The sequence below is a fragment of the Clostridium sp. DSM 17811 genome, from assembly GCF_018861905.1.
In the GTDB taxonomy this organism is placed as follows: Bacteria; Bacillota; Clostridia; order Clostridiales; family Clostridiaceae; genus Clostridium_AD; species Clostridium_AD frigoriphilum.
This window is the reverse complement of sequence record NZ_JAHLDU010000006.1, coordinates 173014-230684: the sequence shown is the minus strand read 5'-3', so window position 1 is coordinate 230684 and position 57671 is coordinate 173014. Positions and strand designations below refer to the sequence as shown.

Annotated in this window: 52 protein-coding genes and 1 tRNA gene (1 of these 53 running past the window's edge); 47 read left to right on the top strand and 6 right to left on the bottom strand. The window is 31.2% G+C overall.

Going from position 1 to position 57671, the window contains the following annotated elements:
* The 9 genes from KPL44_RS10375 to ilvD all read left to right on the top strand — a co-directional run.
* A protein-coding gene (locus KPL44_RS10375; RefSeq protein WP_216249479.1) for a bifunctional 4-hydroxy-2-oxoglutarate aldolase/2-dehydro-3-deoxy-phosphogluconate aldolase crosses the window boundary here: on the top strand, positions 1-183 show its end. 462 nt of this gene lie to the left of the window's left edge; only the last 183 of its 645 coding nucleotides appear in the window; its start codon lies off the left edge, out of view; the stop codon is at positions 181-183.
* A gap of 109 nt (positions 184-292) precedes the next feature.
* Positions 293-1480, top strand: coding sequence for a pyridoxal phosphate-dependent aminotransferase (locus KPL44_RS10370; protein WP_216249476.1), 1188 nt, complete (start codon positions 293-295; stop codon positions 1478-1480).
* Positions 1481-1646: 166 nt separating this feature from the next.
* On the top strand, positions 1647-3005 hold the full coding sequence (locus KPL44_RS10365; RefSeq protein ID WP_216249474.1) for an MATE family efflux transporter: 1359 nt from the start codon (positions 1647-1649) through the stop codon (positions 3003-3005).
* Positions 3006-3105: 100 nt separating this feature from the next.
* A complete protein-coding gene (locus KPL44_RS10360; RefSeq protein WP_216249471.1) occupies positions 3106-3369 on the top strand; it encodes a hypothetical protein in 264 nt (87 codons plus the stop codon).
* Positions 3370-3639: 270 nt separating this feature from the next.
* Positions 3640-4335, top strand: a complete 696-nt coding sequence (locus KPL44_RS10355) for a TerC family protein (RefSeq protein ID WP_216249470.1) — start codon at positions 3640-3642, stop codon at positions 4333-4335.
* Between the two features lie 189 nt (positions 4336-4524).
* The gene (locus KPL44_RS10350; RefSeq protein ID WP_253201710.1) at positions 4525-5982 is read left to right on the top strand and encodes a sensor histidine kinase; all 1458 of its coding nucleotides are present in this window, start codon (positions 4525-4527) and stop codon (positions 5980-5982) included.
* Positions 5983-6175: 193 nt separating this feature from the next.
* Positions 6176-7558: a leucine-rich repeat domain-containing protein gene (locus KPL44_RS10345; RefSeq protein WP_216249466.1), complete on the top strand. Its 1383-nt coding sequence runs from the start codon at positions 6176-6178 to the stop codon at positions 7556-7558.
* A gap of 98 nt (positions 7559-7656) precedes the next feature.
* Positions 7657-8343, top strand: a complete 687-nt coding sequence (locus tag KPL44_RS10340; protein ID WP_216249464.1) for a FadR/GntR family transcriptional regulator — start codon at positions 7657-7659, stop codon at positions 8341-8343.
* Positions 8344-8484: 141 nt separating this feature from the next.
* Positions 8485-10155 (top strand): dihydroxy-acid dehydratase, encoded by a 1671-nt coding sequence (gene ilvD, locus KPL44_RS10335; RefSeq protein WP_216249462.1) that lies wholly within the window; start codon positions 8485-8487, stop codon positions 10153-10155.
* Positions 10156-10227: 72 nt separating this feature from the next.
* Here ilvD and KPL44_RS10330 read toward each other — a convergent pair whose 3' ends face one another.
* On the bottom strand, positions 10228-10782 hold the full coding sequence (locus KPL44_RS10330; protein WP_216249458.1) for a flavodoxin family protein: 555 nt from the start codon (positions 10780-10782) through the stop codon (positions 10228-10230).
* A 269-nt stretch (positions 10783-11051) separates the two neighbouring features.
* Between KPL44_RS10330 and KPL44_RS10325 the strand changes: the two genes are divergently transcribed.
* The gene (locus KPL44_RS10325) at positions 11052-11330 is read left to right on the top strand and encodes a SoxR reducing system RseC family protein (RefSeq protein WP_216249456.1); all 279 of its coding nucleotides are present in this window, start codon (positions 11052-11054) and stop codon (positions 11328-11330) included.
* Between the two features lie 71 nt (positions 11331-11401).
* Positions 11402-12319, top strand: a complete 918-nt coding sequence (locus KPL44_RS10320) for a S66 peptidase family protein (RefSeq protein WP_216249454.1) — start codon at positions 11402-11404, stop codon at positions 12317-12319.
* Positions 12320-12366: 47 nt separating this feature from the next.
* Here KPL44_RS10320 and KPL44_RS10315 read toward each other — a convergent pair whose 3' ends face one another.
* Positions 12367-13551 (bottom strand): SH3 domain-containing protein, encoded by a 1185-nt coding sequence (locus tag KPL44_RS10315; RefSeq protein WP_216249452.1) that lies wholly within the window; start codon positions 13549-13551, stop codon positions 12367-12369.
* Between the two features lie 584 nt (positions 13552-14135).
* Here KPL44_RS10315 and KPL44_RS10310 point away from each other — a divergent pair.
* Positions 14136-15434 (top strand): methyl-accepting chemotaxis protein, encoded by a 1299-nt coding sequence (locus KPL44_RS10310; RefSeq protein ID WP_216249450.1) that lies wholly within the window; start codon positions 14136-14138, stop codon positions 15432-15434.
* Positions 15435-15490: 56 nt separating this feature from the next.
* Here the strand turns inward: KPL44_RS10310 and KPL44_RS10305 are convergent, their stop codons facing one another.
* Positions 15491-16813 carry an IS3 family transposase gene (locus KPL44_RS10305; RefSeq protein ID WP_216249448.1) on the bottom strand — a complete coding sequence of 441 codons (1323 nt, stop codon included), beginning with the start codon at positions 16811-16813 and terminating at the stop codon, positions 15491-15493.
* Positions 16814-17073: 260 nt separating this feature from the next.
* Here KPL44_RS10305 and KPL44_RS10300 point away from each other — a divergent pair, with 260 nt between their 5' ends.
* The 4 genes from KPL44_RS10300 to KPL44_RS10285 all read left to right on the top strand — a co-directional run bounded on the left by KPL44_RS10300 (position 17074) and on the right by KPL44_RS10285 (position 20865).
* Positions 17074-18039: a substrate-binding domain-containing protein gene (locus KPL44_RS10300; RefSeq protein ID WP_216249446.1), complete on the top strand. Its 966-nt coding sequence runs from the start codon at positions 17074-17076 to the stop codon at positions 18037-18039.
* Between the two features lie 233 nt (positions 18040-18272).
* Positions 18273-19094: a molybdate ABC transporter substrate-binding protein gene (modA, locus tag KPL44_RS10295; protein WP_216249435.1), complete on the top strand. Its 822-nt coding sequence runs from the start codon at positions 18273-18275 to the stop codon at positions 19092-19094.
* 17 nt (positions 19095-19111) lie between these two features.
* A complete protein-coding gene (gene modB, locus KPL44_RS10290; RefSeq protein WP_216106467.1) occupies positions 19112-19795 on the top strand; it encodes a molybdate ABC transporter permease subunit in 684 nt (227 codons plus the stop codon).
* Between the two features lie 2 nt (positions 19796-19797).
* A complete protein-coding gene (locus KPL44_RS10285) occupies positions 19798-20865 on the top strand; it encodes a sulfate/molybdate ABC transporter ATP-binding protein (protein WP_216249432.1) in 1068 nt (355 codons plus the stop codon).
* Positions 20866-20890: 25 nt separating this feature from the next.
* On the opposite strand, the gene KPL44_RS10280 is transcribed toward KPL44_RS10285, so the two are convergent.
* Positions 20891-22444: a hypothetical protein gene (locus KPL44_RS10280; RefSeq protein ID WP_216249430.1), complete on the bottom strand. Its 1554-nt coding sequence runs from the start codon at positions 22442-22444 to the stop codon at positions 20891-20893.
* Between the two features lie 197 nt (positions 22445-22641).
* Here KPL44_RS10280 and KPL44_RS10275 point away from each other — a divergent pair, with 197 nt between their 5' ends.
* A complete protein-coding gene (locus tag KPL44_RS10275; protein ID WP_216249426.1) occupies positions 22642-23628 on the top strand; it encodes a substrate-binding domain-containing protein in 987 nt (328 codons plus the stop codon).
* A 107-nt stretch (positions 23629-23735) separates the two neighbouring features.
* On the opposite strand, the gene KPL44_RS10270 is transcribed toward KPL44_RS10275, so the two are convergent.
* On the bottom strand, positions 23736-23945 hold the full coding sequence (locus KPL44_RS10270) for a TOBE domain-containing protein (RefSeq protein ID WP_216120286.1): 210 nt from the start codon (positions 23943-23945) through the stop codon (positions 23736-23738).
* A gap of 803 nt (positions 23946-24748) precedes the next feature.
* Between KPL44_RS10270 and nifH the strand changes: the two genes are divergently transcribed.
* The 26 genes from nifH (at position 24749) to nadE (KPL44_RS10140) (ending at position 51928) form a co-directional block, all read left to right on the top strand.
* Positions 24749-25570: a nitrogenase iron protein gene (gene nifH, locus KPL44_RS10265; protein WP_071611988.1), complete on the top strand. Its 822-nt coding sequence runs from the start codon at positions 24749-24751 to the stop codon at positions 25568-25570.
* A gap of 49 nt (positions 25571-25619) precedes the next feature.
* Positions 25620-25946 (top strand): P-II family nitrogen regulator, encoded by a 327-nt coding sequence (locus KPL44_RS10260; protein WP_071611989.1) that lies wholly within the window; start codon positions 25620-25622, stop codon positions 25944-25946.
* A 14-nt stretch (positions 25947-25960) separates the two neighbouring features.
* Positions 25961-26344 carry a P-II family nitrogen regulator gene (locus KPL44_RS10255; RefSeq protein WP_071611990.1) on the top strand — a complete coding sequence of 128 codons (384 nt, stop codon included), beginning with the start codon at positions 25961-25963 and terminating at the stop codon, positions 26342-26344.
* 23 nt (positions 26345-26367) lie between these two features.
* Positions 26368-27966 (top strand): nitrogenase molybdenum-iron protein alpha chain, encoded by a 1599-nt coding sequence (gene nifD / locus KPL44_RS10250; RefSeq protein ID WP_216249424.1) that lies wholly within the window; start codon positions 26368-26370, stop codon positions 27964-27966.
* Entirely contained in the window at positions 27966-29336 is a 1371-nt protein-coding gene (gene nifK / locus KPL44_RS10245) for a nitrogenase molybdenum-iron protein subunit beta (protein WP_216249421.1), read from the top strand. The genes nifD and nifK overlap by 1 nt, the downstream gene beginning before the upstream one ends.
* Positions 29337-29360: 24 nt before the next feature.
* Positions 29361-30686: a nitrogenase iron-molybdenum cofactor biosynthesis protein NifE gene (gene nifE, locus KPL44_RS10240; protein WP_216249418.1), complete on the top strand. Its 1326-nt coding sequence runs from the start codon at positions 29361-29363 to the stop codon at positions 30684-30686.
* 16 nt (positions 30687-30702) lie between these two features.
* The gene (gene nifB, locus KPL44_RS10235) at positions 30703-33321 is read left to right on the top strand and encodes a nitrogenase cofactor biosynthesis protein NifB (protein WP_216249416.1); all 2619 of its coding nucleotides are present in this window, start codon (positions 30703-30705) and stop codon (positions 33319-33321) included.
* Positions 33318-33626, top strand: a complete 309-nt coding sequence (locus KPL44_RS10230) for a 2Fe-2S ferredoxin (protein ID WP_216249414.1) — start codon at positions 33318-33320, stop codon at positions 33624-33626. The genes nifB and KPL44_RS10230 overlap by 4 nt, the downstream gene beginning before the upstream one ends.
* A gap of 41 nt (positions 33627-33667) precedes the next feature.
* Positions 33668-34705, top strand: a complete 1038-nt coding sequence (locus KPL44_RS10225; RefSeq protein ID WP_216249412.1) for a homocitrate synthase/isopropylmalate synthase family protein — start codon at positions 33668-33670, stop codon at positions 34703-34705.
* The gene (locus KPL44_RS10220; protein ID WP_216249410.1) at positions 34698-35432 is read left to right on the top strand and encodes a homocitrate synthase; all 735 of its coding nucleotides are present in this window, start codon (positions 34698-34700) and stop codon (positions 35430-35432) included. Before KPL44_RS10225 ends, KPL44_RS10220 begins: the two co-directional genes overlap by 8 nt.
* A gap of 82 nt (positions 35433-35514) precedes the next feature.
* Entirely contained in the window at positions 35515-36141 is a 627-nt protein-coding gene (anfO, locus tag KPL44_RS10215) for a Fe-only nitrogenase accessory protein AnfO (protein WP_216249408.1), read from the top strand.
* Positions 36142-36177: 36 nt separating this feature from the next.
* Complete coding sequence (locus KPL44_RS10210; protein WP_216249406.1) at positions 36178-37080, top strand: hypothetical protein; 903 nt, start codon at positions 36178-36180, stop codon at positions 37078-37080.
* 257 nt (positions 37081-37337) lie between these two features.
* Positions 37338-37796 (top strand): hypothetical protein, encoded by a 459-nt coding sequence (locus KPL44_RS10205; protein ID WP_216249404.1) that lies wholly within the window; start codon positions 37338-37340, stop codon positions 37794-37796.
* 157 nt (positions 37797-37953) lie between these two features.
* Positions 37954-39744: a penicillin-binding transpeptidase domain-containing protein gene (locus tag KPL44_RS10200; protein ID WP_407935000.1), complete on the top strand. Its 1791-nt coding sequence runs from the start codon at positions 37954-37956 to the stop codon at positions 39742-39744.
* Between the two features lie 177 nt (positions 39745-39921).
* Positions 39922-41142, top strand: a complete 1221-nt coding sequence (locus KPL44_RS10195; protein WP_216249403.1) for a hypothetical protein — start codon at positions 39922-39924, stop codon at positions 41140-41142.
* 234 nt (positions 41143-41376) lie between these two features.
* Positions 41377-42879 carry a glucose-6-phosphate dehydrogenase gene (gene zwf, locus KPL44_RS10190; protein ID WP_216249402.1) on the top strand — a complete coding sequence of 501 codons (1503 nt, stop codon included), beginning with the start codon at positions 41377-41379 and terminating at the stop codon, positions 42877-42879.
* An 11-nt stretch (positions 42880-42890) separates the two neighbouring features.
* Positions 42891-43523, top strand: coding sequence for a cyclase family protein (locus KPL44_RS10185; protein WP_216249400.1), 633 nt, complete (start codon positions 42891-42893; stop codon positions 43521-43523).
* Between the two features lie 717 nt (positions 43524-44240).
* Complete coding sequence (locus KPL44_RS10180) at positions 44241-44660, top strand: SoxR reducing system RseC family protein (RefSeq protein WP_216249398.1); 420 nt, start codon at positions 44241-44243, stop codon at positions 44658-44660.
* A 74-nt stretch (positions 44661-44734) separates the two neighbouring features.
* Complete coding sequence (gene rsxC / locus KPL44_RS10175) at positions 44735-46072, top strand: electron transport complex subunit RsxC (protein WP_216249396.1); 1338 nt, start codon at positions 44735-44737, stop codon at positions 46070-46072.
* Positions 46069-47058, top strand: a complete 990-nt coding sequence (locus tag KPL44_RS10170) for an RnfABCDGE type electron transport complex subunit D (protein WP_216249395.1) — start codon at positions 46069-46071, stop codon at positions 47056-47058. The genes rsxC and KPL44_RS10170 overlap by 4 nt, the downstream gene beginning before the upstream one ends.
* A gap of 6 nt (positions 47059-47064) precedes the next feature.
* Positions 47065-47649: an RnfABCDGE type electron transport complex subunit G gene (locus KPL44_RS10165; RefSeq protein WP_216249392.1), complete on the top strand. Its 585-nt coding sequence runs from the start codon at positions 47065-47067 to the stop codon at positions 47647-47649.
* Position 47650: 1 nt separating this feature from the next.
* A complete protein-coding gene (gene rsxE / locus KPL44_RS10160) occupies positions 47651-48274 on the top strand; it encodes an electron transport complex subunit RsxE (protein WP_216249389.1) in 624 nt (207 codons plus the stop codon).
* On the top strand, positions 48274-48855 hold the full coding sequence (locus tag KPL44_RS10155; RefSeq protein WP_216249386.1) for an electron transport complex protein RnfA: 582 nt from the start codon (positions 48274-48276) through the stop codon (positions 48853-48855). Before rsxE ends, KPL44_RS10155 begins: the two co-directional genes overlap by 1 nt.
* A gap of 29 nt (positions 48856-48884) precedes the next feature.
* Entirely contained in the window at positions 48885-49760 is an 876-nt protein-coding gene (gene rnfB / locus KPL44_RS10150; RefSeq protein WP_216249383.1) for an RnfABCDGE type electron transport complex subunit B, read from the top strand.
* A 328-nt stretch (positions 49761-50088) separates the two neighbouring features.
* Positions 50089-50892 (top strand): NAD(+) synthase, encoded by an 804-nt coding sequence (gene nadE, locus KPL44_RS10145; RefSeq protein WP_216249382.1) that lies wholly within the window; start codon positions 50089-50091, stop codon positions 50890-50892.
* Between the two features lie 232 nt (positions 50893-51124).
* Positions 51125-51928, top strand: coding sequence for an NAD(+) synthase (gene nadE, locus KPL44_RS10140; RefSeq protein WP_216249378.1), 804 nt, complete (start codon positions 51125-51127; stop codon positions 51926-51928).
* Positions 51929-51988: 60 nt separating this feature from the next.
* Here the strand turns inward: nadE (KPL44_RS10140) and KPL44_RS10135 are convergent, their stop codons facing one another.
* Positions 51989-53632 carry a methyltransferase gene (locus KPL44_RS10135; RefSeq protein WP_216249375.1) on the bottom strand — a complete coding sequence of 548 codons (1644 nt, stop codon included), beginning with the start codon at positions 53630-53632 and terminating at the stop codon, positions 51989-51991.
* 167 nt (positions 53633-53799) lie between these two features.
* Here KPL44_RS10135 and KPL44_RS10130 point away from each other — a divergent pair, with 167 nt between their 5' ends.
* The 4 genes from KPL44_RS10130 (at position 53800) to KPL44_RS10115 (ending at position 57299) form a co-directional block, all read left to right on the top strand.
* Positions 53800-54360 (top strand): nitroreductase family protein, encoded by a 561-nt coding sequence (locus tag KPL44_RS10130; protein ID WP_216249373.1) that lies wholly within the window; start codon positions 53800-53802, stop codon positions 54358-54360.
* A 111-nt stretch (positions 54361-54471) separates the two neighbouring features.
* Positions 54472-54548 (top strand) — tRNA-Lys (locus KPL44_RS10125).
* A gap of 161 nt (positions 54549-54709) precedes the next feature.
* Positions 54710-54940: a hypothetical protein gene (locus KPL44_RS10120; protein WP_216249371.1), complete on the top strand. Its 231-nt coding sequence runs from the start codon at positions 54710-54712 to the stop codon at positions 54938-54940.
* A gap of 124 nt (positions 54941-55064) precedes the next feature.
* Entirely contained in the window at positions 55065-57299 is a 2235-nt protein-coding gene (locus KPL44_RS10115; RefSeq protein WP_216249370.1) for an SPFH domain-containing protein, read from the top strand.
* Positions 57300-57671: the final 372 nt, after the last annotated feature.

The following is a 57671-nucleotide window of genomic DNA, read 5'->3' as shown; positions in this document are numbered from 1 at the left end:
GCAAACCTTATGCCAACTGGTGGAGTAAGCTTAAGTAATGTAGAGGATTGGATAAAGGCTGGAGCAGTAGCAGTAGGTACTGGTGGTGAATTGACTAAGGGAGCAAAAACTGGTGACTACGAGGCAGTAAAAGAAATGGCTGCTAAATTTGTTGCAAAAGTTAATAGTGCAAGAGGGCTATAGGATTAAATTAATACTATAATAACGTATAAAATAATAAATATTAATCGTTTTATCCACAGGGATTATAAAATGTTTCTGTGGATAAAACTCTATATATGGAGGTTTTGATATGATTTTTTCAAAGAAAGCAGAACAAATTTCACCATCAATAACCCTAGATATTACTTCTAGAGCAAAAGAAATGAAAGCAGATGGGATTGACGTAATTATATTTGGTGCAGGTGAACCGGATTTTGATACACATGAAAACATTCAAAATGCAGCTATAGAAGCTATTAGAGGGGGGTGTACAAAATATACAAAGGCATCAGGTATTGATGAATTAAAAACTGCAATATGTGAGAAATTTAGGCGAGATAACAATTTAATATACAATAAATCTCAAATTATCATTTCAACTGGAGCTAAACAATGTATAGCCAATGTATTTCAATCTATTCTAAATCCTGGAGATGAAGTTATTCTTTCTAAACCATATTGGGTTAGTTATCCTGAATTAATTAAACTATCAGATGGGGTACCGGTATATGCAGCTGCTAATGAAGAAAATGATTTTAAATATACAAGTGAAGCATTAAATGAAGTTTTGACGCCAAAAACTAAAGCAATTCTTATAAATAGTCCTAATAATCCTGTGGGTGCAGTATATAGCAGGTCTGAGTTATTATTTATTGCAAATTTTGCAAAAGCTAACGATTTGATAATAATATCTGATGAAATATATGAAAAGTTTATTTATGATGATTTTAAATATACAAGCATAGCGAATTTAAATAATGATTCATATAATAGAACTATTATAATTCATGGTGTTTCTAAAACATATTCAATGACTGGTTGGAGAATTGGATATGCTGCCGGAAATGAGAAAATTATTAAATTAATGTCTAATATACAAAGCCATACTACAGCTAACCCTAATTCTATAGCGCAATATGCTGCAGTTGAGGCATTAAATGGAAATCAGACTTCAGTAAAACTAATGGTTAAAGAGTTCAAAATAAGAAGGGATTATATAGTTAAAAAAATAAACACTTCTAGTACGCTCTCATGTACAAAACCAACAGGAGCGTTTTATATTATGGTTAACATTTCTAAGATGTTTGGTAAAATAATTGATGGTACTAAAATTAATAATTCAATAGATTTTGCTAAGGTACTTCTTAACAAAGAAAAGGTAGCAGTTATCCCTGGAGATGGATTTGGTGTAAGTAATTATGTAAGACTTTCTTATGCTACATCTATGGAAAATATTAAAGAGGGAATTAAAAGATTAATGGATTTTTCCCAATATTAAGAGGTAATAACTATGAATGATTTACTTATATATTTTGACAATAATTCGTGTATGTGGTACGGTTAGTATATTCATCGGAGGGTATATAACTATATGCTGGATAAGATGGTTGGATAAAATCAACTGTCTTATCCAGCATTTTTTGTTTTTAGGAGGGTATATATTAATGCAGCAACATAATGATTTAACGAAGGGGAAGGTTATCCCCACACTATTAAAATTTGCATTTCCATTTTTATTAGCAAGTTTGCTGCAAGCACTTTATGGCGCAGCAGATTTGCTAGTTGTTGGTCAGTTTGATAATTCTGCCCAAGTTTCTGCGGTGGCAACAGGAAGTCAGATTATGCAGACAATTACAGGAGTTATTCTTGGACTTACCACAGGCGGTACAATTATAATCGGTAACTATTTGGGTGCAAAAAGATACAAGGATATTGCAGAGTCAATTGGAACTATAATTTGTATATTTGCTATAATGGCTGCTGCGTTGACTGTAATTATGGTACTACTAACAGGTACTATTACAAGTTTAATGAATACACCATCAGAGGCATTTAAATACACAAAACAATATATTTTCATATGTTCTTGTGGTATACCATTTATTATCGGTTATAATGCATTAAGTGGTATTCTACGAGGATTAGGTAATTCAAAAGCTCCATTATACTTTATAACAGTAGCTTGTGTAACTAACATTGTTGTAGATTTAATATTAGTGGGTGTTTTACATATGGGTGCACCAGGAGCGGCGATTGCAACTATAGCTGCACAAGCTATAAGTTTCATAATTGGGGTCATGTATGTAAAAAAGGTAGGTTTTGTTTTTGAGTTCAATCGCAGTAATATTAAACTTGAATCAGGTAAAGCAAAGAGAGTATTTAAGTTAGGACTACCAATAGCATTACAGGATGGTTTAATTAATGTTTCTTTTATAATAATTACAGCGGTTATTAATGTAATGGGGCTTACTGCTTCTGCATCTGTAGGTGTTGTAGAAAAAATAATTGTATTTACAATGCTTCCAACTATTGCGTTTGCCTCAGCAATTGCAGCAATGACAGCTCAGAATATGGGGGCAGGAAAGCAGGAAAGAGCGAAACAGTGTTTGTATGTAGGAATGGGATGTTCGTTAATTATAGGAATAATATGTTATATATATGTACAAATTAATCCAACGTCGCTGACAGCATTGTTTTCTAGAGATGTTGAGGTTATAAAAACAGCCGCACTATATCTGAAATCATACAGTATTGACTGCATTTTGGTATGTTTTGTATTTTGTATGAACTCGTTTTTTAGTGGCTGTGGCAATTCTTTATTTCCAATGATTCATAGTTTAATTGCTACTTTTTTTATTCGTATTCCATTGTCCTTTGTTTTAAGTAAAATGGCAGGTATAACGCTGTACGAAATTGGTTTTGCATCGCCGCTTGCAACATTCGCATCACTTGTAATGTGTATAATATATCTGAGGTCCGGAAGATGGAAGAAGAATAAGATTATTAATCGGGAAATGATGTAGTATATGTAAATATAGAATATAGAGTATAGATTATTTATGTCGAATCATATATAATGATATCCTATTTAGTAATTTTTAATAATAAAAAATAGGGGGAATTATGATGCCATTAATAGGTAGAAAACATCTTGAAGATGTAGTGAAAAAACCAGTTAAAAGCTACTGGAACTTAAATGAACATTCTAGTAAGGATATGAAAGAGTTAAGAAGCAATGACGGTGATCACTGGTATTACGTCAATACTAAGAGTAAAGAGAGTATTCAAAAGGCGCTAGAAGCTGTTAGAGAGTTATACATGTTGTCAGTGGTATATAAGGAAGAAGGTATTGCTATACTGGAAACTATGTTGAAAGTATTAAAATAAAATTGAATATATTAAAAAAGAGGCTAATCTAAAATTATTTGGATTAGCTTCTTTATAATAAAATATGAAATTTTACAAACTGTATTGAAAAAATAGTATAATACTGTATAATGGTAAGGGCTAAAGCTTATTGATTAGCGTAAATAGAAAAGAGTAAAATTCATTTTTGTGAAAATTAAACGCTTCATAGAATTTCTATGAAGTTTTTTGTGAATTAATAATAGGAACATTTACGAATGCTACAGAAGAAAACGAGAGAAGAGGATTGAAATGGAGAGTTTAGTGCTTTTAATTATAGGAATACTTAAGATTACCATACTGGATTTAACATTATCTGGCGACAATATTGGTGTTATTGCTTTGGCAACCAAAAAATTACCACCTGAATATGCTAAAAAAGCGAGTTTGATTGGAATAACAGGTGCTATAGGATTAAGAATAGTATTTGCTTGTATTATAACGCTAATAATGAATATACAATGGCTACATATTAAATTAATTGGTGGTTTATTTTTAGTGAAAATCACATGGGATTTCATTAAACCTGAATCTCAAGAAGATGATTGTACGGTAAAGAAAGCAGAAAAATTTTGGGAAGCTGTGGCTATAATTATTATTGCAGATATAAGTATGAGTCTTGATAATGTAATTGCAATAGCAAGTGCTGCAAATGGAAGTGTATTATTAATTATAGTTGGTATTTTGATAAATGTACCAATAATTTTTTTTGGAAGTCAAATTGTTGCAAATTTAATGAGAAAACATCCTATTGTTATATATTTGGGTGGTGGGATACTAGCCCATACTTCTCTTAAAATGATACTTGAGGATAACCTAATAACAAAATATATAGAGCTTGCACCTTCAGTTTTAACAATAATTCCATGGATTTTTGCTATTAGTATATTAGTTTATGGATTTTTAATGATCAAAAAATCAAAAATTGATTTTGGAACCAATTCGTAAGCAAAGAACATACATAAAACAATATTAAGAATTGGATAACTTTTATTTCTTACAAAAACAAAATAATAACGTAATTTAAGAACAAAGTAATATGTAGTAATTTGTAAGAAAATGTGGTAATATGTTACTGAAATATATAATTTTTAATTTACAGTAGCAAAAGTTATTTTTGAAACGAGGATAATTATTATGGGTAGAAATAAAAGTAGGCGAACTATGGTTTTAGGATATTTTTCAATTGCTTGTTTATCATTAATTATAATATTATTTAGTATTTATAGTATGAATAAAGTATGTAGTGAATCTGATTTTATTATTAAAAAAATAATTCCGGCAAAAATATTTTCAACGGAAATTTTAACATCACTAATAAATCAAGAATCAGGTATTCAGTCTTATATGATTTCAGAAAATAAAGAATTTTTAGAACCATATTATTTAGGAAATAAACAAGTACAAGGATATTATACTTCCTTGGATAATTTAAAGGATACAGCACTAGGTGTTGATATTACAAATCAACTTAGCCAACAGATGAAATCTATCCAAAAATTTTACAAACAACAAATAGAATTAGTCAATAATGGGAAATTAGTACAGGCTAAACTTAATTTAAATCAAGGCAAAAAGTTAGTTGATAATTTTAAGGTTACTGATAATATACTAATAAGTAAGATTGATTTAGAGGTAAATATATCACGAAATAAGGTCGCAAAAACTCAAATATTTCAGAGATGGTTATTGATCGTTTTGGGAATTGTACTTATTATGGGTAATATTATATTTATTAAGTATATCTCAAATTTTATGTATGAGGAAGTTAAGAAAAAAAATGAAGTGAATGAGGAATTAAATAAATTACTTATTTCACATGAAGAGTTTATTGCAAATATTTCACATGAACTTAAAACACCACTAAATGTAATTTTTTCAGCCATACAATTATTTCAAATGTATTGTGATAAAGGTTCATTAGATGAGCGGCGAGAAACGATTATTAAATATCTTGACTCAATGAAATTAAATTCATATAGGTTATCTAAACTTATAAATAATATAGTCGATTCATCAAAGATCCAAGCAGGATTCTTTAATTTAAATTTATCAAATAATAATATCGTTGAAGTTGTGGAAGAAATAGTAATGTCTGTAACTAATATTACTGATATTAAAGGTATACGTATTATTTTTGATACGGATACAGAGGAAAAAATTGTTGCATGCGATACAGAGATGATACAAAGAATATTATTAAATCTTATATCAAATGCCATAAAATTCTCAAATGAAGGTGATGAGATACTTGTGGAGTTCAAGGATGAAGATAAATTCTTTCAAATTTCAGTCAAGGACAACGGCATAGGAATTGAAGAAGAAAACTTGAAGATGATTTTTGATAGATTTAAGCAAGTAGATAAATCTTTATCAAGAAATTCTGAAGGCACAGGCATTGGTTTAAGTTTAGTCAAGTCCATTGTGGAATTACATGGAGGCGCTATATATGCTGAAAGCGAATTCGGAAAAGGAAGCAAATTTACAGTTGAACTTCCAGCTGGGAAGGTGAAGCACGAGAATATGTTATATAGTAGTAAAGGGAAAAGTGAAAATGAAAATATACGTGTGGAACTTTCAGATGTTTATTTGTAACTCAAGGTTAAATTCATAAACATAAAGTATAGATTGCTTGTTTATTAAAAAATTAAGATACAGGGGAAGTATTTGAAATTTTTTGGAGCATTAGGATAAAATAAATAATATAAATCCCTCAATTGTTAAAGTCTTGTTTTAAATAGAATATATGATGTAGTTTAATTAAAAGTACAAACGGGGGATTATAAAAATGATAAAGGTTTATTATAACAAATTTAAGTGGGTCAGTATTTTTTTAATTATATTAGTTGTATTTAGTCTTGGTGGGTATAGATTTGTAAAAAATTCATCATTAAATAATAAAGCTAAACTAACATTAGTAAGTGCCCAGGTAACAGAGAGTACGGTGATTACATTTTCAGATAAAAATTTGGAAAAAGCAATAAGAGCATATATACAATGCCCTAGCGGAGATATTTTAAGGGATGATGTTGATAAGATAACAAACCTACAAAATACTAAAGGCAAACATATTAAGAATCTTTCAGGCATAGAAAATCTGACTAATCTAGTATATTTAAATTTAAGTAATAACCAAATTAGTAATTTAAAACCTTTGAATGGATTAACAAATTTGACTAATTTGAATTTAGCGTCTAATAAAATTAATAATATAGAACCTTTGATTGGGCTTACTGAATTGACTCATCTGAATCTGGATACTAATCAAATGAGTAATATAGCTCCTTTAAAGGGACTTATTGAATTAACTAATTTGGATTTAGCAGCAAACAAAATGAGTAATATAGAGCATTTAAAGAGACTTACCAAATTGAAAAATCTGAATTTGGCTGATAACCAAATGCGTGATATAGAACCTTTAAAAGGGCTTACTAAATTGACAAATTTAAATTTAGCAGCAAATCAAATGAGTGACATAGAACCTTTAAAGGGACTTACTAATCTAACCGATTTGAATTTAGCTGCGAATAAGATGAGTAATATAGAACCTTTAAAGGGACTAACTAACTTGATTAGTTTGAATTTATCTGCAAATAAGATGAGTGATATAGAACCTTTAAAAGGACTAACTAATTTGACTAATTTGAATTTAGCAGCAAATCAAATGAGTAATATAGAACCTCTAAAGAGACTTACTAAACTGATTGATTTGTATTTAGACACTAATCAAATAAAAGATTATTCTCCAGGCAATACTAAGTATAAAGAACTGGAAATGCCTAGCGATGTGAATACAGTTATTACGCCTAAGCAAAATATAACAAGTGTCAGTAAGCAGGTTGAAGATAGCAAAGTTATTACATTTCCCGATGAAAATTTAGAAAAGTTAATAAGGGATGCCATTCAAAAACCAACTGGAGATATTTTGAAGTCTGATGTTGATAAGATAACAAGTTTGCAAGATGCTAAAGATAAACATATCACAAATCTTTCAGGAATAGAGAATCTGACTAATTTGACTTCATTAAATTTAAGTAATAATCAAATTACTAATATAGAACCTTTAAAAGTGTTGATTAACCTAACTGAGTTAAATGTCAGCATGAATCAAATTGAAGTTACAGATATGCAATCGCTACGAAATATTTTGCCTAAATGCAATATCAAATAAGAATAAAGGCTTTAGTTATAGCAGTATAATAAAAGAAACACTTTGTGATATTATTGTTTTTTAAAATTACGAAATGTTATAATATGGGAGGCTATCCTATGTCAAGAAAAGAAAAAAACTTATCCCAAAGTGTTGCTGATGATATTCTTGCAATGATTACTATAGATAAAAAATTTGTTATTGGAGATAAACTACCAAATGAAAATGAACTATCGAAGCAACTAGGAGTAAGTAGAACTACACTTCGCGAAGGTATTCGTATTTTAGTAACTCACAATATACTTGAAATTAAGAGAGGTAAAGGAACATATGTGACAAATCATGAGAAACTTAATGGTGATTTTGGCTTAGAAGAGTTTTCTACAATTAAGATGAACGTTAAAGATTTATATGAAATGAGATTGATTTTTGAGCCTCAAACTGCTTATTATGCAGCAATTCGGGCAACAGATAAGGAACTTGCAAGAATATTATACTATGGTAGATTAGAGGAAGATAAAATTTTAAATAAGCTTGACCGTACTGAGACGGAGCAAGCTTTTCATAAATCTATAGCAAAGGCAACTCATAATGAGTTTATGAATAAGTTAATGCCTATACTTTACAAAGCAATTGATAAGGGTGTAATTTTATCTTATGAAAATGAAACAATAATTTGTGATACGCTAAGTGATCATCATATGATAATGGAGTTTTTAGAAGTCAGGGATGCAGAGGGTGCAAAAACAGCAATGAAACTTCATATTTTACATGCTATGAGGGGTCTTGGAATAAGTAATGAATAAAATAAATGTCGGTTCTTTGTTATATAAGAATTGGCATTTATTTTTTTATAATTATGATAGTAAATCATTGACAACAGACATCATACAACGTACAATAAAAACAAACAACTGTGGACTATAATTTATAAAGGTGGTAATGTTATGAGAAGTGATGTAGTAACAAAAGGAACAGGCAGAGCACCTCAACGTGCACTATTTAATGCTTTAGGTTTTACAAAAGAAGAAATGGAAAGGCCTCTTATAGGTATCGTTAGTTCAAAAAACGATATTGTACCAGGTCATATGAATTTAGATAAAATTGTAGAGGCTGTGAAAATTGGTGTAGCAATGGCAGGCGGTACTCCAATAGTTTTTCCAGCAATTGCAGTATGTGATGGAATTGCAATGGGTCATCAAGGTATGAAGTATTCACTAGCTACAAGAGATTTAATTGCTGATTCAACAGAGGCTATGGCTATGGCACATGCTTTTGATGCGCTAGTAATGGTGCCAAATTGTGATAAAAATGTACCAGGACTTTTAATGGCAGCAGCAAGAGTTAACGTACCAACTATTTTTGTAAGTGGTGGACCTATGCTTGCAGGTAAAATTGATGGATGTAAAACAAGTTTTTCAAGCATCGCTGAGGCGGTTGGTGAGTTTAATGTTGGTAAAATTACTGAGGAAAAGTTAGAAGAATTTGAGAATAAATGTTGTCCAACCTGTGGATCTTGTTCTGGTATGTATACTGCAAATAGCATGAACTGTTTAACAGAAGTTCTTGGAATGGGACTTGGCGGGAATGGAACTATCCCGGCGGTTTATTCAGAGAGAATTAGGCTTGCAAAACACGCTGGAATGAAAATTATGGAGCTACTGGGTAAAAATATAAGACCGAGAGATATTATGACGGAAGGTGCATTTAAAAATGCTCTAACTATGGATATGGCCCTTGGATGTAGTACAAACAGTATGCTTCATTTGCCAGCAATTGCTCATGAAGTAGGCATTGAGTTAAACGTGGATATGGCAAATGCAATTAGCGATAAAACACCTAATCTTTGTCACCTCGCACCGGCAGGACATACCTATGTTGAGGATTTAAATGAAGCCGGTGGAGTTTATGCTGTTATGCATGAGATAAACAAATTGAATTTATTAAATACGGATTTGATTACATGCACCGGTAAAACTGTTGCAGAAAATATCAAAGGATGCGTAATAAAAGACACACAGGTGATTCGCACCATTACAAATCCTTATAGTACTACTGGTGGAATTGCTGTCCTTAAGGGTAATCTTGCTCCTGATTCATGTGTTGTAAAACGTTCAGCAGTATCAAATGAAATGTTAAAACATGAAGGACCAGCAAGAGTGTTTGATTGTGAAGAGGATGCTTTGAGTGCTATCAATTCAGATGAGATTATTCCGGGAGATGTTATTGTAATTCGTTATGAAGGCCCTAAGGGCGGTCCTGGCATGAGAGAAATGCTTAATCCAACATCTGCAATTATGGGACGAGGACTTGGTAATAGTGTAGCACTTATAACAGATGGACGGTTTAGTGGTGCAACTAGGGGAGCTGCAATTGGACATGTTTCTCCAGAAGCGGCAGTTGGTGGAAATATTGCTTTAATTTACGAGGGGGATATTATATCAATAGATATTAATGCTAATTCTATTAACTTTAATGTTAGCGATGAGGAGCTTAAAATAAGAAGAGCAAACTGGAAACCAAGAAAACCTAGTATTACAACTGGTTACCTTGCTAGGTATGCTGCATTAGTGTCATCAGGTAATAAAGGTGCTATATTAGAAGTTCCTAAATTTTAAATATAATAGCCTACATCTTAATATTAAGATGTAGGCTATTATTCTAAAACATGTAAGTAGGTCGAACTAATTTTATACAGTTAGGCTTTGTACCATACTGTTTGCAGCATTTTTTATGGTAACTAACTTGTATTCTTTGTTTCGCCTTGTTACACCTATGAAATCATATTTTACACCTTTAACATGATCTACGAATCTTTCGAATGAGGCAAGAGTAGAAATACATCCATTACCAGTTCCTCCAGGAGCAGCAACACATATAAAAGGTTTACCAAATAAACTATTTTTATCACCATTTGAGGCTTCACATCTGCGTAGCCTATCAATGAATGATTTAAGCGATTCGCTCATATCACCCCAATAAACTGGTGTAATAATTATGTATCCATCTGCTTTTGCCATTTTTTCGTGTAGGGCTTGAAAATCATCTTTTACTTGGCAGGTATGTTCTTTAAGGCATGTCCCCCATCCGTTTCCACAAGCCTGACAGGATGGAATATCTAATGTGTTAAGACTTATTATATTAGCAAGAGCGGATCCCATTTCTACTCCAACTTTTGCGGCGTTGCCACAGGCAGAAGTTAATCCATCAGTGTTAGGACTAGAAGTAATTATCATTATGTTCATTTAAATGCCTCCATATTATTTATTTTAACTTTCTACTTCATTCTAGTACTTTAAATGATTAGTGGCAAATAAAACGTCGAGAAAATAAAGCTTTTTATTGAGAATATCTGATTATAAAGTATAGCCTTATAAGGGAAATTTTTTATGTTTTATATTATTGTTTTTCATATCTAGATAATATATAATTGTAAGTGCTTAAGCGAATTTTAAGAAAATAATTAAGATAAGTTTGTTTTTATTGAATAAGTTTTGTTTGGAAGGAGATTAGTATGAAAATAGATCAATCTAAAGAAAAAGGTACTTTGAAAGAGAAAAAGACTAATATGTTATTAGCTTCCTTTATGCTATTTGTTTTCCCGATAATAATTGTTGTTGTTGCAGTAGTCTTAGGAGGATATATAGGGAAATATATAGGAGCACCTATTCAAATTTCTAGAGTTTGCGGAGGAATCATTGGTTTTATATGTGCAATTGTAGTTATTAAATTGTTTGATAAATCAGCTGCAATAGATGATAAAGAAGAAAAAATTTATTGGGAAGATTTGTAGATATTAATCTTATAAGTTTTTTAATTATTTAATATTTTAATATTTTAAATTAATCTGAGGGAGTGCTAACGATGATTGGGAAAAGGCTAAGGCTCGGAGATACTATTGGGCTAATTTCTCCTGCAAGTCCTGAAAATATAGAAGCAATAAAAAAGGCGATTTTATTTCTAAATAATCTAGGATTTAATGTAATAGAAGGGAAACATCTATATGAGAGATGGGGTTATCTTGCTGGCAAAGATAAAGACAGAGCATCCGATATTATGGAAATGTTTGAAAATAAAGCAGTAGACATGATACTTTGTGTTAGAGGTGGATATGGCTCAAGTAGATTACTACCATATCTAGATTATGATATTATAAAGAAAAATCCAAAGATATTTGCAGGTTTTAGTGATATAACAGTTTTTCTAAATGCTTTTTACGAAAAATGTGGGCTAACTACATTTCATAGCCCAATGGGTACTTCTAATTTAGAAGATGTGGTCACATTTAAAAGTTTTATGTTTACATTTATGGAAGGGTATAAACCATATACTATTAAAAATCCAGATGAATTTAAAATATCGTGTATAAACGCAGGTATAGCAAAGGGTAACCTTATAGGCGGTAATTTGGGATTAATATGTAACTCGCTTGGGACTCCCTATGAAATTGATATGAAAGATAAAATACTTTTTATAGAAGAGGTTAATGAGGCACCTTATAGAGTTGACAGAATATTAACACAACTTTTACTATCAAATAAACTTAAGCAGTGTAAGGGGATTATTTTAGGCCAATTTAAAGATTGTGACTTACCACATTATGAAAGAAGCCTTACACTAGAGGAAGTTCTTGAGGATAGATTATACAATTTAGACATACCTATGTTTTCGGGGTTTTGCTCAGGTCATGATTACCCTAAACTTACAATCCCAATTGGGGCTAGGGTCAGAATGGATGCAGAACTTGGAATTATAAATGTATTGGATGCTGTAGTAGAATAATATAAAAGCTTGTAAAATTTAAATTTTACAAGCTTTTATTATATTAATTATTTTATTACTCTTTTACCTATTACAAAATTATCTTTGTAATATCCAGTTAATTCAGATATTTTTACAACATCACCTGGCTTAGGACAATGTATAAATTTATTGTTTCCAATATAAATTCCAATATGAGATACCTCAGAAGGTGAAGAAGTATTTGTTGTAAAGAAAACTAAATCGCCATTTTTAAGATTATCTATATCAATAGGTGTACCTACATTTATCTGATCCATAGTTGTTCTAGGTAAAGTTATACCGTAGTGCTTATAAACATAAAGTACAAATCCTGAACAATCGAAGCCACCACTTATATATTTACCAGTAGCACTTAATGTTGCAGGAGTAGCACCGCCCCATAAGTACGGCGTACCCAAAAATGTATTAGCATAAGTTACTATATTATTTCCGGTTGCGGTTGTAGTAGGTTGTTGTCCATTTGCTATGTAGCTTGGACTGCTTGATGTTTCATTAACCATACTTACGTATGGTTTATATATGTAGCCCCATTGACCAGAATATTTAATTTTATAGAAATTATCTTGAGTTCCATATATATCTATCATTTGATTTGGTTTTAATGAACCGATAATAGTCGCCTTGTTATCCAAGGAAGCTGTTTTTCTTACATTTAAAAAATCAGATGCTATAATATTTCCAACGCCAGTAGGTTTTGCAGGAGGTATTACAGCAGGTGTTACGGTAGCTGTAGCTGTAGGGGTACTTGTACTACTTATTACCTTTACATATAAGGTACTTATATAACTTGTTTTTCCATTATAAATTATTTTATAAAATCCATTTAAGGTACCGAGTATTGTGACTTTGCTTCCGAGTTTAATGGATCCAGTCAGGGGGTAGTTGGACCCAGCTCCAGACCTTACATTTAAAGTTGTCGCTGTTATTTGACCATATTTTTCAGTTTTAACAGGAGTGCTTTTTACTAGATTTACGTATGAGCTACCTATGTAACCAGTTGTTCCACCATGATTTATTATATAAAAATCTCCAGATTTTCCGAGAGTAGTTATTTTTTCGTTTTTTAAAAGATAACCTGTAATATTAGATAAAAGTGAAGGTTTTTGTCTAACACGTAATGAGGTTGTATTTACAACACCAGTGTCGGCAATTGCAATTTGGGAACTTACTATAGACAATAGCATTACTATAAAAACTATTCTTTTTTTCATATGGTTGCCTCCAATATTTCATTTAATAGTTCTATTTCACTTTAATACGAAACATGAGATAGTTACGTTTATATATTCACCACCTTTATTCTGAGCCTTATTTAATCCTAACTCAAAAAATCCCATGGGAAATATTATGAAGTCGTATTTAAATAGTATAGCACTTATACTATTTAAAGTGTTATTTTTATAAAAAAAATGTCGCTATTTGTTGTGTAACATGATATATATCAATACTGAAAAGGTATTAAGCGGAACTAAGAAACAAATTTATTTAATTTATTTGGAATTCTTAAATATTAAATATAAAAAGACCAAAGCAATATATGTTAAAACGTGCGATTAATAAGTCTAATATTACGAAAAATACAAGAAAAAATAAGAAAAAATGAATATATATGTAAAGAAAATGGCCTTTTGGTCGATAATGAAATGTGTGATTATGCACATGTTTATTAGTAATTAGTCTAAAATAAAAGACATATAGAATATAGGCTTATTAAAATACTTTATAGTATTTGTGGTTATGGTTTTTATGTTTTTATAATAAGCTGATAAATGAAGTGCTCAAAAGGGGTGTTATTATGAAGTGGTTTAGAAATTTAGATGTAGTAAAAAAAACTATGTTAGTATTTACAGTGATTAGCATAGCTATAATTTTAACGGGAGGGATAGGGGTAATAAGTTTATTACAGCAAGTAAATTCAAATAATATAGTTCAAATTAATAAGTCTAGGGATTTAATTATACTTATTACAGTTATATCATTTGTCATTACGCATCTAATGGCTTATACATTATGTGGTAATATAATGAAACCACTAAATAAGATTAGAGATTTAGCCAGTAGGTTATCTGTATATGATTTTTCGACCCCAATTACTATTATAAGAAGGGATGAATTTGGCCAAACCGGTGAAGCATTAAACACTGCACAGGAAAATATTAAAGAATTAGTAAAGGAAATATTGATTAATTCTTCTGAAATGACTGCATCATCGGAATCACTTTCAGTTACAGCTTATAAAATTACATCTAAAATGAAAGTCATAGATCTTTCAACAGCTGAAATTAATAAATCAGTTCAGGAATCTAGTGCTACGTCAGAGGAAATAACTGCATCTACTTTCGAAGTTAACTCTAGCATGGAGGTTTTATCTTCAAAAGCGATGGAGGGTAGTAACAATGCTTTAAAAATAAAAGAGAAAGCGAAAGAAGTCCAAATGCATGCTGAAAAGGCTTTAAATGAGAGTAATATTATTTATGAAGAAAAGGAAAAAAATATACTAAAAGCGATACAAGATGGAAAAGTAGTACATGAAATAAAGGTTATGGCAGATGCAATCGCAGCTATTGCATCGCAAACTAATTTGCTTGCATTAAATGCAGCGATTGAAGCTGCGAGAGCCGGAGAACAAGGTAAAGGATTTGCAGTAGTTGCAGATGAAGTGAGAAAACTTGCAGAGCAATCATCAGAAACAGTAAATACAATTCAAGGTACCATAGTAAAAGTTCAAGATGCATTTAGTAATTTATCAGAAAATAGTAATGACATACTCAATTATATTATAAAAAATATTAAACCTGTCTTAGAGCAATATGAAATATCAGGAAAGCAATACGATTTAGATGGAGAATTTCTTAGCTCAATGGTAAGTGAAATTGCATCAATGTCTGAAGAAGTTGAAGCCACAGTAAATCAAGTTAGTATAGCTGTTCAATCTCTAACAGAAAATTCTCAATTAGCTGCAGAAAGTACAGGTAATATTCAAGTCAATATTAATGAAACTTCGAAAGCTATGGATGAGGTAGTACAAAGAGTTAAGGGACAATCAGAACTTACATTAAAAATTAATGGACTATTAGAGAAATTTAAAATTTAGAGAAAAGGCATACTTTTTTATAAAATGGACCCTATGTCAAGGACATTTAAAAAAGGCTATGCTGCTAAAAGTTGATTTCTGTATTGTACAGGAGTCAACTTTTTCAATCCCCATTGATATCTATAATTATTATAATAATCCATATAATTATCAATTAGATTCTGTAACTCAGTAAATGTATCACAACTTTTATAGTCAATCTCATCCTTCATATGGCCAAAAAACGATTCTTGTGGGGCATTATCCCAGCAGTTTCCCCGTCTAGACATTGACTGCCCAAGTTTATGTTTTTTAAGTAGTCTTTGAAATTTGGGACTAGTATAATGAACACCTTGGTCTGAATGTATAAAGGCTTCTGGAGTCAATAATTTCTTGTGAATTTTAATTAATTTTTCAATCGTTTCAGTAGCAATATCTAGTGTAATGCGTTTAGATAAGTGATAAGAAAGTATTTCATTTGTAGAAGCATCCTTAATCGTTGATAAATAAGCCATACAAGCATCCCCATATGGCATATAAGTGATATCTGTTAACAAAACTTTTCCGGCTACTCCTTGTTTGAATTCTCTATTTAAAAGATTTGGTACAACGGTATGTTCTCTGGTGGCTTTCATCATTCGGCGATAAGGATTGGCTTTTCTAATGGGACATTTAATATTATATTTACGCATAATTCTCTGAATGCATTTTCTATTAATAATCACCTTGAATTCTTGCTCCAGTACCATCTTAATAGAACGAGACCCCTTCTTGTAACCTCTATGATCATACGCCATAAGAATTATCTTCTTAAAGCCCCACTCTCTTTGCTCTCGTGTATTACGGGTATTTTCTGATTTTAAGTAATTATAATAGCCCGATCTTGATACTCCGACTACGTCGCACAAATGTTTAACGAGATTTTTATATTTAAATTTATAGAGTATATTTTGAATAAGTGCAAAAATTGAGGAGATACTTAAGCTACCGCTTTTCACCTGCCTTTCTTGCCTCTCTACTTTTTTTAATAGTTCTGCTTCAGCTTTCCAGTATGCAATCTCGGCATCTTTTTTCGTGATTATTTCTTCTAGGGTTAATTCGCGTTTAAGTGGACGTCCACTACTAAATTTTCTTGTATCTCTAAGTCCTAATTCACCAGATTCTTTATAAGCAATGAGCCACCGTCTGCAAGCGCAATTAATCCTATGTTTACCAAGAATATCTGCATTGAATCCAGCATCCTGAAAAATGTTAATACGGAATTTCCCCATACTATATTCAGCTATAAATAAGGATTTAAAATCATCTGTATAAGTGATACCTTTTTCACTAATTCGTTTAACATATCTATTTTTAGAGAGAGATAAAATTTCCATACTAGTAAATAATTTTTTACTCATTGTGTTCACAACCTTTCTGATTTTATTGTACAAAAAAAGACCCAATATGAATAGACTTTTTTTCGTGTCTATCATGTAGGGTCCATTTTATTAGAAAGTATGCCTTTTATAAAACATACTTTATCTAATTATTGATTTTGTAATGTAAAAAGTATAAAATATACACTATAAATCACCTATTTATATAGTAAGTAAAAATAATTTTTGAATCTATGTGTAGTTTTTAAATATGGGAAGACCATATATAGGAGGCTGAAAAAGTGGAGAAATATTCTGCATTAACTCCAATAGAAGTTGCGGAGATACTTAAAATATCAAAGAATACAGTTTATGAATTGGTAAAAAGAGGAGAGCTTAATTCATATAAGGTTGGCAACAAATTAAGAATAGAGATGAAGGATATTGAAGAATATAAGAATAAGTCTAAAAGACTTCAAAATACTAAACAAAGCAATGATGAAGGAATTAATTATTATAATTCAATTGAGAGCCCATATGGATTAGAAAAAATACAAAAAAGTTATGACTTTGTTATATGTGGCCAGGATATCATGCTAGATATATTATCAAGACATTTACAACAACACACTAAAGGGTTTCAGGCACTTAGATCTTATATTGGTAGTTATGATGGATTGTATGCACTTTATCATGGTAATGTTCAAATTGCTACGGCTCATTTATGGGATGGTGAAACAGGGCAATATAATGTACCTTATGTAAAAAGAATGCTTCCTGGAATACCTTCAATAATAGTTCATCTTGCTAATAGGATGCAAGGATTTTATGTTCAAAAGGGTAATCCTAAAGAGATAAAAGGGTGGGAAGATTTAAAACGATCAGAAATTATTATAATAAATCGAGAGATAGGTAGTGGGACAAGAGTATTATTAGATGAACATTTAAAAAAACTTGGAATAGATGGTAATAATATATCTGGTTACGATAGAGAATGTTTTTCACATCTTGCAGTAGCGAGTACGGTTGCAAGAGGGGGAGCGGACATAGCTATTGGAAATGAAAAAGCTTGCCAGCAGGTAAATGAAATTGATTTTATTCCATTACAAACTGAAAGTTATGAACTTGTAATTAAGAAAGAGGATATTGATAAACCTCATTTTCAAGCTGTACTTCAAATCATCAGGTCGAAGGAGTTTAAACTTGAGCTAGAAGGTATTGGTGGATATGACCTAAAAGATATAGGGGTTATAACCGCAGAGACTTAATGAGCAAAAAAGTGATTTAGCATAGACACTAAATCACTTTTTCTATTTATTATAAATTATTTATAATAAAGTAGTTGAAATATTCAGTGAATTAAGATACAATAAAAAACAATAAACACAACGTAACATAACAAAACATAACAAAACATAATGGAAGATGTAATGTATTAAATTTAAAATACAATTTGTTATGTTTTAATTTAAGTTGAAAATATATTTATAGGGGGAAGAAAATGAAAAAAAGAGTACGTTTTGTATTAACTATGTTCTTAGTTACATTTACATTGGCAATGACGGGGTGCGCTCAAAAGGCTAAAACAGCTGAAACACCAGTTCAACCAGCTGCCCAAAAATCAGTTACACTTACAATTTCAGCTGCCGCAAGCTTAACAGAAGCCATGGGGGAAATAAAAACACTTTATAAAAAGGAAAAGCCCAATGTTACAATAAATTATAACTTTGGTTCTTCAGGAATTTTACAACAACAAATAGAGCAAGGTGCAAATGCTGATTTATTCTTTTCGGCGGCTACAAAACAGATGACTGAACTTGAGAAAAAAGGGTTGCTGATTGATTCTACTAAAGTTAATCTATTAGGAAATACGGTGGTGCTTATAACCAAAAGTGATTCTACATTAGGTATTAAGGATTTTAAAGATTTGAAAAACAGTAATATCAAGAAAATTGCTTTGGGAGAACCTAAAACTGTTCCTGTAGGGCAATACTCAGAGGAAATATTGACATCTTTAAAAATTCTTGATAAAGTGAAAACAAAGGCTGTTTATGGAAAAGATGTTAAAGAAGTTTTATCTTGGGTAGAATCAGGAGATGCGGAAGTAGGCGTTGTATATGGCACTGATGCTAAAACTTCTAAAAAGGTAAAGGTCGTAGCAGTTGCTGGCAAGGGATTATACAAAAAGCCAGTGGTATATCCAGTTGCTGTAATTAAAGCTAGTAAAAACATAGATGATACTAAAGCGTTTTTAAAATATTTATCTAGTGATAAAGCAAAAGAAGTGTTTGTTAAATATGGTTTTAGTTTTCTTGTAAAATAGGATAGGAGTTGGAATATATGTCAGAGTATTCACCATTATGGATTTCCATAAAAACCTCTATTACAGCTACTTTTATAGTGTTTTTTATTGGTATCGCAGCGGCTTGGTTTATGGCTAGCTATAAGGGACGTGCTAGAGGAATATTAGATGGGATTTTGACATTGCCAATGGTACTTCCTCCAACGGTTGTAGGATTTATATTACTTATGATTATAGGAAAGAATTTCCCTATAGGAAAGTTATTAAGTAGATTTGGAATTAATATAATATTCACATGGTATGCTACAGTTATAGCTGCAACTGTAGTTGCCTTTCCTTTAATGTATAGGACTTGTGTTGGTGCTTTTAGGCAAATTGATGTTAATGTTATTAATGCAGCAAGGACTCTTGGAGTATCTGAGCAAAGAATTTTTTGGAAGGTAGCTGTACCACTTGCTTGGCCAGGAATTGCGGCAGGTACAGTCTTGTCATTTGCAAGGGCACTTGGAGAATTTGGAGCAACTATAATGATTGCTGGAAGTATTCCTGGTAAAACGCAAACAATACCAATTGCAATATATTTTGCCGAGGTAGCAGGAGAAACAGGCAATGCCATTAAATGGGTCATATTAATATTTATAATATCTTTGACAGTAATGGTTGCTAGTGATAAATGGGCTGAAAAGCAAATGTTTATAGTATCATCTGCTAGGAGAAAATAATTATGAGTTTAGAAGTAGATATTTTAAAAAAACTACAAGGATTTGAACTTAAAGTTAAATTTAAGGTTGATAATTATACATTAGGGTTTTTAGGATCGTCTGGGTCAGGCAAAAGTATGACGCTAAGATGTATTGCGGGAATTGAAACCCCGGATACAGGGCGCATAGTGTTAAATAATCGTGTGTTATTTGATTCAGAAAAAAAAATAAATATGCCAATACGAGAAAGAAAAGTTGGTTTTCTTTTTCAAAATTATGCTCTTTTTCCTAATATGACAGTAGAAGAAAATATTGGTTTCGGGCTTGTTAAAAGGATTTCTAAAGTTGATAAAGCTAATAAAATTAGTAAAAAAATTATTGACTTACAGCTTAATGGAATGGAAAAAAGATATCCATATCAATTGTCTGGAGGGCAACAACAAAGAGTTGCACTTGCAAGGGCTCTCGTTGTAGACCCAGAAATATTACTTCTTGATGAACCATTTTCAGCATTAGATGAGCACCTTAGGAATAACATGATTATTAGGCTGAAGGAGGATCTTAAGGAATTTAAGGGAACCTCAATTTTTGTTACACATAACATGGAAGAAGCTTATCAATTATGCAATAATATAATAATAATAGCAGGGGGAAAGATTGATGCTGTTGGTCATAAGGATGTTATATTTAATAATCCACCAACGCTTTATTCTGCTAAATTAACTGGTTGTAAAAATATTTCAAAGGCTAGGAAAGTTGAACCTAATATAATAGAAGCTGTTGATTGGGGATGCAAAATTACATTTAACTATGAAATAGAAGGCGATATAACATATATAGGAATTAGGGCTCATTATTTAGAAATTTGTGAAGAGGATGAAGTTATTAACACTTTTAATTGTTGGGTTGTTTTTACTAGTGAGGCTTTGTTTAGAATAAAAGTATATCTTAAATTTAGTAAGCCTATAGTAGGTGAAAAAGATTATAATATAATGTGGGATATTTCTAAGGAAGAGTGGGATTTAATTAAACGAAAACCACTTCCATTAAAAATAAGAATTAACTCAGATAAAGTTATAAAAATGAAGTAAAGCAAATAAATTAAAAGGTCACCTATTAAAGGCGACCTTTTTCTAATTCATCGATTATTTCTAATTCTACCAAGTCTATATTTGTTTTTCCTAAATATCCAAATTTAAGTTGATTAGTTCTTATAAAGCTCATGGCCTTGTAATAGGTTGCGTGATTCATAAAACCGGGATAGAAAAACACATAATCGCAATTAGCTAAAACACTAGTATCAAAATTTTCACTAAAGCCGTGCAGCGTTCTAATCTCTGGATATTTTTCTCTGAATTTTCTTCTCCAGTCTTTAGCACCACCTATGATAATAATATTAATATTTGATGTGTAATCTGATAATGACTTTTTTCGCTCTAATGGAATATAATCATTATTTTTTTTGAATACATATTCTCGTAGAACATTTAATTCAGTTTTATATGTTTTCTCAATTAATAACTGATTTTCAAGATCATTGATTTTATTTTGCATTTCCACAACTTCGGAATTATGTGTTTTATTTAATTTATTTATCTGAGTGTTTAAAGTTCCTTCAAATTTTGTATTTTGTTTCTTAGAAATAGTTAACTTATTTGATATATCTGTATTTGTCAGATTAACAATATTTAAATTGTTTTCTAAAGAGTTTATTTTAATAAGTAATGTTTCTTGATTATTTTCAAAATATAGGCTCTTAGATTTTTTATATTCATTAATTAAAGATTTTATAAAAATGCCATTTACAAGAAATTGAAGTATCACTTTTGAGTCCAAAGAAGTATATCCCATTTTAATATAGGATAATAATATTTCATCAATATTTAAAAAGTTGGAGTCTGAGAAGAGATGATTAACATCAAGTTTGTTAATAATGAAAATATTTTCAAGAATTCCACCTGATTCTTCAATAACATTCACATTGCTGTTTAAAATATCTTTAAAACTATTTATTTTACCATATTCCCTTTTGAGCAATGATTTGATCTCCTGAAGCTCGTTTTTATGTACCTCTAATTCCTTCGTTATGTCTCTTGTCATGGGGTCACAAAACTCAAACGTTTTTATATCATTAATAATTGACTTAAAAAACCCTTGATCAACTTCGTTTGCATTGCGATATATACCAAAATAAAAGTATATTGCTGCTTCAAGTCTTGCTTCTGTTTTCATTGTAACTTCATCCATTAGATGATATCTTTTAGTTAGTTCTCTTTTATCATGTTTTTTAACTGCATTAAAGACTACGCAGTAGTGTTTTTTAAGTAATTTAATTATAGTGCTTCTTAAGTTATAATCATTCTCCGCAATTAAAAGAATGCCAAGTGCTTTTCTTCCTTCAATTTCTTGTTCAAGTGTACCTTGTGTCATAATAATATGTTTTGTACAGGAAGAATTTTTAACAACTTCATAATATTTAAGTTTATCAAGAAGATATAATTTGTTAATATCTTTTTTCATGTTAGGATTTCTAATCATTGCTATGCTTACGTTTGCTAATATGTAATTTTCAAGAACATTTTCAGGGACATTCCAAGTTTGACCCATCATTCTTGAAAAACTTCCGATGTTTAAATTTACTAAATTTGAATTATCTTTAATTAACTCCAATTATAGAATGCCTCCTTTACAATTTTAAATTTTTTCTATAGCTTTATTAATTGCACTATTTGGTATATAATTAAGATGAATTGTGTTAAACATAATGAAACTGCATATAGAAATATTATAATGCTAATATTAAGATAAATCAATAATATAATAATATAGTAATTATTTTTGGAAAGTCGAAGGGAGAATTGTTTATTATGGAAGCGAACTCAGGCTTAACAACTCAGGAAGTTGCACAAGTTTTAAATATTTCTAAAAATACAGTATATGAATTAATAAAAAGGGGAGAACTTTCTTCTTATAGAGTAGGTAGAAAGGTACGAATAGATGAAATTGATATTGAAAAGTACAAGGATAAAAGTAGAACTAATATTAAAACTTCATCAATTAATGTTGAACAAATTAATGTGGAAAAAATCAATAATCCAATTGTAACTTCACTAAATACCAAAAAAGATTTGCCCGGTTCAAGTTATAAAAGTGATTTTATAATTTGTGGTCAAGATATTCTTTTGGATGTTTTAACTCGGCATTTAGAACAACATCCTAATGGACTTCAGGCGCTTAGGCGTTATATAGGAAGTTACAATGGCTTAGTTGAATTATATAGAGGAAATATAAATATTGCTACAGCGCATCTATGGGATGGTGATACTGGAGTTTATAATATCCCTTATGTACGTAGAATACTTCCGGGAGTACCTTGTATTATTATTCATTTAGTATGCCGTATGCAAGGTTTCTATGTTGCTAAAGGTAATCCTAAAAACATAACTACGTGGAAGGATTTAACTAGACCTGATGTTTTAATGATTAATAGAGAAAAGGGTTGTGGAGTACGAGTTCTAATAGATGAAAAATTATGTAAGATTGGAATACCATGGCAGTCAATTAATGGGTATGAAAGTGAAGCATTATCACATTTAGCTGTTGCTAGTACTGTTGCACGTGGTGATGCAGATGTAGCTATAGGCAATGAAAAGGTTGCTCAGCAGGTTGAAAACATTCAATTTGTACCTATGCAAAAGGAAAGATATGATTTAATAATTAAGAAAGATGATATAAACAAACCACCATTTAAAGCAATACTTGAAATTCTTAATTCGAAGGAATTTAAGGAAGAACTGCGAGGAATAGGTGGGTATGATTTGACTGATACTGGAAAAATAGTAGAACAACCATAATTATTACCTTAGTAAAGTAATTGAACATAGAATATCAAAAGGGATATAGTATTAGTAAAACTAATACTATATCCCTCTTATTCTATAATAAAAACAGTTAAGACATTTTATTCTGTCATTAACATTACAGAAGAAGCTTTTATAACTGAAGTTACGTTTGAACCAACTTTTAAATCTAAATCATGTACTGCGGCTATTGATATAGAAGAAGTAACAAGGTTACCACCGCCAATATCAACAACGACGTATGCAGTGACAGCCCCTTCGTTAATAGATACAACTTTTCCTTTTAATTGATTTCTTGCGCTTAATGCCATAATTATTTATACCTCCCAAAAATTAAATTGTAGTTAATGGATACTGTACAATTATTAATTGATATTATTCCATTAAATTCTAAAATAGTCAACCTTTTTATTGAGAATTCATAATTGATATAGTTATTAAGTGAAGAAAAGTTGAAAAAAAGATTTAATTTCAGAAATGACATGAAGTAAGTTAAACAAAATCAGATTATAGAATGAAAATGTGGTAACGATTGCAAAATCAATCAATTCATATGGCAACGATATCATAATAAAAAATGGTGGATTTACAAGAATACTTATGCAAAACTTGCAAAAAAGGCTTGACTATATATCAAAAAGACAGTAATATAGATAAAAATAACCAATTAAAAAAGAGTAAAAATGAGTATAAAAATATAAGAACAATTCATTTGTTTTAAAATTCAAACAAAAAACCTTTTCTTTAAAACTAATATTTAGGTAACGTAAAGTAAATATTATGGTCATGATTAGAATAAAACATAAAGAAATACAGCCTTTTTATCTATAATAACATTAATATAAATGATTTTACGTGATGAATGTTCGCAATTTTCAGAATTAAATTGAATAATAACAAATTTCTCGAAAAATACAATATTTAAAATTCTGAAATAAAATAAATTATAACTTTAAAAAATAGTCATTTATATTTTAAAAAAGTCATAAACATATTAAAATTGTTTTTAAACGAAATGACTTTTTAATATTTAAAAAAATCATTTTTAATTTGGTAAATACTTTACTTCAAATAAATATGTGGTAAAGAATTATATATATGAGGAGGAGTTAATATGAGACAAGTAGCAATTTATGGAAAAGGTGGTATTGGAAAATCTACCACAACTCAAAATCTAACAGCAGGTCTTGCAGAAATGGGAAAACAAATCATGGTGGTTGGCTGTGATCCAAAAGCAGATTCAACCAGACTTCTTCTTGGTGGTCTTGCACAGAAAAGTGTTCTTGATACATTAAGAGAAGAAGGCGAGGAAGTAGATCTTGATTCAATATTAAAGCCTGGTTATAGAAATATAAGATGTGTTGAATCAGGTGGTCCTGAACCGGGTGTAGGTTGCGCCGGAAGAGGAATTATTACTGCAATCAATATGTTAGAAAGTTTAGGCGCATATACTGATGATTTAGATTATGTATTCTATGATGTTTTAGGTGATGTTGTCTGTGGTGGATTTGCAATGCCAATGAGAGAAGGAAAAGCTCAAGAAATATATATAGTTGCAAGTGGTGAAATGATGGCACTATACGCAGCTAACAATATTGCAAAGGGCGTACTAAAATATGCTAACAGTTCAGGAATAAGACTTGGTGGAATAATTTGTAACAGTAGAAATGTAGATAAGGAAATAGACCTATTAAAAGCATTTGCAGAAGAACTTGGAAGTCAATTAATATATTTTGTGCCAAGAGACAATATGGTTCAAAGAGCTGAAATACACAAACAAACTGTAATAGAATTTGATCCAGAGGCAGGACAAGCGCAGGAATATAGACAACTTGCTAAAGCGATTGATGAAAATAAGATGTTTGTTATTCCAAAACCAATGTCTCAAGAAAGATTAGAAGCAATATTAATGGAACATGGGTTAATGGATATCTAATTAAGTATATCTAATTCATTATAATAATATAGATAGGGGGAATTAAACGATGATAATGATTAAAGCAGTAATTAGACCAGAAAAAGTAGGTATTGTCCTCTCAGAGTTATGTGATGCTGGTTTCCCAGCAGTTACAAAGATAGGTGTAGTTGGACGTGGTAAGCAAAGAGGAGTTAAGGTCGGAGATGTATATTATGACGAAATTCCAAAAGAAATGTTAATGCTAGTAGTTAGCGATAATGATAAAGATGATGTTATAAAAATTATAATTAGAAGTTCAAAAACAGGAGAAAAAGGTGCTTTTGGTGATGGAAAGATTTTCGTAAGTGATGTAGACGAAGTATATACCATAAGTTCTGGAAATTCTGGATTATAAGGAGGGCCAATAATATGAAGGAAATAACAGCTATCATTCGAATGGATATGGTTAATAAAACAAAAGAAGCTCTTCTTAAAATAGCAGTTCCTTCTATGACTGCAATAAGGGTTATGGGAAGAGGAAAGAAAAAAATAGCTTATGAATTATTTCAAAATGCATTTAGTGAGGATGAAGGACTACCTCCAATAATCGCTGAGCAATTGTCTGAGATGCACAGATTAATGCCAAAGAGAATGATAATACTAGTTGTAGAGGATAAAGATGTACAAAATACAGTAAAAACTATTATAGAAGTAAATCAAAACGGAAATCCAGGAAATGGGAAGATATTTGTAGCTACGATAAATGATGTGGTTACAGTAAGAACCGGAAAAACTGGAATAGAAGCTATTTAATTAAATAAAGCGAGGTGAAGTATATGAAAGAATTTATGGATAAAGTGCTTGAAAAATATCCTGCAAAAACATTTAAAAACAGAAAACAACATATAGTTATTAAAAAAGCGGAGGATGATTTATTAACAATTACAGCAAATACTAGAACGATTCCAGGGATGATAACAAGCAGGGGATGTTGTTATGCAGGCTGTAAGGGCGTTATACTCGGGCCAATAAAGGATATGGTTCATATAGTTCATGGACCTATCGGGTGTTCTTATTATACTTGGGGAACAAGGAGAAATAAGGCGAAAACTGAACCAGGAGGTCAAAACTATATAGAATATTGTTTTTCAACAGATATGCAAGAAAGCGATATTATATTTGGTGGTGAAAAGAAATTAAGACAAGCAATAAAAGAAGCAGTAGAGATATTCCATCCGACTGCCATAACAATTTCAGCTACATGCCCAGTAGGACTAATTGGTGATGATATAAATGCAGTAGCGGCTGAAGCAGAAAAGCTTTATGGAATTCAAGTTTTAGCTTTTAATTGTGAAGGATACAAAGGTGTAAGTCAGTCAGCTGGACATCATATCGCTAACAACAATTTAATGAGAAGTGTAATTGGTACAGGAACTAAAGCTCCTACTAAAAAACATTCTATAAATTTGTTAGGTGAGTATAATATTGGCGGAGATGGCTGGGAAGTTGAAAGAGTATTCAAAAAAATAGGTTATGAAGTAGTATGTGTAATGACCGGTGATGGTAGTTATGAGGACATAAAAAATGCTCATACAGCTGATGTTAATTTAGTTCAATGTCATAGATCTATAAATTATATAGCTGAAATGATGGAGACAAAATACGGAATACCTTGGATAAAAGTTAATTTTATAGGTGTTAGTGGAATTACTGAGACTTTAAGAAATGTAGCGCTTTATTTTGATGATAAAGATCTTATAGAAAAAACAGAAAAAGTAATTGCAGAGGAAATTGCTGCAATAGAAGGACAAATGCAATATTATAAAACAAGACTTGAAGGAAAAACGGCATTTTTATATGTTGGCGGTTCAAGGTCCCATCATTATCAAACGCTTCTTCATGACTTAGGTATTGAAACTGTAGTTTCAGGTTATGAATTTGCCCACAGAGATGATTATGAGGGGCGCGAAGTTATTCCTGATATAAAACTTGATGCAGATAGTAAGAATATTGAGCACTTAACAGTTGAAAAAGACGAAAAGAAATATAGAACTATTATATCTCCGCAGAGATATGAAAAACTCAAAAAGGAAATACCTTTAGCTAAGTATGACGGCCTTATAAAAGATATGAAGAAAGATGCTGTAATAATTGATGATTTAAACCATTTTGAAACAGAACAATTAATTAAACATTTAAAACCTGACATGTTTTTCTCGGGAATTAAAGATAAGTATGTAGTGCAAAAGATGGGAGTAACGTCAAAACAATTACATTCATATGATTATTCAGGACCGTATGCTGGATTTAGAGGAGCAGTAGTTTTTGCAAGAGAGCTTACATCAGGAGTACATACTCCTGCATGGAGATATGTTACCCCACCGTGGAAAGTAGAACCATTATTAGAAGGAAAAGTTATTGGAGGTGATGAGTAATGTTAGATTTAACTACGAAAGATGTCGTTGAAAGAAAAGCTTTAAGAATTAATCCTGCAAAAACTTGTCAACCTATTGGGGCTATGTATGCAGCACTTGGTGTTCATGCATGTTTACCTCATAGTCATGGGTCCCAAGGATGTTGTGCTTTTCATAGAATGCAACTTACAAGGCATTTTAAGGAGCCAATAATGGCATCTACAAGTGCATTTACAGAAGGAGCATCAGTTTTCGGTGGAGGAGCAAATTTAAAAACTGCTATAAAAAATATATTTGAACTTTATAAACCAGATATAATTGCAGTTCATACTACTTGTTTATCAGAGACTATTGGTGATGATTGTAAAACAATGATTTTTCAAGCTGAGGGTGATATTCCAGAGGGTAAACATGTAATTCATGCTAGTACTCCAAGTTATGTAGGTTCACATATAACAGGATTCTCAAGTATGGTAAAAGCTTTTGTTACTTATTTATCTGTTAATAGCGGCAAAGAAAATGGAAAAGTTAATATTTTACCAGGATTTGTAGATCCAGGTGATATGAGAGAATTAAAAAGGATTCTTAGTGTTATGGAAATTGACAATATTCTTTTCCCGGATACCAGTGGAGTTTTAGATGCACCTATGACAGGTTCTTTTGAAATGTATCCACTTGGTGGAACAACAGTTGATGAAATTATTGATGCTGGAAATTCAAAGCTATCAATAGCACTTGGTTCATATTCTGCCGAGGCTGCTGGGATAGAGCTAGAGAAAAAATGTAAAGTTCCAATGAAAACTTTAGCTACTCCTATTGGAATTGAAGCTACAGATAGATTGATGACAGAACTATCTCTATTCTCAAATAAAGATGTTCCAAAATCTATAGAAGAAGAAAGAGGACAACTAGTTGATTTAATGTTAGACAGTCAAGCTTATTTTAATGGTAAAAAAGTAGCTATTTATGGAGATCCAGATATAGTTACAAGTTTAGCCGAATTTATAATAAGTCTAGGTGCTATTCCAAAGTATGTAATTACAGGAACACCAGGAGAGACTTTTGTAAAAGAGGTTAATGCAATGCTTGAAAAAAATGGTATAGAGGGATCTACAGTTAAGGCTGCAGCTGATTTATTTGAACTTCACCAATGGATGAAAAATGAGCCAGTAGATTTGTTAATGGGTAATACTCATGGTAAATTTATTGCAAGAGCAGAAGATGTTCCATTTGTAAGAGTTGGTTTCCCAATACTCGATAGATATGCACATCAGTATTTCCCAATAGTTGGATATAAAGGCGCTATTAGATTGATTGAAATGATGTCAAATGTAATATTAGATAAAATAGATAGAACATGTCCTGAGGAGGATTTTGAATTAGTAATGTAACTTAATATTCGTGGAGGTGATTATATGAAAACAGAATTACTTAAAGAAAGAGAAGACTCAGTTTGCTATAACTCTAAAAACAAAGAAAAAAAGATGAAGTGTGATGGCAATAGCGTATCTGGCTCTGTAAGTCAAAGGGCTTGTGTGTACGCGGGTGCAAGGGTTGTATTAAATCCCATAACAGATGCGTTTCATTTGGTTCATGGACCTATTGGATGCGCTGCCTATACTTGGGATATAAGAGGAAGTCTAACGAGTGATTCTGAAAATTACAGAAATAGTTACTCCACGGATATAAGAGAAAAAGATGTTATATTTGGGGGAGAGAAAAAACTTGCTGCTGCTATCGATGAGATAGTAGTAGCACATTCCCCTAAAGTAATATTTGTATATTCAACTTGTATTGTGGGTGTAATTGGTGATGATATTGATGCAGTCTGTAGAATGGCAGAAAGCAAATATAATATTCGAGTTATTCCAGTTAAAGCACCTGGGTTTTCAGGAAATAAAGCAGTAGGATATAGAGCTGCTTGTAATGCAATATTAAATCTTATGGGTGAGAATAATGAGCCAAAGGTTTTAGGAATAAATATTTTAGGTGATTTTAATTTAGCCGGAGAAATGTGGATTATTAAAAATTATTTTAAAAGAATGGGTGTTAAAGTAGTTGCAAGAATCACAGGTGATAGCACAACTGATGAGATTAAAAAGGCACCAACAGCTAGTCTAAACATAGTACAATGTGCAGGATCTATGCATTACCTTGCAAATCAAATGACTGAAAAATTTGGAATACCGTATATTAATGTTAGTTTTTTAGGACTTGCAGATATTAAAGCATCTTTAACAAATGTAGCACAGTTAAGTAAGGACAAAGAAATTATAAAAAGAACAAAAGAACTAATTGAAACTGAAGAGAAACAAATTGAAGAAACATTAGCTTATTACAAAAAAAGACTAATAGGTAAGAAGGTTGCTATATATGTAGGTGGTGGATTTAAAGCTATTTCACTTATTAAACAATTTAGAGAACTTGGAATGGAAACTGTTATGGTAGGTACTCAAACAGGAAAGGAAGAGGACTATGACATTATAAAAGAAATAACAAATGAGGGAACGGTAATTTTAGATGATACCAATCCAGCAGAACTTGAAAGATTTATACTTGAGAAAAATGCAGATATTTTAGTTGGAGGAGTTAAAGAAAGACCACTTGCTTATAAACTTGGGATTGCATTTTGTGATCATAATCATGAAAGAAAACATGCTCTGGCAGGATTTGAAGGAGCTGTTAACTTTGCAAAGGAAGTAGATTTAACAATCAATAGTCCAGTTTGGAAACTTATATAAAATAGGAGGTGTTAATATGGAAATTAAAAATTCAGTAAATTTGAGTGTTAATCCTTGTAAGATGTGCATGCCACTTGGTGGTGTGATGGCACTTAAAGGAATTGAAAATAGCATGGTAATTCTTCATGGATCTCAAGGGTGTAGCACATATATTAGGCGCCACATGGCAACTCATTATAATGAACCAATTGATATTGCATCGTCTTCACTTACTGAAGATGGAACAATTTATGGTGGTGCAAAAAACTTGAAATTAGGACTGAAAAATATAATTAAATTATATAATCCAAAAATTATTGGCGTTCTAACAACTTGCCTTGCAGAAACTATTGGAGAGGATATTGGGCGTATAATTATAGAATTTCAAGAAGAGAATCCTGAAACTAGTGATATTAAAATTGTTCCAATATCAACACCTGCATATTCTGGTACCCAAGCTGAAGGCTATTATAAAACACTTAGAAGACTCGTCGAATATTTAAGCATGGGTGATATAAAAACTGAAAAAATTAATATAATTGCTGCAAATATAAATCCAGGAGACATAAGGTTATTAAAAAGTATTTTAGATCTATTTAAGGTAGAATACACATTATTACCAGATGTATCAGATACATTGGATGCAGGTTACAATAAAAAGTATAATAAAGTTCCAGAGGGTGGTACTAGTCTTCGTGATATAGCTTTAATGGGAGGCGCCACCGCAACAATAGAGATGGATTGTAGCGCTGAACTTGGATCTACTGCTGGAGATTATTTGTTTGAAACTTTTGGAGTGCCACTATTTAAATGCAGCATTCCAATGGGGTTAAAAGCGACGGATGCATTTGTTAACTTAATATCACAAATCAGTGGAAAACCAGTGCCTAAGGCATTAGAAAAGCAGAGGAGTCGTTACCTTGATGGAATAATTGATTCACACAAATATAATGGGGAAGGACGAGCTATTATTTTTGGAGAACCGGAAATTGTGTATGCAGTTACATCATTATGTGTTGAAAATGGAATAACACCACTACTTATAGCCACTGGTTCTAAAAATAAAATTTTAAAAGGTAAATTAAAAGAACTTACAAAGGAACTTGATAATCAACCTATTATTATTGATGATACTGATTTTGAAATTATTGAAAAACATGCAAAAGAGCTTAAGGCAAATTTATTAATTGGTGATTCCAATGGAAGACGAATCGAGAAAAAATTAGAGATCAAATTGATAAGAATAGGATTCCCAATTCATGATAGAGTTGGTGCTCAAAGGGCAGTTAATGTGGGATATTATGGTTCGCTAAGATTCTTAGACGAAATCACTAATTCTATATTAGAAAGAAAAGAAAGGGGCTATAGGCGAGATATGTATGAAAAATATTATGATAATGGAAAAGATGAAGATAAGGCTCATATTAAGGCGCAAGGTAGAAAGATAATTAGTATGGAGGAAAAAACAAAAAGTCACCCATGTTTTAATGGCTGCGCACATGACAATGCCAGGATACACATCCCTGTAGCTCCAAACTGTAATATAAGCTGTAATTATTGTAGTCGTAAATTTGATTGTGTAAATGAAAGTAGACCTGGAGTTACAAGTTCAATATTATCTCCAATAGAGGCACTTGAAAGATTCAAAGAATTCAAAGGTAAACTTAAAAATCTTACAGTAGTTGGGATAGCAGGTCCTGGGGATGCATTAGCTAATTTTGATGTGGTTAAAGAGTCCATCCAACTAATAAAGAAAGAAAGTCCTGATATAACATTTTGTTTATCTACTAATGGATTAATGTTACCTTTTTATGCAAATGAAATATTAGAACTAGGTGTTTCTCATATTACTATTACTATAAATACAGTAGATCCAAAGATCGGAGTTAAACTTTATAAGGAGATTAACTATCTTGGTGTGAAATATACGGGGATTGAGGGAGCAACTATATTACTACAAAATCAGCTCTCAGGTCTTAGATATCTTACGTCGAAAGGTCTTATTTGCAAGGTAAACATCGTTTATGTAAAAGGTGTTAATGATATTGGAATTGAGGATACTGTTAAAAAGGTTAAAGAATGTGGAGCATTTATGACAAATATTATGCCGATGATAAATGCACCAGGAAGTGTTTTTGAAGAGATTAAAACTGTAAATAATGAAGAATTGCTCGCTATGAGAAAGAAATGCGAAATAGATCTTAAACAAATGTATCACTGTAAACAGTGTAGAGCCGATGCAGTAGGAACTCTTGGAAATGATATATCGCAAACATCAAGCGAATTACAATCAGAAAGTAAAGATGATATTAAACCAATCAGATTTGCAGTGGCGTCAAAGTCAGGGCTTAATGTGGATCAACACTTTGGACATGCTACAGAGTTTTATATATACGATTTTGAAAATGGTGATGCAACATTTATTGAAAAAAGAAAAATACCTAAGTTTTGTACAGGCGTGGAGGATTGTGATGATAGTCACGAGGATAAAATAGATTATATAATAAAAACAATTGATGACTGTTCTGGCGTTCTTGCTCTTAGAATTGGAGATATCCCTAAACAAAAACTTGAAAAGAAAAATATAGCAGTCTATCTATTATGTGATGAAATTAGAAATGGAATCAGAAAAATAGTGGGGGAGGCAGTGTCATGATAAAACCAGAATTTCACGTTTTTGTTTGTACGAGTTCTAGAATAAATGGAACTCAAAAGGGATATTGTCATTCCAATGATTCTACTGAAATTGTAACAAACTTTATCGAAGCTCTTGAAGAGAATGATATTAGTGATAAGGTAATGGTAACTAATACAGGATGTCTTGGATTATGTAATGATGGACCAATAGTTATTGTCTATCCTGAAGGAACATGGTATGGTAAGGTAACACCGGATGATGTTGATGAAATTGTTGAGTCACATTTGATAAATGGAAATATAGTAAAAAGATTAGAAATATGATAAAAAGTTAAACTGTTTTATATAAAAGGGGAGTGTTATTAATGTCTATAATTATAAATGGAAAAGAAACTTGCATTATTGATAGGACATTAATGAACATAACCAAAAAAAAATTTAATGAAAATGAAGTACATGAGTTCACTATGAATTTAAGAAGAATAGGGGTAGATTTCTTTGAGGTTGATGAGAGGACTTTTAATATTGTAAGACCTCTGATAACATCAGAGGTTTTTATTTTTAGAATCGACAAAATTAGTCAATTGGAAACATGTAAAAGAAATGGTATAAAATATATTTTAGTTAAAGAAGAGGACTTAGAGTTTTTTAATATTAAATGCATTGAAGAAAATTATGAATTTAAGATTATATTAGAAATAGATATTAATTCTTATAAAAGCAATTTCATGAATAAGATTAATAAAAATATAGATAGATTTTTTTGTTTAAGATTTAAAGGAGAGAGTAACTGGTTAATTTGCGATTATATACAAGAAAATTGTAAGGTGAAAACTAATATTTACGCTAGTGATAAATTTTCTATGGCAACAGCAGCATGTTTTCAGGCTATTATTAAAGGGATAGATTATATAACCACAGCTTTTTGTGGAAATGATGGGACTTATGGCACAACGCCACTCGAGGAGATATTGGTTTCTACAAAAGTTATTTTGGGTGAGGAAGTAAATGAAGATATTAGTGTTTTGCATGTAATGAGGTTACAATACGAAAAAATAACCTATAGTAAAATACCTAACAATAAGCCCATAATTGGTAAGGATATATTTAAATATGAATCTGGAGTACATGTGGCTGGCATTGAAAAAAATCCAATAACATATGAACCTTTTAAACCTGAAATTGTTGGAATGAAGCGTAAACTTGCTTTAGGTAAGCACTCAGGTAAAAATTCCATCCATGCTAAATTAAAAGAGCTTTGTATAGATGATAAATTTATAGAAGCAGAAATTTCAGATATTTTGGAGAGTGTTAAAAGTAAAAGCATAAAAAATAAAATGGAACTTTCAGATGAGGATTTTATAGAAATATGTAAAGAAATTAAGAGGTTACGTTATGTATAAAATAGTTGATACCACATTAAGAGATGGTGAACAAATGGCAGGCGTTGAGCTAGGGTTTGATGACAAGATTGAATTTGCTAAAATTATAGATTCGAAAGATGTATATCAAATAGAAGCGGGCACTCCTGCCATGGGTGGGGATGAAAAAAAAAGCATTGAACAATTAATGAGTCTAGGGTTAAAAAGTAAGGTGTCTGCATGGAATAGGATGAATATAAGTGATATAAAACATTCTATTGATTGTAGGGTAGATATAATACACATATCAGTTCCTATATCTGATATACAAATAAAATGGAAACTTGGGAGAAATAGAGTCTGGGTTATTAATGAAATGAAGCGGAGCGTTTATTATGCTAAAGAAAAGGGCTACGAGGTTGTGGTTGGTCTTGAGGATGCTTCAAGAACCTCAACGGAGTTTTTAATGCATATTATAAGGGAAGCTAAAGAACTTGGCGTACAGCGTGTTAGATATGCAGATACTGTTGGAATACTGTATCCAGATAAAATATATAAACAAATCAAACAAATCAAACAAAATATTGATATTTCTATTGAATTTCATGCACACAACGATTTTGGTATGGCTGTCGCGAATTCTGTTTCTGCAGTTATGGCTGGGGCAGAGTTTGTAGATTCTACATTTGGAGGAATAGGAGAAAGGGCAGGTAATTGTGATTATGTAAAGTTGATAAATGCCTTAAATAAAAATAATAATTCAATATAAATAAACACTATATTTTATTAAAATAAGGAGGAAAATTTATCAAAGAAACAAGAAAATATTGATTTGATAAATAGAAAATAAAATGGAGATAGCAGTATTTCAAGATACTAGAGGTAAAACACAATCTATAGTTGAACCAGGTATAATTAAAGTTTACGAGGGAAGTAAGAGTACATGGAAAATAACTAAAGAGATTATCTTTAGAATAGATAATATAGCTGGAATAAAAGAAGTTAGAGGAAACATTATAAACATGGCAGAAGAATTAGGTAATTGCAAAGTTTTTGTTGGGAGAGAAATAAAGGGTATGACCTACAATATTCTTGATGGAATGGGATTTAACACTTGGGAACTAGAAGGCACTCCAATGGAGTTATTAGAGTTTGTATTTGAAAAAGAATTGGAAGAGGCGAATATAATAAAACTTTCAGAATTAGAGAATGTGAAACCTATTATACAAAAGGTTAAGGATGGACATTATTATGTAAATCTAAAAAAGATTCAGAAAAATAATGAAAGCCTTACTTCAAAAAGTATATTGATACCATTTTTGACTACTACAATTTTTTATCAATTAGAGATAATTTGTGGTCATATACCACCCTGGTTTCATGCTGAATTTGAAAAGTTGAATTTAAAAATGGAAGCGACTCATATTAGTCAAAGTGAAATTAAAGTGAAGGTTTATCCTGATATTTGCAAGGAATAGTAAATAGTATAAATATTTTATTTCGGAGGCGATAATATGAAGGAATTTATGACTAAATATGGTATGCTAAAAGGGATAACTAGTATTGAATTTTATACTGACGGAATAATAAAGGAATGTAAATTGAGCGAATATTGCGAGATTAACACGAGTTATGGGATTTTTGTTCCTCAATATGATGAAGAAGAGGTAAGACGTAAGTATAAAAGATCTTTATCTTTTTATAAAAATGGAAATTTACAAAGTATTTCTTTTCAAAGTGGAACGACTATAGTTACAAGTGTTGGGAAACTATCAGCAGAACTTGCTGTATTTCATGAAAATGGACAAATTAAGCGTATTTTCCCCTTAAATGGTAAGATAACTGGCTATTGGACTGAGCAAAATGAATATGAACTTTCCCAGGAATTAGAATTTCATTTTGAGTTTGGAAAGTTTAAGAAAAAAATTATTGGTATTAATTTTTATGAATCTGGAGGCGTAAAAAGTGTAACTTTATGGCCAAAGGATTTTATTAATATTTTATCACCTTACGGGATGATTGAGACTCGTATTGGGTTCTCACTATATCCAAACGGTGCTATTAAGTCCTGTGAACCTAGAAGGCAAACTTTAATAAATACTGTTATTGGAGAGCTTCATGCATTTGATTTTGATGCTATTGGTCTTAATGCTGACACAAATTCTTTGAATTTTAAAGAAAATGGAACTATTAAATCATTGTATACATCATTAGATAAAATAACAGTTAAAGATGCTTTTGGTAGCTCACATATTTACGAGCCAGGATTAAAACCAAATAATTTTAATGATAAAATTATGGATGTGGTGCCTCTAAGAATTGAATTTTATCTGAGTAAAGTAAAAATTAATGAAACAGAGTATAATATCGAGAATAACACTTTTTCTGTTGATAAGTTTGTTAGAAAATTCTTTTAGGCATATAAATTCTAATTTAAAATAGAAATATATGAAATTAACCTTCCTATTTTACTAATATTGATGTAAACTTATGGAAAGTATTGCATAAAATAATTTAATAATTAACTAAGTCTAAACAAATAAATAACATATTCTTTACAATCAACTGCTATAATAATAGTATCAAATACATTTCAAATGGATATTTTATAAAAGCAATTTTATAAATTTTAGTTTTATTTATCTAATAATATATTAGAAAGGTGAGGATTAAAATGAATGAAGAACAATTGTTATATAATGTGATTTTCCCAGAAAGCAATGACCCTAATTATATTAATTATGGCTATTTTATAGGGAGGAGCAAAAAAAATGTATTTAAACTGAAGGCTATTATTAATGAAAGTCAACTTAATCCTGTATTAATTTGTGATGGAGATAAGCAAAATGCTTTTTTTGCAAAAGTTTTTCAAAGTGAAGTAGATGAATTTTTGCAAATTATAAGTGACCTTGATTTTAAACAAATTAGAATAAATAGCTGCCACATGAACGAAGTAAAAGCTATGTTTGAAGAAGAGATAAAAGATAATCGAAAAAAAGAACATAGGGTAGTTCATTATTTATTACCGCAGAAATTTAACAATGGAACAAAAAACTGGAAAATACCAGATGTAATAGAATTTAATCCAATGAATGAAAATAAGCCAGTCTTAAAAGGAGTAATTAATTTATAAAAAAAATAGATAAAAATATTAATATAAGGAATTACTCTAGTAGTGATTTCTTATATTTTTTTGCGTGAATTAGGAACTATATTAATTGTTTATGATACAATTAATAAAACATTTATATTATGAAGTGTAGTTCTAATTTAAAATATAGAATAGGTTGGTGAGTAGATTGAAAGGGAAAAGGGAGCGAGGTAAAAGAATTTTAATTGTAGCTGTATTATTTTCTTTGGTATTTAGTGCTCTTGTTGGCAGAATGGTTTATTTAATGGCCGTTAACGGGTCGAAGTATAAATCTTTGGCATTACAGCAGCAGACAAAAAATATAGCGGTACCTCCTATAAGAGGAGCGATTCTAGATAGAAATGGTCAAGAACTGGCATTAAGTATGAATATTTATAGACTTGATGTTGATTTAAATGTATTAAAAAAATATTTAGTAGAAAAAAAAATACCAGAGGAACAAGCGGATCTTCAATTGTCGAAAATACTAAATATTGATAAGAGCAAAATTAAGGAGATATTAGATGACAAAGATAACAAGGGGAATCCATTACAATTTGTATCACTTAAAAGAAAGGTAGAGAAGAAAGTTGTGGATAATATTAAGGCTCTAAAATATAGTGGAATAATAATTTCAAAAGATGTTGAGAGGACATACCCAAACGATAACTTTTTATCACATGTAATGGGGCATACTAATTTAGATGGAAATGGAGTCAATGGCGTTGAATTAAGTTACAATAATGAATTAGCAGGTGTTCCCGGAGTTAAGGTAGTTGAAGCGGATAGGGAGAGTAATGAATTACCTTATACGGAAGCAGTGACAGTTCAACCAGTAAACGGAAAGGACTTAACATTAACTATTGATGAACGAGTTCAAGAGTTAGCGCAGAAAGTTGCAAAAGAAACATTAGCTAAAAATGGTGCAAAATCTGTAAGTATAACAATTATGAACCCAAAGAATGGCGAAATTATGGCAATGGCTAATGCACCGGATTATAATTTAAATATTCCATATGTAGAAGGAAAGACAAGCAAAGAAATACAGGAAATTTGGAAGAATAGAGCCATTAGCAATGCATTTGAACCAGGATCAATTTTTAAGGTTATAACATCAGCTGCAGCACTTCAAAATAATGCTGTAACGGATAAGGACCGATTTATAAGTAATGGTAGCATTAAGGTTGGAAATAAATTATTATATAGCGATAATAAAGAAAATTATGGAATTGAGACTTTCTCGGATATAATTAAAAATTCAGATAATGTAGGGTTTGTTAAACTAGGGCAGATGATAGGAAAGGCTAACTTTTACAAATTTATAGAGCTTGCTGGATTTGGACAGAAAACGAATATTGACATGCCGGGCGAGGGCACAGGGATTGTAAAAGAATTAAATAATATAACACCGATTGATCTTGCTACAATGGCATATGGACAAGGTGTTGCAGTTACTCAGATACAGTATATTGCAGCGTTTAACGCAGTGGCAAATGGAGGGACATGGATAACACCACATGTTATGAAAGACATATCTCATATTGAAAATGGAAAAAAGGTTATAGACAAGCAGTTTAGTAATCTAAATGAGAAAACAATAATGAGCAAAGAAAAAGCAGCTAAGTTAAGGACGTATTTGGAAAGAGTAGTTAAAGAAGGAACAGCAGTTGGTACGTATATTGATGGTTATCATATAGCAGGAAAAACTGGAACTGCAAATAAAGTTAACAGTATCGACGGAGGTTATAACACTGGTAAATATGTATCCTCATTTGCTGGTATGGCCCCTGCCAGCGACCCGAAAGTGAGTTTAGTAATCACTATAGAGGAACCAAACGCTTCGAATTATTATGCTGCGCAAACGGCAGTGCCTGCGGCGCGTAAGTTGTTTTTAGAATTATTTCCAATAATCAATATGGCTCCAAGTAATGTGAGTAGTACAAAAAAATAATATTCCTCTAAAATTATTTTATTTAAATACATTGAATATTTACATTTTTGCTTCATAATGGTAATATAAATATATAGTGGCATAAAAATTATAATAGAATTGGCTCTATTTATATGGTTTATAAATAAAGCATAATAAAGAATGTCAATATATTTAATATTTAAGGGGGAAATAACAATGATAAAAACTAAGAAAATGTTAGCTTTGGGTGTTGGTTTAATTATGACGACTTCACTATTCGCTGGGTGTTCAACTGATGGGTTTGCACTTGTGAAGACATTTACAAAGTCACAAACAATAAACTCTATGCAGAGTAAAACTGATATTTCACTTAAGGTTTCAGGCACTAATATGTCGGTAAAAGAGAAACAAATGATGGATACTGTGTTGCCATCTATAAATGGAACTAAAATTTCTATGGTAACTAAAACCAATCAGAATGCAGACAGAACAATTTCAAAAATGCAAAGCGATATATCATTACAATTAGTTCAATCTCCAGATCCTATAAACATGAGCATTTGGGTTAATACAGATATAACTGGAGAAAAACCTGTGATTAATGAGTTGTATAAAATTCCTCAATTGCTTTCATCGCAGCTTCCAACTGAGTTAAAAGGTAAAGAATACATGGCAATGGATTTAGCGAATATGCCAAGTACACCAGGTATGCCTAAAACTGATTATAAAAAACTTATGGCTTTTAGCAAAGAATTCCAACCTAAATTAACTGATTTTATAGTTAAATATGCTAAACAATTTAATCCGACTACAAAGTATGTTACCTATATAGGAAGTCAAAGCTTCTTGCAAGATAACGTAATGCAATCTTCAAATACTTATGAAGTAAAGCTAAATGATAAATCATTTAAAGATTTAATGCATTATACTTTGAATAACCTTTCAGAGAGCAAGGATGCTATGAGTTTTACTCAGGATTATATGAAAGCTATGATGTCAGTTTATGATGTAACTGATGGTCAGGATAAAACTAGCAAGGATGAAATAAATAAGGCATTTGGCGATATAACAACTCAATTGCCACAACAACTTAAAAGTATGAATAAATCATTAGAATCTATTGATAATCTTAAAATTCTTGGAGATAAAGGAATTACAATTAGATATACTATTAATAAGGATGGTTATGTTGTAAATGAAAAAGGTAATGCAGAATTTGTAGTTGATTTACCTAGCATAAACAAATTAGCTAGTAAAACAGCTGTGGCAAGTAATAGTGACCAAACTGGTATATATACTATAGGCATAGATTTTAATACAGATATAACTAATATTAATAAAAATATTGATATTGTGTTACCAAAAACAAATTCAACTAATTCATTTAACTATAATGATATATTGAAGTTATCTAACACAAAATTACTTACAAATTAGCAAGGGGCATCTATTGTTGGTTTATAGGACATAAATAAGAACAACTTGTAAAATTTTTTACAAGTTGTTTTTTTATGTGCATTGTAAATTATAATAAAAAGGGTATAATGTACATTAATTTCTAATAAAGTACTTACGGGTATATTGTTATGTGTGATGCTGTTTGTGGTATATTAATTAATAAGGTTAATATTCCTTAATTTTATAAAAAAATAGGAGTAGGGTGAACTTTGAATGGAGAAAAATATGGATATAGAACTTTCTAGTATGTTTGTAATTTTTGGTGGAACTGGTGATCTGACAAAAAGAAAACTTATTCCAGCTATTTTTAGCTTAATGCATGAGGGGAAATTATCTGAGAATTTTACAATTGTGTCTATAGGAAGACAAGAAAAGACAAGTGAACAATATAGGGAAGAAATGCATGAGTATGTAAAAGAATTCTCTAGATTTCCTTTGAATAATAAATTATGGGATAATTTTATTAAGAGAATATTCTATAAGAATTTTGATTTTACTTCAAATAATCAAGGATATAAGGATTTAGATTTATTTTTGGAAACAATGGATAATGAATATTCAACAAGAGGAAATAGATTATATTATTTAGCAGTTGCACCAGAGTTTTTTGAGGGTATAATTAGAAACTTAAAAAACAATAATATGGTTTGTAAATCAATAGGTTGGCAGAGAGTAATGATAGAAAAGCCTTTTGGATCAAATTTGAAAACTGCAAGAATTTTAAATAATAATATATCAAAACTTATACCGGAAGAGGATATATTTAGAATAGATCATTATTTAGGAAAGGAAATGATCCAAAATATATTAGCAATTAGATTTGGTAATTCTCTATTCGAACCTTTATGGAATTCAAATTATATTGATAATATCCAAATTACATCTAATGAACTAATAGGTGTAGAAAACAGAGGGGCATATTATGAAAATGCGGGTATATTAAAAGATATGCTTCAAAATCATTTATTACAGATGCTTACAATGATTGCAATGGAACCTCCAGTGGATTTTGATCCGGAATCTATAAGAGATGAAAAAGTTAAGGTGCTTAGATCGCTAAGACCTTTTACTTCGGCCTCATTAAAGGAAGATATAGTTCGAGGTCAATATGGTCCGGGAACCGTTAATGAAGCCATGGTAGTGGGCTATAGACAAGAAGAAAGGGTATCTAGGGAATCTAATACAGATACATTTATAGCACTTAAGACTTATATAGATAATTTCCGTTTTGGGGGAGTGCCAATTTATATAAGAGCAGGAAAAAGAATGGATACAAAAAGTACGGAAATAGTTATTCAGTTTAAAAAACTTGCTGGAATTAATTATTATAAAGAATTTGACCAAATAGGTAGTAATCTTTTAGTTTTAAAAATTCAGCCAGAGGAGGGCTTTTATTTTCAAATAAATGCTAAAAAGCCTGGTAATGACTTTAAAATGGAAAAGGTAGAGTTAGATTATTGCCAAAGTTGTAAGTATTTAAATGATTCGCCTGAGGCCTATGAGAAGTTGTTACTTGAGGCAATTAGAAATAATTCATCTTTATTCACAAGGTGGGATGAACTTGAATATTCTTGGAAATTCATTGAAAGTATTGAAAAAGGATATGAGAATGATGTTTCTAATTACCCTAACTACGCGGCGGGAACACCAGGACCTACGGGAGCAGTAGATTTAATTGAAAAGGATGGCAGACAGTGGTGGAGCACTGAACTTTGAGGAGGGATAACATGATTATATATGATATATCTATGATTATTGAAAAGGATATGGGAGTATACAAGAATAAAGAGGAAAAAAGACCAGTAATTAAATTTGAAAGTAAAATTCCCAAAGATAAAATAAATGAATCTAGTTTGTATATGAATGTACATACAGGAACTCATATTGATGCAGCATTTCATGTGGATAATGATGGTGATACAATAGATGTTATAGATCTAACTAAATTGATTAGAAAATGTAGAGTGATAGACTTAACTAAAGTTATAGGTTCAATAACAAAAGATGATCTTATAGATAAAAACATTAAGCCATTTGAATTCTTATTACTTAAAACTAAAAATTCATTTAAGGAGGGGTATGAATCAGATTTTGTATATCTCTCAATAAGTGGAGCAGAGTACTTGGCAGAAAAGGAAATAGCTGGGGTGGCAATAGATTCCTTTGGAATAGAAAGAGCTCAGCCAGGTCATGAAACCCATAAAACACTTTTTAATAAAGGCATAATTATAATAGAGGGTGTCAGGTTAAAAGAAGTTTCAGAGGATGAGTACTTCATGTGTGCGCTTCCACTTAAACTTAAAGGGATAGATGGTGCACCTGCTAGAATAGTTTTAATAAAAGGCTTAATGATATTATAAATTGAGAGATTTAATTGTAATTATATTCTGTTTTACGAGTAGTTTTACAAATTCCTGACTATATAGAAAAAAAGGATTAGTTTTCAATTAAATGATATCAATATTGAAAATATAAAGTTAAATAATTTTAAAGTGGTGGGTCTTAACCCCCTCAATTACCTATCTTCGTGATTAAAATTATACCATAAATCTATACGTAAAAACGGTAGTTGTTAATGTTTTAACGTTATTTAACAAAAACTTAACAAATCTAAAAAAATCTAAAAAAATAATAAGTAATTAATGTATATAACTGTTCTAGTACTGAAAAAAGTAAATATAACAGAATGCTTTGTTATTATAAGACGCTAATTCGGAAATATGGGACTGTATTGCCAAAAACATTAGTAAAATCAATATTATATATAAAGGTTAAAATAATGAATAAGCAACTGTGTATATTTTAAAAATAGTTTCTTATATATAAGGCATGTAAATTATTACATAGACATTTGTTAAAAATTTAATTATTGTTGACTTTTATACTAAATAAAACTATCTTGAGAGATAGGAGCTTAATTATATATATAATTCGACAGGAAGTAATTAGACGAATTTTATTATAGGCTTATAATATAATTGATATTATAATCAAAGGGGGAGCGTTTAATTATCATATAAATAGTTCCTTGCAAGTATAATATAATTAATATTGTAGTAGAGAAAGGAGCTGTAGAGGTGGTAAAAGAAGAAGAAGGAATTATAATAGAGATTTCTAAGGATAATATTGCGAAAGTAAAAGTAGGAAGGCATAATGAGTGTAAAAATTGTGGCGCATGTCCTGGCGATAATTCAGTTGTAATAGAGGCTAAAAATCCTATTGGAGCTAAAATTGGTCAGAGAATTGCATTTGAAATGAAAGATACAAATATGTTAATGGCAGCTTTTGTTGTATATATACTTCCTCTTGTTATGGTTGTAATAGGTGTTATTGTTGGACAAGTGATAGCTAGAAAATTTGGGTATCCTGTTCGGGGATTTCAAATTGGAGGCGGAATAATAACATTTGTATTATCAATTATTAATATAAAACACTTTGAAAAGTACGCTCATAATAATGACAAAATGCAACCTGTGATTACTAAAAGTTTATCTTGAATATAATTTTTTCGAATTTGATTATATCTATTATAGTTCACAAATTTTAAATATTTTAAAAGAGGTGTGGAAAAGTGATAAAAAGTTTTCGTGGAGGAATACATCCAAATGGTTCTAAAAATTACACCGCGAGCAAGCCTATAGAAATAGCAACTTTACCAAGTAAAGTTGTTATTCCTGTGAGTCAGCATATCGGTGCTCCTTGTGTGCCAACTGTAGCAAAGGGTGATTATGTAAAGAAGGGACAGGTTATAGCAACTAGTCCAGCTTTTGTTTCAAGTCCAGTACATGCATCTATATCAGGTATGGTTAAGGATATAGCTTTGTATCCTCATCCGGTATTTGGAAAATGTCTTTCTATCGTAATTGAAAATGATGGAAAAGACGAATGGATAGAAGGAATCCCTCTTGTTCGCGACTGGGAGAAGTTAAGTTCTGATGAAATAAAAGGTATCATTAAAGATGCAGGTATCGTTGGAATGGGAGGAGCTACTTTTCCAACTTTCGTAAAATTATCACCACCAAAAGATAAGAAAATAGATACTTTTATTTTGAATGCAGCAGAATGTGAGCCTTTTTTAACAGCAGATCACAGAATGATGCTTGAACATTCAGATAAAATTGCTATTGGGGTAAAATTAGTAATGAAGGTTCTTGGAGTTGAGAAAGCATTTGTTGGAATAGAAGACAATAAACCAGATGCTGTTATTGCTATGCAAAAGGCGTTTGAAGGAACTACGGTTAAAGTAATGGCGATACCAACTAAATATCCACAAGGTGCGGAAAAAATGCTTATTAAAGTACTTGTAGATCGTGAGGTTCCATCAGGAAGCTTACCAATGGATGTGGGCGTTGTTGTTCAAAATGTAGGTACAGTTGTTGCAATTTGTGACGCAGTTGTAAGGGGAATCCCATTAATTGAAAGAGTAACAACAATAAGTGGAAGTGCTGTTAAAGAACCTAAAAATCTTTTACTTAGAATTGGAACAACATTTGAAGAGGCTATTGATAATTGTGGCGGATTTAACGAACCACCAGCTAAAATTATTATGGGTGGTCCTATGATGGGATTTGCTCAATCAAATTTAAATATTTCTATAATTAAAGGGGTTTCTGGAATACTTGGATTAACTAAGAAAGATATTAATAATGGAACTCAATCTCCCTGTATACGTTGTGGAAAATGTGTAAGTGTTTGTCCTTGTGGACTTAATCCAAGTATGCTAAGTATACTCGGAGAAAGAGATATGTATGAGGAAGCAAAACTTGAACAAAATCTTTTCGATTGTGCTGAATGTGGAAGCTGTGTTTATGTATGTCCAGCTAAACGTAATATTGTACAATACATTAAATACAGTAAAATGAGAAACAATGCAGATGCTGCTAAAAAAAAGGAGGCTCTAGCTAAATGAGTGAAGTGAAATTACAAGAGAATCTCTTTACCGTATCAACTTCTCCACATATACGTGCAGAAGCATCTATTTCTAAAATTATGTGGACTGTTACTATGGCATTAACACCAGCTGCGCTTTTTGCAATTTATCATTTTGGAACGTCTGCTTTATTCGTATTACTTGCGGGAAGTTTGTCTGCGGTAGGATTTGAATATATAGTACAAAAACTTAGAAAAAAGCCAGTAACTATAAAAGACGGAAGTGCATTTTTGACAGGACTATTGCTTGCAATGTGTTTACCACCAGCAATACCACCTTATATGGCAATTGTTGGTTCATTTATAGCTATAGTAATTGCAAAACATGCTATGGGTGGTCTTGGATATAATATTTTCAATCCAGCTCATATTGGGCGTGCTGCTCTTATGGTGTCATGGCCTGTTGCTATGACAACTTGGTCAAAATTTACATCAAGTGTAGACGTAGTGTCTACTGCAACACCTTTAAATATTTTAAAACAACAAGGATATTCAAAATTAATAGATACTTTTGGAAGTGCGCCTCAAATGTATAAAGATATGTTTGTTGGCTTTCGTAATGGAAGTATTGGTGAAACATCTACGGTTTTACTAATGATTGGTGGTATATATTTAATTTATAAAGGTTATGCAAATTGGGTAGTTCCTGCATTTATGATTGGAACTGTAGGTATTTTAACTTGGATATGTGGACCAACAGGTTTGTTTACTGGGGATCCGTTATTTCATATGATGGCTGGAGGCCTTATTATAGGAGCTTTTTTCATGGCTACAGATATGGTTACCATTCCAATTACAAAGAAAGGGCAGATAGTTTTTGCTATTGGCGCTGGAGTTATTACTGTTTTAATCAGGCTTAAGGGTGGATACCCTGAAGGGGTTTGTTATTCTATTTTATTAATGAATGCAGTTACACCGCTTATTGATCGCTTGATGAAGCCAGTAAAATTTGGAGCAAGGGGGTAGTGAAAAATGTCAGATGAGAATAATATCAAGCCTAAAGTTAATCATGAGAAAAAATATAGCATTTTTCAAATCACTATAAATTTAACAATTGCCTGTTTTATATCAGGATTGATTATTGCTGTAGTATATTTTTTTACAGCACCAGTTGCAGTGAAAACAGCGGCAGGAATTAAAACTGATGCAATGAAATCACTAGTGGTAGGTGCACAAAAATTTACGCCTGTAAAGGGTAAGGCAGAATGGTTTACTGCAGAAAAAGATGGAAAAGTAGTTGGATATGTTGTGCCAGCAGAAAGTAAAGGATATGGTGGAGCGATAAAAATGCTTGTAGCAGTTACGCCACAAGGTAAAATTATTGAATTTACTATATTAGAAACTAAAGAAACACCTGGACTTGGAGACAATGCAAGTAAAGATCCTTTTAGAAACCAATTTAAAGGTAAGTCAGTCAAAGATTTAGAAGTGACAAAAGATCCAACAAAAACAAATAATATTCAAGCAATGACTGGTGCTACCATTTCTTCTAAAGCGGTAACTAAAGGCATTAAAGAAGCTGTGCAAGAAGTTACACAGTTTGTAGGGAGGAAATAATATGAAAGAGTTATGGAACATATTTAAAAAAGGGATTATTGAAGAGAACCCAATTTTTGTTCTTGCACTTAGTCTTTGCCCTGCTTTAGCGGTAACAAGTAGTGCGCTAAATTCTTTGGTTATGGGACTTGCGGTACTGTTTGTTATTACTGCTAATAATATGGTTGTATCTGTTACTAGAAAATTAGTAAATCCGACGGTTCGTGTACCGGTGTACATTACTTCAGTTGCAACAATTGTTACTGTAGTACAGTTGGTATTACAAGCGTATTTGCCAGCACTTAATAAGGCTTTAGGAATATATCTTGCACTAATTGTTGTTTTTGCAATAATTTTAGCTAGAGCAGAAGTTTTTGCATCAAAGAATAAAGTTATTCCATCTATGTTTGATGGACTTGGAATGGGATGTGGTTTTGCGCTTGGACTTGTATTAATCGGGATAGTTCGTGAACTTATTGGTGCAGGAACATTATTTGGAATAAAAGTTCTTGGTTCTTGGTATAATCCAGCACTTATTATGGTTTTATCACCAGGTGCATTTATATTAATTGGCTACATGGTAGCTGGTTTTAAGATGTGGATTGACCATAGTGAAAAAGTTAAACTCGAAAGAGGTGAGATGTAATGGGTCATTATTTAACCATACTTGCAAGTAATATAGTTGTAAACAATTTCGTTTTAACAAGGTTTTTAGGACTTTGTATTTTCTTTGGAGTTTCAAAAAGTTTAAATGCATCTATTGGTATTGGAATGGCTGTAACTTCTGTTATGACATTAAGTTCTATGATGGCATGGTTAGTTTACCATTTTGTATTAGCGCCTTTTCATTTAACATTTTTAACAACAGTGGTATTTGTACTACTAATTGCTAGTTTTGTTCAGCTTTTAGAAATGATTATTAAAAAACATGCACCTACTTTATATAATATGTGGGGAATTTATTTATTATTAATTGCTACAAATTGTATTGTATTTAGTGTACCACTTTTAAATGTAGAAAATAATAATTCGTTTTTAGACAGTGCGGTAACTGCAGTAGGTGCCGGTTTAGGCTTTACTTTGGCGATCGTCCTTATGGCAAGTTTAAGAGAAAAATTAAGACTTGCGGATGTCCCAAAACCACTTCAAGGGCTTGGTGTAGCGTTTATTTTAGCTGGAATGCTTGCATTAGCCTTCTTGGGTTTTTCTGGGATGATACCAGTATAAAAAGGAGCTGAAAAATTAATATGAGTAATATGAGTAATTTAGATATTGCAATTGCAGTGTTAATTGTAATGACAATAGTTGGATTGGTGTTTGGTTTAGTTTTAGCATTTGCTAATAAAAAGTTTTCTATTGAAATAAATCCATTGATTCATATCGTTGAGGATATATTACCAAAAGGTCAGTGTGGAGCCTGTGGATTTGCTGGTTGTATGGCATATGCAGAAGCTGTAGTTATGAATGATGAGGTACCACCAAATCTTTGTGTTCCGGGTAAGGCAGCTGTTGCAAAATTGGTAGCTGATTTAACTGGTAAAGCAGCATTAGAAGTGGAACCAAAGGTTGCTTTTGTACATTGTGCTGGTAGCACAGATAAAGCAAATAAAGCTTATGAGTATAAAGGCGTACAAGACTGTGTTGCTGCATCATTACTACAGGGAGGACCTAAGGGATGTCAATATGGTTGTCTTGGTTTTGGAACCTGTGTTAACAATTGTCCATTTGATGCAATGACAATGGGTGATAATGGTTTACCTATTATTGATGAACAAAAATGTACAGGCTGCGGAAAATGTAAATCAGTTTGTCCAAAGAAAGTTATTGATTTAGTTTCACCTGGAATTCATGTGGCTATAAATTGTAATTCAAAAGACAAAGGCGCAGTAGCACGTAAACTTTGTACTATAGCGTGTATTGGGTGTGGAATTTGTGTTAAAAATTGTTCCCACGGTGCAATAAAAATTGAAAACAATTTAGCTGTAGTAGACAGCAAAATTTGTATGTCAGAGTGTAATGAAGCTACTTGCACAGCTAAATGTCCTACTGGAGCAATTAAAACTTATATAAAAGAAGCTCCATCAGCAAATATAGCAGCAGAACCAGTTAAAAATAAAACTTTATCTGAATAAAATTTTATAAATTTATAAAAAGCCTCTAAAATTGTATGTTAATTTTAGAGGCTTTTTTTTATTTTTAACGACATTTCAGAAGGAACGTCTCCAACTTCTATAAGTGGGAGGATAACAATTGAGAATTGTTATCTACCCCAGAGATCTACCCAGAGGATACATACCCTAACAAATAGAAAATTTCAGCGGGAATATAAATCTCCTTCTGAAGTCGTTAATATTGCAGCGACCCAGGAGATGATTTAATTAATATTAGATGTTATCATATGGTGAAAATAGTATAATATGTGTTATAATAATCGTATACATAAGTTTAAGGAGGCTCTAAATGGATAAAATTAAGCAACAAAAAATCATGAAAGAATTTGCTATACCTCATCCTTTTAAAGATGAGTCAGATGAAAAATATGCAAATAGAATGATAGAAGAAACTTCTGATTTTTTAAAAAAATATGCTAAAGCTACAGGAAAAAAAGGTTATGTTTGTCACCTTACAGGTGGTGTAGATAGCTTCGTTACAAGTATGCTAATTAGAAAATCTGGACTAGAATTAATTAATTTATCACTTCCTTTTGGAATAAAACAAGATATAGATGATGTAGAAAAAGCTAAATGTGTGATAAAACCAGAGGTTTTCAAAACCTATGACATAATGGGTCCTGTTATTGAATCTATTGAACTTTTACGTGATTTACCTTCTTCAAAGGTAGATATCGGAAATACAAAAGCTAGAATAAGAATGACTGTGTTATATAGAATAGCTGAAGTTTATGATGTTTTAGTTGCTGGTGTATCAAATGCTGCAGAGTTGACACTCGGAATGATGACTAAATATGGTGATGGTGCAGCAGATGTACAACCACTTGCAGGAATAACAAAAGGTGTAGTATATGAAATGGCAAAAATACTTAATGCACCTCAATCTATAATTGATAAGCTATCTACAACTGGTGTATGGGATAATGGAACAAATCAAAAAATAGTAACAGAACTAAATCATCAGGTTTGTATATATTTAAGAGGTGGAGATATAGAAAAAGTATATGAAGAAAAAATATTAAAGCTATATGAAATTTCTAAACACAAAAGACATTTACCAGTTTCGTTAAAAGATACTTGGTGGGTTGAATAAATTTATAAAAACCTACAGTAAAAGAGATGTTTAACATCTCTTTTTTTCGTTGAATTTATTTTGAGTTAAATTAATGATTAATCATAAAATAAATATTGTTTACTAAGTCTATAGATGATTATTAGTTATATCATAATAATAGTTAATATTGGGTGAATATTGTTAATGTTTTAACGTAAGATATATAATATGTGTTATAATGAGAATATAAATAAGTTTAAGGGGGAAAGAAATGGATAAAATTAAACAAGATGAGATAATGAGTGAATTTGGTATACCTTGTCCTCTTCAAGATGAGTCGGATGAAAAATACGCATATAGAATGATAGAGGAAACTTGTACTTTTTTAAAAAAATATGCGCAGCTTGCTGGTAAAAAAGGCTACGTATGTAATCTAACAGGTGGAGTAGACAGTTTTGTTACTAGTATGCTTATCAAAAAATCAGGACTTGAGCTAATCAATTTATCGCTTCCTTTTGGAATTAATCCAGATATAGAGGAATTAGAAATTGAGAAGCATGTAATACAACCTGATGTATTTAGAACTTATGATATAACAGGACCTGTAAATGAATCACTTGATCTTCTCCATAATTTGCCTTCTTCAAAAGTAGATATAGGCAATACAAAATCTAGAATAAGAATGACAGTTATATATAGAATAGCTGAAGTTTATGATGTTTTAGTTGCAGGCTGCACAAATGTTGCTGAATTAACTCTAGGAATGGTAACTAAGTTTGGCGATGATGCTGCAGATGTAAAACCACTTGCTGGGATAACAAAAGGTATAATTTATGAAATGGCTAAGATATTTAATGCTCCTAAATCTATAATTGATAAGGTATCTACAAGCGGTATGTGGGATAATAAATCAAATTTAGAAGAAGTAACAGAATTAAATCATCAAGTTTGTATGTATTTAAGAGGTGAAGAGATTTCTAATGAATATGAGGCAAAGATATTGAAGTTATACAATGTATCTAAACACAAAAGGCATTTACCAGTTTCAACAAAAGATACTTGGTGGGTAGAATAAATTAAAAAAACAAATGCACCTATTATTTAGATGCATTTGTTTTTTTTATATAATCTTAATTTATTTTACTCGTAGAACAAAAACATGAGGCGTAAGTCTACCACTTTCAATTTTTATTTCTTTAAGCAATTCAAGTTGATCATTATCTAGTAAAATTTCTCTAAATAACTCTTTTTCTATTGTGTACACAAATGCCATTCCGTTTGATTTTACTAGCCTCGGAATTTTAGTTATAAATGCATTATATAGGTCTGCGTACTTGTTATGAGTGGTAGATTTATTATCAAAAGGCATATTTGTTATAATCTCATCATATAGAGTATAAGGAATAAATTCTAATGTATCATCAGCTATAAGTTCTATATCTACATTAGCTAACTTAGAATTTATTGTTGCAGCTGTTATAGCGGTTCTAAATATATCAATTCCTGTTAAAGACTCGGATTGTTCTAATTTAGATCTTTCTATAAGCATTGTTCCTGCGCCACAAAATGGATCTATAACTTTAGCAGTAGGTTCTAGCCATTGCTCTATGGATTTTATTACAATAGCTGCAGTTACTGGATTTATAGATGTAGCTAGGTCATTCTTTCTATAGTCAAATCTATCATCTTTAAAGGAATATAACTTAATATATACATTACAAAGATTATCTTTTTCAAGTATTCGAATTTCAACTTCATATGAGGATGGGCTATTTCTTAAATTTCCAGAGGAGATTGAATCTAACTCTCTAGATAAATTTTTTACAAAATCGGATCTATCTCTGTTGGAGTCCGTAGTTTTAAATTCAATTCTGTACCCAAAAGGTGTATTCGATTCATTATCGTGACAATCATTTAAAAAGCCTACAATATCTGCATTCATAATTTCAGTTGCAATTATCTTATAATCAAACAACACGTCAGAGCAATCACCTAAAGGATATAAAAGTTCATAAAAAGTCCTGCAACTATAAATCTTATCTAAATCATTTTCACATATAAGTATACCATCATTAATAAGTCTACCTTCGATTAATTTTTCATCAAGTTCAGCTAAAGTAAGCTGATATTGATAATTCATAATTGTGAGTAGCATTGGTACAGGACTAGCAAATCCTTTAAATTCATGGCGTGCAGTTGGAGATAATTTATCTATTGCTCTTGTAAGTGCTAGCTTTTCTTCATTAATATGTTTATTAGTTGTAATCAGTGAGTTATTATCTTTTGAAATTTGTTCGTTATGGACTACTTCCTCAAACATTTTCTTTAGTTTTTCTCCATCAATAGCACTACCACAGTTACCTATCGCAAGTACATATGAATATCTCACAAATAGCTTCTCTTCGGCGTTATAGGCGTTATATAAGCCTTCTAAATATGCAGGGTCTGCTAGTTCACCTATGACACCACATACATTTTTTCGAACCTTAGGATCAGGATGTGAAAGAAAAGCAATGAGCTTTTCCTTTGAATTTCCGATAGTTCTTTTAAACATTCCCTTTGGTTTTTCCTTTTTCAAAATATCCCTCATAACGGATAATAATGTCCTAGGGTCATCCTCAGTTATTATTTTTGACCATAACAATGGAATGGCATTATTATAATCAAGAGATAGTTTGTTTATTATAGCGGATCTCTGTTTATCATCTGAAGTTTTTAAATTTTCTAATAAAATTGTAATTTTATTATTTATTTCTAATTTATCATTTATATCTATCATTTGTTTCACCTCTTATGTTTAAATTTAATAACTTTAATTATAGCATAGATTTTATTTTTTTTAACAAGAAATGAGTGATTCTGTGCGTTTAATGAAGAAAATGTGATATAGTATTGTTTTAGTGACTAGATGTTAAAAAAAATCAAATATACTTAGGAGGATTTATTATGAATGAAACTTTGAAAAATATAAGAAATAGAAGAAGTACAAGAGCATTTTTACCAGAACAAATTAATGGTGCACACTTAACAGAGATAATAGATGCAGGCATATATGCACCAAGTGCTAATAATCAGCAACCATGGCATTTTACTGTAATACAAAGAAAAGACATTATCGATAGATTAAGCGATGCTTTTAAAGAAATTGCAAAAGACTCTGATAATGAATATATTAGAAGATTTTCTGATAATGAAAAGTTCCATGTATTTTATAATGCACCAACAGTAGTATTAGTATCTGGGGACATAAATATTAAGTCTGCTCCAGTAGATTGTGGCATTGCTACACAGAATATGCTACTAGCTGCTGAATCATTAGAAATTGGTTCTTGTTGGGTTGGACTTATTTCTATTCTACTAAACAGTGAAAAGGGCAAAGACTTTATTAAAGAGCTTGAAATTCCAGAAGGATTTAAACAAATACATTCATTTTGCCTAGGGTATAAAAAAATCGAAGTAACTAATGCACCAAAAAGAAAAGAAAATAATGTAAATTATATAAAATAATAGTATGATTTGCTTAGTAAAACTAATAGATATACATTTATCTATTAGTTTTATAAAAAAAGTATTTACAAATACATAAAAGTAATATATACTAAAGAAGTTGTCTAACATGCTTCATTAGCTCAGCTGGTTAGAGCACCTGACTCTTAATCAGGGGGTCCAGGGTTCAATTCCCTGATGGAGCACCATAATATATGCAGATATCTCAAGCGTTGAGGTATCTGCATTTTTTCTATTTAAAATGTATATAATAATCATATAAGAAAATGGAGGATTATGAATGAAGGGAAATATAAAGTAAATATACAGTTGCAAATTGGCATCTAAATAAATTAAAAGGTGGTATATTATGGGATATAGCGTTACTATGGATAATCACAAAGAACATTTTAATATTCAGCTAACTAATACAAAGGGTTGTACTTATTGTAAAGAGGGCAAACAGTTATTAGATACAACAGGGGAAAATAGTTGCTATATTGATGAAGGTAAAAACGAAATTCGCTTGGATAAGGAAGGGATAGCAGTTCAAACAATTAAGATTTATTATTGTCCTATGTGTGGTAGAAAGTTAACTTAGTTATTAAGGTGAAAAATATGATTTTAATGTTTTTTGAATACTATTTTAAAAATACCAACATATAGTACAATAGTATGTTAATATCAGTTATAGAATAAAATATAAATAGTAAAGGGGGAAAATTATGATTCCGTACACATTATTAGTTATAGTAGGTATAGTAATAGTAGTGCTAATTTTAATTATTTATGGAATAGGGGCTACAAGCATAGGATCAGATGAAGTAGGTATTGTTGAGAAATGGTGGAGTTCAGGTGGTTCAGTGCCAGCTGATGGACTTATAGCACTTAAAGGAGAAGCAGGTTACCAACCAGAAGTGCTAAGGGCTGGTATTCATTTCAAAACACCTTTCAAGTATAAGGTTAAAAAGGTGAGGCTTGTAACTATACCACAAGGACAAATAGCTTATGTATTTTCAAGGTCTGGAGAAAGTCTAGGAGAGGGCCAAACTTTAGGTAAGGTTATACCACAAAGCAAGTCATTCCAAGACGTTGTAGGATTTTTAAATAATGGTGGACAAAAAGGACCACAAAGGCAAATTCTTCGTGAGGGTACCTATGCATTTAACTTAGCACAATTTATTATAATTACGAAGGATAAAGTACATTCAATATTTACTTCAAAAGCTGAAACAGCTCAAATAGAGACAATGAGAAGTGACTTAGCTAAGGATAGTGGGTTTAATCCTGTAATTATATCAAGTTCAAAAGTTTCTGAGTCATATACTCAGCAGGATGATGGTAGTGAAATAGAAAATACTTTTAATAAAAACACAGCTAAAAGGTCAACTAACCGTGATACTATAGGTATTGTAACTATTAATGAAGGTCCAACACCTGACAATGGAGCAATTATAGCACCTATTGTTGGTGAGGGTATAAATAATGAGTTCTATCACAACAATTTTCAAGAACCAGAGAAATTTTTAGCTGCAGATGGTAGAAAAGGTAAACAAATGCAAGTACTTACTGATGGAGTTTATTTCATTAATAGGATGTTTGCAACTGTTGATATAGTACCTAAAAGCATAATAGATATTGGATATGTAGGGGTAGTGGTAAGCTACTTTGGTGATAAAGGTGAAGATGTTTCTGGAAAAGGGTATTCTCATGGAGAACTTGTAGAACAAGGTAAAAAGGGTATTTGGAGAGATTCTATGATGCCAGGAAAGTATGCATTTAATACTTATGCTGGTAAAGTGGTTCCAGTTCCTACTACCAATGTAATACTTAAGTGGATTAGTGGCCAAACTGGTGTGCATAAGTTAGATGATAATTTAAAAGAAATCAGTTTGATAACAAAGGATGCTTTCGAGCCTAATTTACCATTAACCGTAGTATTTAACATTGATTATAGAAAAGCATCATCAGTTATACAAAGGTTTGGAGATATTAAAATGCTTATAGAGCAATCTCTTGATCCAATGGTAGCCGGGTATTTTAAAAACATTGGGCAAACTAAAACTCTTATAGAACTTGTTCAAGATAGAAGCCAGATTCAACAACAAGCAGCGGATGAAATGACGGGTAAATTTAAACTATATGATCTAGAACTACAAGAAGTATTAATTGGAACACCAGCTGCTTCTGCTAGTGATACAAGGATTGAAAAAATTCTTACACAGTTAAGAGATAGACAAGTAGCTATGGAAGAAATTAAGACGAATGAAGCTAAACAAAAATCTGCTGAAAAGCAAAGAGAACTAAATGAGGCAGAGGCAAAAGCAATGGCGCAGTCAGCTCTTACACAATCAAGTATCGATATAGAAGTTGCTGATAATAAGGGAAAATCTGAATTAAGACTGGCAGAACAGTTAGCATTTAAAACTCAGAAACTTGCAGAAGCCGACAAATACAAGAGAACTCAAGAAGCGGATGCTGAGAGATATACAAGGGAAGCACAAGCAGCAGCAGGGGCGAAGACTATAGAACTTACAGCTGAGGCTAATGCGAAGCAGGTAGAACTTCAAGCAAAAGCAGAATCATTTAAACTTGAAACAGTTGGAAAGGCAACAGCATTAAATATTAAAGCAGTTGCAGATGCTACTGCTGAGCAGGAAACAAAGGTAGGAATTGCAAAGGGAGCTGCAGCTAAGGCTTTAGTTGAGGCATATGGTGGCCCCGATTTACAAGTTAGGCAAAGTGTTATGATAGCATTTGCAGAGGCGTTAAAGATAAGTAAGTCTCCACTAGTGCCACAAACTATAATAATGGGTGGAGCTGATGGAAAAACACCTAACGCAATGGAAGGTATAATGAGTATGGTACTTGCAAATATGGCAAGTGAAAAAGGTTCGATAATACCCAAAAGTATTGATAACATTGATGTTAAAGGGGTAGCCAAAACACAAAGCAAATAGTATATAAACAAAATCCAGTAGAATAATTAAATTATTCTACTGGATTTTTCTTTTAAGAAATTTTTTCCTATTCCAATTTTAAGCTGTTCTTCGTAGTCTTTTAAAACCTTAATGTCAATATTCCTAAGTGTCCAAGCAATTTATGATGTTTTAATAAAACCATATAAAGTGGAAGCGAGTATTTCAACTCGGAGAATATTTATAATTAGCTTGCTATATTTAAAAATTTTTACCAAATAAATTAGACTTGTTCCTGCTATGTAATAACAACGAAAGGGCCTCCTAATTTTTATAATGCATTACATAAAAAATATATTGCATTATAATAAGATAAAATTCAAAACATTGTAATTGAAGTTAAATAATTACGCA

Bases quoted from the DNA above. Each gene is read 5' to 3' on its own strand.
- KPL44_RS10370 (WP_216249476.1), top strand. From the start codon at position 293: ATGATTTTTTCAAAGAAAGCAGAACAAATTTCACCATCAATAACCCTA.
- KPL44_RS10365 (WP_216249474.1), top strand. From the start codon at position 1,647: ATGCAGCAACATAATGATTTAACGAAGGGGAAGGTTATCCCCACACTA.
- KPL44_RS10360 (WP_216249471.1), top strand. From the start codon at position 3,106: ATGATGCCATTAATAGGTAGAAAACATCTTGAAGATGTAGTGAAAAAA.
- KPL44_RS10355 (WP_216249470.1), top strand. From the start codon at position 3,640: ATGGAGAGTTTAGTGCTTTTAATTATAGGAATACTTAAGATTACCATA.
- KPL44_RS10350 (WP_253201710.1), top strand. From the start codon at position 4,525: ATGGGTAGAAATAAAAGTAGGCGAACTATGGTTTTAGGATATTTTTCA.
- KPL44_RS10345 (WP_216249466.1), top strand. From the start codon at position 6,176: ATGATAAAGGTTTATTATAACAAATTTAAGTGGGTCAGTATTTTTTTA.
- KPL44_RS10340 (WP_216249464.1), top strand. From the start codon at position 7,657: ATGTCAAGAAAAGAAAAAAACTTATCCCAAAGTGTTGCTGATGATATT.
- ilvD (WP_216249462.1), top strand. From the start codon at position 8,485: ATGAGAAGTGATGTAGTAACAAAAGGAACAGGCAGAGCACCTCAACGT.
- KPL44_RS10330 (WP_216249458.1), bottom strand. From the start codon at position 10,782: ATGAACATAATGATAATTACTTCTAGTCCTAACACTGATGGATTAACT.
- KPL44_RS10325 (WP_216249456.1), top strand. From the start codon at position 11,052: ATGAAAATAGATCAATCTAAAGAAAAAGGTACTTTGAAAGAGAAAAAG.
- KPL44_RS10320 (WP_216249454.1), top strand. From the start codon at position 11,402: ATGATTGGGAAAAGGCTAAGGCTCGGAGATACTATTGGGCTAATTTCT.
- KPL44_RS10315 (WP_216249452.1), bottom strand. From the start codon at position 13,551: ATGAAAAAAAGAATAGTTTTTATAGTAATGCTATTGTCTATAGTAAGT.
- KPL44_RS10310 (WP_216249450.1), top strand. From the start codon at position 14,136: ATGAAGTGGTTTAGAAATTTAGATGTAGTAAAAAAAACTATGTTAGTA.
- KPL44_RS10305 (WP_216249448.1), bottom strand. From the start codon at position 16,813: ATGAGTAAAAAATTATTTACTAGTATGGAAATTTTATCTCTCTCTAAA.
- modA (WP_216249435.1), top strand. From the start codon at position 18,273: ATGAAAAAAAGAGTACGTTTTGTATTAACTATGTTCTTAGTTACATTT.
- modB (WP_216106467.1), top strand. From the start codon at position 19,112: ATGTCAGAGTATTCACCATTATGGATTTCCATAAAAACCTCTATTACA.
- KPL44_RS10285 (WP_216249432.1), top strand. From the start codon at position 19,798: ATGAGTTTAGAAGTAGATATTTTAAAAAAACTACAAGGATTTGAACTT.
- KPL44_RS10275 (WP_216249426.1), top strand. From the start codon at position 22,642: ATGGAAGCGAACTCAGGCTTAACAACTCAGGAAGTTGCACAAGTTTTA.
- KPL44_RS10270 (WP_216120286.1), bottom strand. From the start codon at position 23,945: ATGGCATTAAGCGCAAGAAATCAATTAAAAGGAAAAGTTGTATCTATT.
- nifH (WP_071611988.1), top strand. From the start codon at position 24,749: ATGAGACAAGTAGCAATTTATGGAAAAGGTGGTATTGGAAAATCTACC.
- KPL44_RS10260 (WP_071611989.1), top strand. From the start codon at position 25,620: ATGATAATGATTAAAGCAGTAATTAGACCAGAAAAAGTAGGTATTGTC.
- KPL44_RS10255 (WP_071611990.1), top strand. From the start codon at position 25,961: ATGAAGGAAATAACAGCTATCATTCGAATGGATATGGTTAATAAAACA.
- nifD (WP_216249424.1), top strand. From the start codon at position 26,368: ATGAAAGAATTTATGGATAAAGTGCTTGAAAAATATCCTGCAAAAACA.
- nifK (WP_216249421.1), top strand. From the start codon at position 27,966: ATGTTAGATTTAACTACGAAAGATGTCGTTGAAAGAAAAGCTTTAAGA.
- nifE (WP_216249418.1), top strand. From the start codon at position 29,361: ATGAAAACAGAATTACTTAAAGAAAGAGAAGACTCAGTTTGCTATAAC.
- nifB (WP_216249416.1), top strand. From the start codon at position 30,703: ATGGAAATTAAAAATTCAGTAAATTTGAGTGTTAATCCTTGTAAGATG.
- KPL44_RS10230 (WP_216249414.1), top strand. From the start codon at position 33,318: ATGATAAAACCAGAATTTCACGTTTTTGTTTGTACGAGTTCTAGAATA.
- KPL44_RS10225 (WP_216249412.1), top strand. From the start codon at position 33,668: ATGTCTATAATTATAAATGGAAAAGAAACTTGCATTATTGATAGGACA.
- KPL44_RS10220 (WP_216249410.1), top strand. From the start codon at position 34,698: ATGTATAAAATAGTTGATACCACATTAAGAGATGGTGAACAAATGGCA.
- anfO (WP_216249408.1), top strand. From the start codon at position 35,515: ATGGAGATAGCAGTATTTCAAGATACTAGAGGTAAAACACAATCTATA.
- KPL44_RS10210 (WP_216249406.1), top strand. From the start codon at position 36,178: ATGAAGGAATTTATGACTAAATATGGTATGCTAAAAGGGATAACTAGT.
- KPL44_RS10205 (WP_216249404.1), top strand. From the start codon at position 37,338: ATGAATGAAGAACAATTGTTATATAATGTGATTTTCCCAGAAAGCAAT.
- KPL44_RS10195 (WP_216249403.1), top strand. From the start codon at position 39,922: ATGATAAAAACTAAGAAAATGTTAGCTTTGGGTGTTGGTTTAATTATG.
- zwf (WP_216249402.1), top strand. From the start codon at position 41,377: ATGGAGAAAAATATGGATATAGAACTTTCTAGTATGTTTGTAATTTTT.
- KPL44_RS10185 (WP_216249400.1), top strand. From the start codon at position 42,891: ATGATTATATATGATATATCTATGATTATTGAAAAGGATATGGGAGTA.
- KPL44_RS10170 (WP_216249395.1), top strand. From the start codon at position 46,069: ATGAGTGAAGTGAAATTACAAGAGAATCTCTTTACCGTATCAACTTCT.
- KPL44_RS10165 (WP_216249392.1), top strand. From the start codon at position 47,065: ATGTCAGATGAGAATAATATCAAGCCTAAAGTTAATCATGAGAAAAAA.
- rsxE (WP_216249389.1), top strand. From the start codon at position 47,651: ATGAAAGAGTTATGGAACATATTTAAAAAAGGGATTATTGAAGAGAAC.
- KPL44_RS10155 (WP_216249386.1), top strand. From the start codon at position 48,274: ATGGGTCATTATTTAACCATACTTGCAAGTAATATAGTTGTAAACAAT.
- rnfB (WP_216249383.1), top strand. From the start codon at position 48,885: ATGAGTAATTTAGATATTGCAATTGCAGTGTTAATTGTAATGACAATA.
- nadE (WP_216249382.1), top strand. From the start codon at position 50,089: ATGGATAAAATTAAGCAACAAAAAATCATGAAAGAATTTGCTATACCT.
- nadE (WP_216249378.1), top strand. From the start codon at position 51,125: ATGGATAAAATTAAACAAGATGAGATAATGAGTGAATTTGGTATACCT.
- KPL44_RS10135 (WP_216249375.1), bottom strand. From the start codon at position 53,632: ATGATAGATATAAATGATAAATTAGAAATAAATAATAAAATTACAATT.
- KPL44_RS10130 (WP_216249373.1), top strand. From the start codon at position 53,800: ATGAATGAAACTTTGAAAAATATAAGAAATAGAAGAAGTACAAGAGCA.
- KPL44_RS10120 (WP_216249371.1), top strand. From the start codon at position 54,710: ATGGGATATAGCGTTACTATGGATAATCACAAAGAACATTTTAATATT.
- KPL44_RS10115 (WP_216249370.1), top strand. From the start codon at position 55,065: ATGATTCCGTACACATTATTAGTTATAGTAGGTATAGTAATAGTAGTG.